The following is a 57,671-nucleotide window of genomic DNA, read 5'->3' on the forward strand; positions in this document are numbered from 1 at the left end:
TGGTAGAGACCTCCTCCTGGCGGCTGCCGAATTTCATACCGTTGGCATTCATCAGCTGCAGGTAGTCGATCATGATAATCTTGACACCTTTTTCGCGCACCAGTCGGCGGGCCTTGGTTCTCAATTCAAACACAGAGAGGCCCGGTGTATCGTCCACATAGATAGGAGCATCGGTCAATCTGCCGATTCTCTTGTCCAGTCGTTCCCAGTCAGAAGGGTCCAGCTGACCATTCAGAATCTTACGTCCAGAGACCTCACATACATTACTGATAAGACGGTTGACCAGCTGGACGTTGTTCATTTCAAGAGAGAAGAAGCCGATAGGAACCCCATAGTCTACAGCCACATTCTTGGCAATACTTAGTGCAAAGGAAGTTTTACCCATGGCAGGACGTCCTGCGATAATCACCAGATCGGAAGCCTGCCATCCGGAAGTGATCTCATCCATTCCAACATAACCGGTAGGAATACCGGTAAGACCACCCTTGTTGCTGGCAGCTCGCTGCAGAATTTCCACAGCATTCTTTACCACAGGAGCCACCTGCGTAAAGTCTTGCTTCATGTTGTTCTGAGAAATCTGGAACAAGGATCCTTCCGCCTGCTGCATCAGTTCATCCACATCCACACTGCTGTCATAGGCTTTCGTTTCTATGTCACCAGCAAAATGAATCAGCTGTCGCTGCATATATTTCTCCGCCAGGATACGGGCATGAGATTCCACATGGGCAGCAGAAGCCACCTGTGAAGAAATCTCCATCAGATAGTCCACACCACCCACTTTGTCAATTTCGCCCATCTTGGAGAGTTCATCATTCAGCGTCATAATATCCACAGGACGTTCGTCCATGTTCATATTACGGATAGCCTCGTATATCTTCTGATGGCGAGGTTCGTAGAAAGTTTCGGGTTTGAGCAGCTCCGATACCACAGAAAAGGCATCAGAGTCAACCATCAAAGCACCGAGCACCACCCTCTCGATTTCTACAGCCTGCGGCTGAACATGTGCGAAATTAGGATCAATCGGGGAAGCTCCTTTTTTTCCATTATTTCTTTGTCTATTATCTGTCATAATGACTTCGCTTTCTTATTTACTCTTTGTTTATTACTTTAATAAGCAAGTGCAAAGTTACTAAAAGTTTTTGTATTGTAGGAAGTGTTTTCTTACTTTAACCAAACAGCCAATCGCACAGTTTATTCATTGAAGATTTACTTTTTATTCTTTCGTAGTCAGTCAGATCTATAGTAGGCGTAATATGGAAATCATTGCTCTCATTAAGTTTGTCAGCCATATCCATGAAAATCTTATCATGGTTGGCTGTATTTAAATGATAGACTGCTGACAAGTAGTAATGAAGCATTTCATGTATCAAGATACTGAGCAGCTGATACATGGTGTATCTGTATCTCCCGCTGATTTCTATGACAATGGAATTGTCATTCTGCCCTATATACTCATATCTGAAGTTACCAATTATTGTCTTGGAGTTGTTGATTATGAATGTTGGAGTCTCAAGTGAGAAATCAAACAATTGCATATTGTATAGATTGAAGAGATTCTCCAATATATTTGCATTAGGCGTTATTCTTTCTTCCATATTTTTTTAGAAAATTGCAATAAAGTCAACCAGCAGCTTCCAAAGTATGCTGCACAGTTCGAAAAAGTCTTCATTACTTACTCCTAAAATAGGTACGAAGAATATATACGCACCAATAAACATGCTGATTGGAGTTACAATTATCATTGCAAGTATATTCAACGGTGTCATCTCCCATTCTCCGTATGAACCGTCTGACATTGGAAAAAATGTTCTCATCTGTTCTTCTATTTTTTGGTTTCTAAAACAGTTTTCCTTTCATAGCAGCTTTTAAAAGCTCTGCCCCTGATAGCTCTTCATCATTGTCAGCTTCCAGTTGGTCAATGTTCACTTTATATTGCTGAGGATAGCGTTTGAATTCCTCGGCCATACGCATGATTCCCTGATAGCAGCAGTAAGCAGGTGTATTGGACCATTTAGCAGACATGGATGGTACTGCAGGATCAAACTTTTCATCTATTACTGTAATGCCGAACATCTCTTTAATGACCTCTTTAGTGAGATTGATGAAGTAGGGGATACGTATCACCTTGAACCCTTCGCCTTCATAGATGGCCTGGTTCTTACGGTCTTTTCTGATGTTCGCTGGATTTGTATAGTGCTGGAGTCCGTCAAACTCTATGATGATCTTTTCTTCTTCACATAGGTAGTCCGGACGGATTCGGTAGCTCTTTCCGCTGCGTTTTCCGAATGGTTTATCGTGAATCCAGGTTTTACCGGGATACAGGGTAGGTAAATATTCATCCAGTCCAATGAAATTGCATTCCGGATTCTTCTTTGCGGCATTTTCTGCCATCTCTCTGGTTTCTCTGATGTATGTACCTTTCGGATTTTTTTGAAGTTTATCATTCATAACTGAAGTTTCGCAAGTGAATAAATATCAACTTGCTTGTTTATAAATATACATATTACGTAGCGTATGGGCAACAGGATTACTTTCGATGAAATCTGCCAGCAACTCTGTAGCATCTATAGAGTAACGCTCTGCTGCTTCCAGAACGAAGTCCAAAATGATAGCCCATATCTTGTCCGTTACGGACAACTCGAGAGTGTCATTGGTAACCTCTGTAAAGAGACCACCGATGGTTTCATACGCTTCAAATCTCTTCACTGTACACAAGATGTTATACTGCATCATTGTCAAAGTGAAGCTAGCAATTTGAGCGGCAAAATGTACAGACTGGCATTTACCAAAGTTCAGCAAGGTCTTGCAATCCTTGTATGCAACTTCGGTAGCCCATCGTCTGGCATAAATACGATACGCTTCAAGGAAGCTAAGAGAAAGGTCTGTGGTCAACAACCCATTCCAGTTTCCCTTGCGTCCTCGTTTGCAAAAGAACAAACGGACTGGCACACCATCCAACTTAACGTCCATTGTACAATAGGTACAGCGAAGTATTTTGTTGTGTTTGCATGCCTTCTCCTTTTGCAGGTGCTTGATGATTTGCTTGGCATTCATCTTGCCATGCTTCGTTGCATAGTTGGTTTTGCCCAGTTTAATCATGCCCAACAGGTGACACTTGATATGTCTGCTGGAAATGAAACGCACAAGCTTAGTGTTTGTAAACCAGCTATCTACGAGCAAGTAATCAAAGCGAACACCTCGCTTGATGGCATACTTGACCATATCTATGGCCTTGTCTGTCTTCTTCATCAGATATTCATCCACACGATCTTTTACCGCTTGCCCTTCGTGGTCCTCGGTATAGCGAGCTTTGCGTTGCTTAGCAGTAAGTCCCTGAACCTTTTGCTTGTCCTTTCCCTCCTCACCATGAAGAGAAAAATCGAGAAAGAGCTGGCTAACGCCATCGGACAACATCATGGTCAGACACTTATAACCAAGGATGCTCTTTTGATGAACATGAGACCAGATTCTTCCTATGAGTTCGGTCGTCATACCAGTCTTAGGTGCATCAGTATCATCAATAATCAAACAAACCGGCTTGTCATGATGAACAGTTGTGCTGCTTGATATCTTCTTTATCAGCTGAAGATTCATTGCATATAGTAACTTGCGCCACTTGACGTTGCCATCATTCATAAAACGATAGAACATGTCTTTATCACAATTGAACAATTTACTCAAGGACGAGTTGGAGTATCGACTCGCATTCTTGACTACGAAGAACGGGAAGAGCATGAGGAGGTTGAGTACCTGCAAAGTGGTGAACTTGCAGTTCTCTTTCTTCTCTACTCCAATCTGGCTGGAGCGTATATTTATATGTTCCATCACACCCATAATGCACTTAATTGCACGATTATCGTCATTTTTTGCGAAAAAGCTTCGCAGATCTGAAATAATTTTTGTATATTTGCTCACGGCTTTGAAGTTTTATCTTTATTGTTTAGCGATTATAAAGATACTCATTTTCTGTGAGTTATACAAACTTCAGAGCCTTTTTTATTCCAAAATTACGTTAAATCACGCTTGTGAATTTTCACTTGCGAAACTTTAGTAAAATATGAACTAAAACATTTTAGTATGAAGCATTTATTGACATCTTTGCTGCTTTTCTTTGCAGTTGGCATTTGTTCTGCACAGTCTGAGCACATGAAATTCAAAGGGATACCAATGGAAGGTTCCCTGAATAGTTTCGTTGATAAACTCAAAAGTAAAGGGTATACTTATCTAGGACAACAAGAAGGTATTGCTCTTCTTCAAGGTGAGTTCGCTGCTACCAAAAATTGTATCATAAGTGTCGTTCGTTTTTCAGATAAGGATCAAGTAAATATGGTAGTTGTATTATTGCCTGGTCAGAAATCATGGTCTAGTATTATAAGTGATTATAATACGTTTAAGAATCTCCTTACTGAGAAGTATGGAATACCAAACGTAACAGAAAGCTTTTCAAACCAAGAACCTACTTCAGACTTTTTGAAGTTCTATGCACTATTAAATGATGAATGCCATTATCTTTCTGAGTTTACGACAGAAAATGGTAGAATACAGCTGACAATGGGCAAGAAAGATTATGATGAAGCTTCTATAATCTTAAAATACATTGATAATGCGAATGTTTCTGAGACTCGCAAGAAAATAATGGATGATCTTTAAAATCTGTATATTTTCAAAGTTGGGAACTATAAAGTATAAAAAACTATTATCATGAGTAGTAATAAAATAAATTTAGGTGAATACATTAGAAATCGCACCATAGAGATTCCATGTTATCAACGTGGATATATTTGGGGTAAGAAACATGATGGTAGCAGGGATTCTGTTACTTATATGCTTGACACTCTTAAAAAAGGTTTTGATAACAATAAAAAAGATATTTTTGTTCAAGGAATAACCATAGGAAATTCCCTTGATAGCCCTGTGTATAATGTCATTGATGGACAGCAAAGAAGTACATTCTTTTATCTGTTACTTAAAACTTTAGGTGATAGTGCTTTTAACATTAAATATGAAAGTACTAGAGGTGCAGAATTAGAGGTTAGTGAGTCACCTCAAAAATGGCTCGATGAATTTTCCGCAGATACTAATTGTGATGAAAATCAGAAGGAACCAACTCAAGATGTGTTTTTTTTCAAGAAGACGGTTAGATTAATAAAAAGTCATGAACTTTTTAATGACAAGCATCATGATGTTATAGAGTATTTGTATGACCATATTTTCTTCTTAATAATTCCTATTCAAGAAAAATTGGCTGTATCTACATTTACTATGATGAATGGTAATAAGGCAAATATGGCTGATTATGAATTAATTAAAGCTGATTTGCTCCGTCGTGCTTCATTGGGTACTGGTGGTTATACAAATAAGATGGCAAGTGAATGGGACAATATTTCTTTACGAAGCCGTTACGCCCATGAATGGGATAGATGGCTTCATTGGTGGAATCAGAAAGAAGTACAGCAAATGTATAACTGCAGTAATCCAATGGGTTGGCTGTTGAAAACTGTCTTTGATGTTAAAAATGAGTCTGACAATCTCTTCCGTGCTTATGAAAACTATCTTGATTCAACTAAAAATGTAGCCAAAGCTGCCAAAAACTTGTTCGGACAGTTACGAGATTGCCAACATCGTTTCGAAATAGCTTATACAGATGCTGTTCAATATAATCAATTTGGAATCATCATGCGCTTTATAGATCGACCTGAAGATAAGATAAAGTTTATAAAGAATCAGTTTGCTTCATCGACAGTGCCTGATGTTGAAGTTAAAGACTTGCATACGTTATATAATTTGCTTTTGCTTGGATTTACATATACTATGATTTCTAAGAATGATTTAGACCAGGATTATGTTGGTAAATATTTAAAGGCAATTACTGATGGCAACCTTTATCATACAGGAAGCGAGTTGGCCTACCGTTATCTGTTAGTTCGTAATGTTGAAAGGGATTCGGAATTAGATAGAAAATTCGATTTTTCTATTTGGAGTAACCGTTCTCTGGAACATGTATATCCCAAATCCAAGGTTTTACATGTTGAGAATAATGAAATTCTAGGTGGTGATGGTAAATTGCATCCTGAGTTTGAGGGACTTAAAATAACAAAAAAGGGAGAATTTATTCAAACTTCAAGTATTGAGAAATCTTATCAGATGGACACATTTATATCAAGGGCTTCTATAGAAAATGCTTGGAATACTTATCAAGCTGAATTTGGTCAATATGAAAATGTACAAGTAGATAGCATATCAGAACATAGCTTAGGAAATTTGTTGCTCCTTTATAAAAACAACAATTCTTCTTTTGGTAATAAGATGCCAGAAGATAAAAGAAAGAGTTATTTTGAATTGAATAAGGATGATATGTTTGCCAGTCGTCATCTTTTACATACAGTATTCTCATTTGGTCGCTTTGAGAAATTTGACCAAAATGCAATCTGCGAAAATCAGAAGGATGCTATTTTAGATATAGCCAAGCGAATACATGAAGTTGAACCTTTATTAAATTAAACAAAAATGAATGACATTAATGAAAAGATTGGATATAAACTCCAATCCAGCCATTTATACAATATGGAAGGGTTGTTTGTAAATTCAGACAATGCCAAAATAGTCATACCCGATTTGCAAAGAGAATATTGTTGGGGTACCGTTGGAAGTTTAGTTTCAGACTTTGTTTCAAATTTAATTACGCATTTCACTAATAATAAGTCCGAAGAACTTATTATGGGACTCATTTATGGATATTACGAAAAAGAGCGTCCATACTTACAATTATGTGATGGTCAACAGCGTTTGACTACACTATATTTGCTAATGGGCATGCTCAATCTATATTCATTAAAAAATGAATTTAAAGATTATCTTATTTCTGATTTTGAGTTAAAAGACGATGATAAGGAACCTACTTTGTTGTATGCAATAAGAGATTCCTCATTATATTTTTTGTCAGATTTAGTATGCCATTTTTTTATTGATTCAGATTTTGTTAGCAATGAATCTCCATCAGATTATATTATGAGTAGACCATGGTGGTTTGTAGAATATAATGAAGACCCAACTATAAAAAGCATGTTAGCTGCATTAAATACAATACAGACTTTGATAAAAGAAAACTTTTCTGACGATATAAATAAGATAAGTCTTTTTGGTCATTATGTTGCTAGCCAGCTTCTTTTTATCTATTATGATATGGGAGGCCGTGAAGAAGGAGAGGAAACTTTCGTGATCATCAACACTACAGGTGAGCCATTGTCCTCAACTGAGAACTTAAAACCTCTTGTTGTGACAAATGGAACAGAGAATGAAAAAGTTTGGAAGAAGAATAGTGCAATTTGGGAAAAAATTGACAACTATTTTTGGCAATATGAAAACCGAGCAGAAAATTCTGACACATCAGATGCCGGAATGTACGAGTTTTTGAGGATTGTTGCAGCTCTATACAATCCCATGGATGCTATGCTTGAATATTTATCTGAGGATAAGTATTTTTTCCCATACAAAGATATTACTGTGGATATGATAGATTCTGTTTTTTCAGTATATAAGTCTATTGCTGATAATCCTGCATTGAAGGAAAATTGTGACCTTTTGAATCTCTCAGATAAAGCAATTGTGGGGAAAAAGAAGACTTTGAAGGATTATTTTGTTGTTTTACCAGTTTTGGCCTTTATGCTTCATGCGAAAAATCCTTCAGATTTAGATATAGAGAGAGTATATAGACTATTTGAAAATATGACTCGTTATACAGATATAAATAGTAAATCAAATCAAATTGCAGATGCAATATTGTTGATGGAATATTTCAAGAATATTGCCAATTGTGATGTTTGTACATTACTTGATGATACAAGCATTCATGCAAAGAAGATTCTTTCTCCTGAAGAGAGGATGCGTTTAGCTATTTATCGAAAAAATCCGAATTGTCGCCAACAAATAGAATCAATATTTAACAACCTATCAAGTAGATATTCTAATCTTCTGAAAGGGCGTGTCTCAAATCTTGTAAAATGGTCAGGGGCGCTTTGTTCTGATAATTTCTTTAGCATTCATGATTTCAAAGTAATCACAGAGAAGTTCGAGAAGATTTTCTTTAATTATAACCAAACTGTATCAGATTTAACGGCCATTTCATATGCTTGCTTTGCAAATATGAAAGATTATCCTGTTAGCACAAACAGTACAAACTATTCGTTCTTGTATCATTTGACCGATTGGAATGAACGTCTTTTCTCAGAGAAAAGCAATCTATCACAATTGGCATCAAATTTTGGTGAGTATTTGAATTCTCTTTCCGAGAATAATATTCATGAATCCCAAATCATGATGATTACAAATTGGTTAAATCAAACTTCTAATGCTTCTAGTGATTTATATTTCTTTATAAAATATTTTGAGAGCATGAACTTCTTTAATGATAATCAGGGAAATATTAAATTTAATGATGGTTTTTGGGGAAGACAGCTTTGCATAAAAGATCCGAGATTCTGTCAAATTATTTATAGTTCTTATAATAATTATAGGGATATATACTTGTATGGCAATGATTGGATTGTGAGTGGTGAAAAAGCTTCAAATTGGAAAATCATTAACTGTTACAATGAAAATTCGTATGTGTGCCTCTTCACAGATCATAAAAAATATGATATAGCCATTGATTTAACTCTAAGTGATGATGCAAGAAATGGTCAAATTTATTTGTTTAAACGTGGTGATATTAATCGTAAACATTTTGATTTAAGTAAGATTTTTGAATTACCAATGTTTAAGGGCTCAACATCCGAGGATAATGGTCGGAAAACTGTTTTGATGCCAACAACCGAGGTCTTAGCTAATTTCTCTAAGATAAAAGATGAGATAGACAATGGCTTATCTTGTAAAATTAGTTAATAGAATAATGTTACATACATCCATCAACCTGCTGGTTTCAATTAACATCAAATGTAATGAAGAATATGTTTTTCAAATGTTCTTAGATGTGAGGGAAATATAATATACAGCTTTAAAGACTACTATCTGTGTTCAATGTAAATTTGAACTAGATGGTAGTCTTTTTCAAACATTTTTTGGAAATCCATCATTTAAAAGGTTTATCACGTTGTTGTTTGGATCGTTCAGCACTAACGTTATGTGAGCAATAATCAGCGTCTCTAAAAATTCCATCATTGCCAGGAATGTGATAATATATATCTGTATTTCTGGCTCTACAATATTGACTCTTTTCCATCAATATCTTCACGGCTTTTCGTGCTACTTTTGGATCTTGAGAGAATTTGCCATATTGCATTTCTTGTCTCCAAGGTGTCTGTTCTAACTCATAATTGAAAGTATCACTCAGCTGAACTGGGATGGCAGTTGTTGCTTCTATGCCGTAGCACCCATAGAAAAAGTGACGCAAAAGGTTGATGACTCGTTTAAAGATACCTTTACCTCTAAATTCAGGAAGGACTTCTATCTTATTAATTACCAATATATTGGAATTCATTTGGCATTCAAAAACAAGATTCTCATACTTTTCATTCAAGTTAGTTGTATTTGGATCAAAAAATTCCTTATAAACTTGGAACTGATTGGATTCCATAAATGACTGCATGAGTACGTCTGGCTCTTTGTATTTTTGCGCTCGTTCAACGAGATACAGTCCAACTGATCCTTTACCGGCTACCTCTTCGAAGTTCGGGTCATTCGGCTGGAGATCCTTATTACAATAAATAATCTCAAAATTGTAATGATTATAGTGGTCTTCCATGATATCATCTTCAGTGATTCCTGTTGAAATTTTAAGTTGAATTGCCATTGATTTATACATTTAAGTGAATACTTTGTTATTCAGCTTATTAAAGCCTTATAACTTATCGGGTACAAAGGTAGTGGGTATAGTTCTATCCACCAAAATTCGCAGAATTAATCCCCTAATTTAACACTTTTGAATGTTTTGGTCTGAAAGAGGGTGGCTATAAGTTTAGCAATATTTATTTGAACTACCCACAAGCTAAAGACTTGTGGGATTCCGACTTCTTCAAGGAATGTTTGCATGCAAGTCTTACGCACTCTCCATCGGTGTAATCGACAGTTCCTGCCGATATCCTTGAAGCTAAAGATACAATCTGCGCAGAATATGAGGAAGCTTGTAATAAGAAATTTGAAGAAGAGATAAAAACATTTATCAATACAAATTTCCAAGAGCAAAAACCAGAGATAGGTGACAACATTGTTTGTACCTTTAGTTACAATGGAGTTTTAATGTTAGTCCACCCTATGTGTTGTGATGGGGGAATGGAGTATTAAAGCTTCTGTTAAAGGAAACCAAGGAAGCATCAAACCTGCACAGGAATTGTTCAGAAAACTTAGAGGAAATACCAAAACTGGTTATTTATTAGTCTCAGAAGACACTGTTGCTTCTAAGATAGAACTGGCGTTATCCTTTTCTGACGGATATGTAGGGAATCTTAAATAGCTAAAATTTGTCCCGAAGACATTTTTGCTCCTCTCTTTTGAGATTAAAGAGAGGAGTTATCTTTTTATGCTTGCGTTTTTACCTTTTGGAGTCGGTCTACTACCTTATAGCCCCTTCCATATCGTTTTCCTTTAATTCCTATGAGACCACCTTCATAGTAGTTTACGATGGAACTTCTATGTAGTTTACCAATGATGGCTTTGAGGCTATCTTCCTTGATATCTGGTCTATATTGGATGATGTCATTTAAGATGGATTCTCTTGTTTGTGGCTGATTGTATTTGGTCAATACTATTTCTACCGCTTTGGCTATGGAGATGCTTTGTGTTTCCAGTTCCTTTTCAGTGAGTGTAATTCCTTCAGGAGTTGCAGCGATAAGCTCTTCTTTTTTGGCTAGCAAGGTGAAAGAAATTGTATCGATGTCAAGATTGATGCCAAGAATGTCGGAAATGATACTTTTAAGGACGAATATAAAGAGTTCGCTATCTTTTCCTTTCAAGGATGTTTCCATTTTCCAATATCGTTTTTTGAAAGATAAACTGGTGAGGTCATCTAACTGCTCTTTGGTAACTTCTGCTTTACCTAAAAGACGGTTGTTTGCGACATTTAAGAATGATGTGAAAGAAAATGAGGCAAACTGATTAGGGATAAGTAGGGTATAGATATGGTCATCATTCTCCTGAGCTTTTGGCTTTTTTAAGTTAATCATGCTCATACCTTTGACCAAAGCGATTAAAAATGCCATGCTTGCATAAGAGAGGGATGTTTGTTCATCAAGGCAGATTCCTTTGTAATCAATGTTCTTCTCAGAAATATAATTCATGGAGAATAGGCCATAGCTTGGCCATTGTGAGGAATGGAGCAAGGAAATGAGATTGGCATCATCAGGAAGACCAAGACCTCTATTGACGCTATCCACATATCGGCGCATGTTCTCCACCTCATCCCAAGTGGAAGGTAGCTCAGCTTCTGATGGGGCTGATTCTCTTATTCCTGCAATGATACCCATTCTGATAACATCTGGAGATGTGGAGATTTGCAGGTAATTTACGAGTTTTGCAAACAAATTTGGCTGCCAGTTCATTGACTCACCTGGTGCTTGATCAAAGAAATCGTCAAGATTGCTATCGTATTCTATATAATTTTGGCCCATAAAATAATTTTGTGATCTTGTACTAATAATGTTTTCTTGGTGCAAAAGTAATAAAAATGAATGAGAATGCCAAGCTTATAGCTAAGTTTTTATCCGTCTTACCCTCTTTGCCAGAATTCCTTTTTAACAATCTGACTTCAAATCAGATCGTGAAGAGTCCGCAAACAACGGATGACCATGATATACCTTCCCTGATAAGGCTATTATCTTTGTGACGGGTTAGATCTCTTTTACAAATTAACTTCATGTCATGGGAGGCTATGGAAGTCAGTATGGGTAAAACTCGAACAGGAAAGTATACTGAAAGTGACATTTGCGCTTTTACGCAAGTGCAGTATGTAGTGTGCCTGCCAATACTGTTTTTTACTTATTCCTCCAATTATAGTTACCCTATGCGAGGGAAATCTTTTTCGTTTTATAGAAAATACTTTGAATCTAAACACGAAATAAGCTTTTTTTATATGGATTGAAAAGAAATAACCAAATAAGGGTGTGTCATAAGTCCATGACGCACCCTTATTTGGTTATCGAGTGTTTAGTTTTCAAGGCATGATGAGGACTAGGAAGTTCATTGGATGACTCCTTATTAGCTCCTTGCTTGTTATCGGCAGCCAAGTTCTCTTGGCTTTCCACGATGCCATTGCCATCTACATCTTGCTCGATGGGAGTGGTACTTCTTAGGTCAATGCTTTTTCCATAGTTCTCCGATGTGCTTGCCTTTTCTGCATACTGAAAGATGATTCCAGTGGAGCGTTCGGCTGCCGCAAGAGCATTCTTGGTGAACGATGGATTATCTTGGAGGAGTTCTTTCCAAAACTTATTATGGCTCAAGCTTCGTACCTCAAACTGATACTTCTGGCCAATCATGGCACTACCGATATGGGCAAGCAAATCTTCCTTAACCAGATTCTCATAACTAGTTATCTGGCTCTCCCTGATTCTAGTACTTCTCATAAGGCCTATCGAGAGGTCTCTATAAAAGTCATCCTGTCTATCATAGCAGTGTTGAGGTGACAGATGGATACAATCTTCCTTACTGCTATAGCTGGCAATATCCTTTTTACCATCAAAGTGGATGTTGGCAGGGTAGGATCCCACCTCCTTCAATCTTAAAAGGGAAGACACACTTGCCTGGTCTTGCTGGCCAAAGCGTGATTTCAACCATTCCCATCTTGACGGGTCTCTCTGGGGAAGGTCAGTTTGCTCTATATTATACAGCAGCAGGATGCCCTGTCCTGTGATGAGAGGAAACGGCTCTTTTCTCATATCAACTCTTAAGTTCGCCTTTTGTATCTCTTCTTGGGTGACATACAAAGGTAATTCGTAGCCTTCCTTTTCCGCCAAAAGTGCCAAGACAAGAGCATCTTTCCCGTGATAGGCATCACCATGAGAAGTGTGAGGTATGGCCTTTGGAGCTTGCAACCAAGGAATTTCCGGATAGGTTAATTGCAAGTTTAACTTCTCTGCTATAAGTTTACCATATCGAATATAGGCCTCTTTTTGCTTGAAATCATCAGTGTGCCATCGTCCTTTCTCCGGAGAAACGAAGGCTTCTGAGAGTTCATGAAGTTGGATAACTTTTTGCCGTGGAGCAGGGGAGGCTGCGTCTTGAGAAAGTCCCTGATAAGCTTCCACAAGAGACATTACCTTATTCTTATAGTTCGTATAGCTTTGGTTGATTTTGTCTTCCAAATCCTTTCTGTCCTCTGGGCAGAGGAAGCAAACACTACCATAATACTCTTCCTCAAGTGATTCATATCGGCTATATAAGTTACTCACCTCACTGCCAGATAAGAGTAGTTCAACGTCTCCTGAAAGGGCATTGCTCTTGTCTTTCAAGGAGTCAAAGTAGGGTTTGATGTCTTTGATCTCCTCTTTTGTATTATCGTGAACAGGAATGAGTTGTCGCTTTTGTTCCTCCTGAATCCTCTTCTGTTGAAACTCAAACTTACTCATACGCTTATTCAGTTCATCTTGCCCGCCTAGAATCAAGGATAATTCCTTGGTAAGCATTTGCAGACGTTCTGAATGAGCTTTGCTTTCTCTGTTCAAGAGTTTGATTTCTCTTAAACCTTCATCTATCAGCCCCTCACGAATAGACGGATTATCATCTAAAGTAAGGGGTACTTCTTCATGGTTAGGATTCTTGAAGGCCGACAACTTTCTATTGGAAGATAAAACCAAACCATCAATCATGCCATGAGAAGTAGCGATATGATGGCTTTCCTTGAGCGCAACAATTGTAATATCACCAATCTTATTACCCATCAAAGTGGTTAGCTTATCCAATTGCGCATCCAAATTCTCTCTGTTAACCAAATTTTTGACGGCATTGATGAGCTCTTGATAGAGATAAGCATTGCTTGCATTGATGTTAACATGGTGAACTTTGTCACACTTCTCAGCCATATATACTCCAACAACCACCTCAGAATCACCCGAAAGCGTCCACATTTGAGGAATAATATTTTTTCCAAAATGTTTAGAATAAAGAACTTCTTGCAAGTCTGCTGAGAATGAACCACCTAGGGTAGGAGGATAGCTACGCCCTATGTCCTTGATTAGTTGTTTGAGTTCAGAGCCAGCTATCCCAATCTTCTCCCTCTCTTGTTTCCATTCCGTGGATTCTTTATGAGATAAACGCTTGAACTTTTGGGATGATAGCATCGCCTGAAACTCCGCCAATGTCAATTCTTGAAGCTTTGGATTTGAAGCAGGATTGTCATAAGATGAGATTGAAACAGTAGGCCCCTTCTGCATATCCCGATGATAGACATCCACCATTATCACAGGATTTGTCTTGCTGCTTGAATTTTTAAAAAACTTACCAACCAAATCAGTTCCCACCTTATCCTCGATGATGGTTTCATAGTGTGAGGGGATATGATAGCCTTCTACCTTCAAAATTTGCAAACGTTCAGCTTGCCTTGTCTTTGTGTCAGCTTGCGGGACTCCATCAATCCAGGTGGTGAGAATACCATCCTTCCATTTTACTCCAGGCAGTTTCTTATCCCATTGAGCCTTATCTCTAGCCCATTTGCTCAACTGAATCGCCCATTTTTCCAGGATATTCAGCTCTTCCGTGGAAGAAGAGAGAAAATCTACTTCCTCAGAAGAAAAGAAGTGATCCTTGGGAAAAGGTTTCTTCTCACCGGTTGCTTCGCCTTTACCAAAGATAGACTGCCATCCCATGACGAACCGTTCCCCCAAACTTTTATTCATTGTATTGTTCATACTTGCTTTATGCGAAAGAGCAGATAGGGATGATTGCCAAAGCTATGGTAGGGACCATTATGACGAGGCAAGCATTTCCCTATCTGGAAGTTATATGTTCTTTAAAACTTGCTAATTAGCATTCCCGGAAACGTTTAAGTCCCAAGGGCAGATGGTGGAAACACGACAACCTATCTGCAGACTGTTCTTATATACGTCTAACAACAAATCACCATGAACTTCCACATACTCACCAGCCTTGGCTGCATAATCAAGGAATTGGTTCAAGGTGAACTTAACCCAAGTGAAGGCACGTTTTTCGCCATCCTTATCGGCAGAGAATGCAGAGAAAGTCTTGAACGTTCCGCCGTTCTTGGTAGGGTAGCTCTCCAAGCCTTTTTTGCCAATTTTACCCTTAAACTCCATCTTGCCCTCAATCTTGTCGGCCTGTGATGTATCATTCTCTTTGATATCACCTTCTGCTCTTAGATTATAGTAGAGGGTATCTTCTACTTTCTTGATGTAGAGATTGCCTTGGATGGTGACCTTTTTACCAGCTGCATATTTGGCTGCAGTTGACGCATTACCTTCGGTTGTTACACCAATATGGAGCTCTTTTACACTCTTGTCTCGTCCCTCTATAGGAACCACGATAGTGAAGGCGAGGAACTTGCCACCTTTCTTGTTAGTTTTTTCCTGGGCACTGCTTACAATGATGCCACAGGCTGTGATGTTACATTTGATCATTATTCTTAGTCTATTAAATGATGAATATTCAATTATTACACTTGCTTGAGAGAATGCGTTTGCTTTTCCTCAGGACACTCTGTCTCAAAATAAGTACTTGCCTGGAGTTGGAGCTTGGATGCGTCCACTTTTTCCCTATCACGTTTTACTATATTTTCCTCATCCTTGGACAGCGCCTGCTCATTTTCCTCTTGGATACGACTTGATGCTTTGATGGCCTCTGAAATCTTAATCCTTGCTGCTATTGTCAGCGCTGCTGAGAATAATGTTGAGATAAGTTCCGAGAAGGCATCCTGGTTATTATTCTGCTCACCATTCATCTCCTTCAAGCAGGAAAGCCACTTGGTGGGGTCGTTAGAGTTGGTTATCTGAGCCAACAGTTGTTTGGACATATCCGCCTGTGGATAAGTAACCGGCTGCTTGATATATTGAGAACGATACTCAGCGAGAATGTCTTTTCCATCCTTCATGAGGGGTATGGAATTTCCAGTCTCGCCTTCAATGGCAGCAAGATACTCACGTGGGTCAAATCTTTCCCATTTACCCTGAGAGTTAAGCAACTTGGTCTCAAAGTGAAGGTGTGGTCCAGAGGAGCGGCCTGTATTGCCAGAGATACCAATCTGTTGGCCGGCTTGCACGATGTCGCCCTTTTTCACATCTCTTTTACTCAAATGCATATATACACATTGAAGTTTGCTACCGTCTTCTTTAGTATATTCGACCGTTATCATGTTACCTGTAGCATTGCCTTTACAGGAGGCGACAACCTTTCCGTTGTTCTCGGTGGCATACACGGGTAAGTTCTTGTGACCAGTGGCGATGTCTATACCTCCATGCAGATGGTCACCTCTGTTTTCCTTGAACAATCCTGTAGCTTTAAGCCCCTGCATGTTGATTGGAAGGGCACAAGAAATTGTTTGTATAGGAAGTGAGGCTCCCATATTCTGAGCAAAGCCTATGGTTTTACCCATTTTTTGAGCATAATCCCAAGCCATTTTATCATATCTGTCCAAATGATATCTCTCAATTTCTCCCACCAGGGCTTCCTTATAGCTTGGATTACTAGCATAGCCGCCTCTGCAAATACCATCCGCCCATCCCTTGTAATCGAGCGGGCTTCGTGCAGCGCAATACTTTTGGTATCGCTGCAGCATGAGAACCTTGGAGTGGTCTTCTACACTTGCCCTCACATCACTATATACCCTGAAAGGCTCTGGATATTTATGGTCATCCAAATGATAACTGACAGGTCCGTTCCAAGAACTTCCTTTTTTTACGCCAAAAAAGTTAGAGTCATTCCTGGCTAACTTAGATGTTCCGAAGCTGCTCTCAAATCCCATCTGTGCCAGGGTGATGGATGCTGGTATGCCATACTTGATCTGTTGTTCGATGGCCACCGCTGCATATTTTTCGTAAAATGCTTTTTTGTCTATTGCCATGTTACTATGATTTTGTTGTCCATGAGATGGCACGAGGCCAACCCTATGGACTTATATTATCGGTGAAAACCTCTGGAGGGGGTATTCTCCTTGACTTCTTCCTTTTCCTCTTTGACTGCAGGAATTTGTTCTTGCTTGAGATTCTCATCTGCCTTCACAGAGTTTTTTTGCTCCACTTGCACTTCCTTGTTGACTGTAGGGATAAAACTTACGGCTGCAACAGCTTTCTTATAGGCTGCCATATCATCTGCAAGTCACAGATTATACCATTGTTGCTTAGAGATAGTCTGTCTCTTTTGTTCACCATCAATGGTGGCAATAACAACCTTCACTTTAGGATTTTCCTTGTCTGAGGTAATTCTTACCTTTTCCACACGGCTCAAATCTATGCCTTTTGTGTTTGGCATAATGAGTTCCTGCTTGGAATCAGGATAGGTTGAAGCCATCTCATAATATTTCCGTGCCAAGGCATTATGCATCTGATTCTTATTTTCCTTGCCCATGACACTGAAATATGAGTTGAGATGTTCCTTCATCGGATAGACGGAGAAGGATGGCTCATTCTCAGGTTTAATAAAGAATGCATACTTGCCCATATGATCCTGGATTGCCTGGAACTTCAATATTTTGGTCTCTTGCTTCTCGTTGACCTTACTCGCCACATCAATAGTCTGGTTGGTAAGCAGCGTATATTGTTTGAGTCTGCTCACGGTAACCTCCTTGTCCTTGTAGTAGCTGTTTGGCTGTTTCAAAGCAAGGCTACCGCCTGCATTGTAGAAGCTCACCTCTTTGATTCCTTCTTTTCCAAGAGCGATACCAACACGTCTTTTATTCATACCAGGAACCTCATTGTTTACCTGCAAAGATGCACCAGCAGGCAATATGACATCGGCGGTCTTGTTCTGTCTATCCATGACCACCACAAGTTCCTTGGTGTCAATGCTAGGTAACTTGTTGAGTTCACGAGATATGGAAAAATCATTAGAGCAAGAGAGCAAGTCTTTGTTAGGCAGTTCTCCCTTAATCGCCTCATAATTTACCTTTCTGCTAGCCATGAGGTTGTCAATGGTCTCAAGGGCATTGTTAACATCCCTCTCAAGGATACCTACCAGTTTGCTATTCTCCTTGATTTCTCGCTCCCAGTAAGGAATCTGCTTTTGACTTTCTTGGGAGAAGGTAGCCGGTAATCCCTGACGAGCCATCATCACACCTGCCGTAAGTTCTCTGACTAGCAACTCATGCTTGGCATCATCAGCTGGCAAAAGATTATTTCTGCCTGTGCGGTCCAATCTATGTTCATGACCAGTAGAACCCACAACGGCACGATAGATATCATTGGCTTTAAGGATGGCTTTAACCTCCTCATTACCGCCCTTTGGACTCATGCCGCTGACAATGATCTTGTCCTGGACTTTATCATATTGTGCATCTTGCAACACCATAACTCTCTCATACCCAATACCAGATGACTTCGCAACCTGCGATGCCGTTTGATAGGCAGTGGACAAGATTTTCTGAGCAGAAGGAACGTCCTTGCTCATCTTTGCGACATCTTGACCATCATTCATGGCAATGCGATTACCTGCTCTGATAAGTTTTGGCAAGCAATTATCCAATGCATGATAAGGAAAGGCTGCATAGCTTATCTTTTTTCCACCCACATCCTTGGTGGATGCAGGAAGGCCAAGGACTTTTCCCATCACATCTGCCTTCTCTCCATAAGTCTCATAGAAATCCTTGTTTCTGATGAGGATAATGGCATCAGGATGTTTCTTCTCTTGCTCCATGACATATGAAACGGCAGTCTCAGCAGAAAGCTCTTTTGCATGATCTTTACTGAAATTCTTGATCTGCTCTCCTTTTTCACGGACCAAAGAGCCATAACCTTCCACATCATTTGCAGGCATGACCGTCTGGTCTATGTTATACATATGGAAACGCTGACGAGTAGCATGAATCGCGTAATTGGTCTTTTCTGCATCACTCAATTCTGCATATTGCTCCTTTGAAATTGTATCGTTTGGATTAGTCACGTTTTGGTATTCCCATTTTGTCCAGTTGAAAGGCAATGATGTCTGTCCTCTCATCACCGGCATATCGTTATCCTTGGCAGGGTTAAAAGAGGTGTAAACATTGGTCTTATAACCTTGCAAGTCAGAGTTCAAGTTCATCATCAGGTTGTTGAACGGCGTAATAGGCTTCTTGAAATGCAAGAACTCAGCATTGCTTTTACCCTTACCATTCATCCAAACTCCATCATGAGACTTGGCCATTTCGAGTGCACCAAGAAGAATGGATGCATGGGTAGCAGCTTTAGCTGTACTAATCTGTTCATCTTTAGCTGTCTCCTCACTTACCTTTGGTAAAACATCTTGCTTTGCCTCCTTTTCCACTTGGTGATAAGCTGCATGTTGCTCATCATCAGAGATTGCCTTGGCTTCTTTCTCAGCCACGTGCATAGGTACTCCAGTGTGGGCAATCTGTTCTGCTTTACCTGCAACATCGGTTTGGATGTTACTATCCTCATGGGCCGGCTGTTCTTCTTGATGTTGAGAGTTCTCTGGCTTTTCCTCCATAACCGCTTCTTCCTCAACCGTCTGATATTCGGGCATTTCAGAAAGGTTATCAATGACAGCATCCAAATTTCTCTCCCAAGTAGCTCCATGATCATATGGGAAACTGTGCTTTACCATGAGTCCGATATTGCTCACGGTACCCACGTCAATGGAATCCTTCTCCTTGTTATATTCAAAATGAAGGAGGTCTCCATTTGGCATGGTGAATGCAGGTGTTTTATCTCTGAGTTTTAGTGTCATCTCTTCCTCGGCCATGTTCTTGGCTACCTCCACTACTGCTTCAGAGGCATCTTTCTCCAATCCATAGCTATCGATGGACATTCTCAGATCATTCTCACTCACTCTGCGAAGTAGTTCATAGGTACCACCCACACTGTTGTTATATACTACTGCGTAGTTTTCATTTTCCGCTAACAAGCTATCACCTGAATTACTTGTTGCACTTTTAGTGATTTGGGACTGTGTTAGAGCATCACCAGGGTCATACTCTTGAGCCAGATTGAGCAACTGATCCCATTTCTCTTTAGTATTCAAGTCATCGAACTCCTGAGTATCATCAGTACTCTGCAAATACTGGTATGAGAAGTAATACGGCTTACCCTGTTGAGTATCCTTTATTTCATGCGAGTTATTCTTAGAATCGTTCATATTCTGTTCTTTGTTCGTATTTTGTTCTGTCACTATGTTTGGAAGAAGGGAAGCTCCTGCCGTCAAAAGCTGCTCATCTGTAGCATTTTGAATCCATGAGCCAAATACTTCATGCTCCTTATAATAGTCTCGCAGTTCTGATAGACTTTTGACCTGTAAGACGGTATGCTCACTGTTCTTGTCAGAAACTATGTTATGGATAAGTGCCGTAAAATGGTTCTCAGCTGGACTGACCGAAGATACTTGTGTTTCTTGTGGGGCATCTTTTTCCTGAGAAATCTGGTCAAGTTTGATTTGCTCAAACTGTTCCTTATTCTTGAGCTGTTCCTCAATACCATCGAGGTTACCTTCCATAAGTGGCTTTTCACCCAACTTTACCTTCTGCTTATCAATCTCTTCCAAAATCATTCGAGAAGCCTTGTTGACATCGGACATGACTGTGACGATATACTTTGGCTCTTCACGCAATTTTTGTATCCACCAATCTACATAAGCTGCATTATTGTCTGAGATTCTATTGGAAAATCCCATCGCATTGCCGATGACAAAGGCAGTAGTCTCTGCCACAAGTTCTTCTTTAGCATATTCCTGCGAACCGAACTGAGCTTCTGGCAAACGGTCAAGTCTACTAGAATGTCCCGTGGAGTGCGCCATTTCGTGCATAGCAGAGGAATAATACTCCTGTCCATCCATGAAGATTTCCTCAAGTTCATCGTGAATGTTGAACTGTGCCTTCATAGGCACCACAATAGAGTCTTTCTTCGCATTGTAAACAGCTCCCTTTGCCTCTTGATCCACTTGGATAGGACAAAGCCATTCCTGTTTGTCAAACATACGATCAAGAGCTTCATTCTTATACATACCCTTATCATCCTTGATAGGCGGGAATTGGAATCGGGAGAGGATGGCTTGGTATTTCTCGTTATTATCCTCTTCAAAAGTGGTTTGGTCTATGTTCCATTCGTTGAAAACCTTCAAATAGGGACGTACTTGACATTTGTTTTGCTCATCCTTGGATAAGTCACGAAAAGCATCCTCAGACAAACGCTTTCCATTTTCATCCTTGATATTGAGTCCCCACTTGAATACAGGAACAGAATGCTCACCTTTTTTTATATGAACACCATTCTCCTTCATCTGTGTTCTCGTCATGTAGACTGGAACATGGAAACCCCTCATGGAAGTGTGAACCTGAAGCAAAAAGGCATTGCCACCTACATAAGTTCTGCCAGTGATGTTCTGCGGAAGGCCACCAAAGCCATGTGAACCTTCTGTCCATCCTTGTTCCCAGTCCTTTTTTTTGCTGTTTTCCAAACGCTGAATCATCAGGTCGGCGAACTTTTGGATGGCACGGTCGATTCGGGTGCCTTCCGTTTCCTCTTGTTTGTTGATTTCTTTGTTATCCATATTGAATTATTGATAGTTATACAGCTTTTTGGGTACAAAGTAAATGAAATCCATTAGGATAGAGACAATTGGAAAAATTGAATTTTATTTTTAACTTAAATCGGGCATTTTACGGCAAAAATCGTCTGAAAAGTGTTAAAAAGGAATGATAATTGATGATTTCTTATAATTAGGCAATAACATCGGAGTTGACCCAAATACCTAAAAAAATGAGCAACCTAATTAGGCTGCTCATTTTCATTATATGAGTCCCATTAAAAGGGGGGCTCAATATATTATAATTAATTGTTATCGTCTGTTATTACCAAACGGGGCTGATACTGCATTCTTCGTTGTATTTTCCATTATATATATCATAAAATTTGCTTGCGAACATGAGACACCATATCTTGCCTTTCCCTTTCTGTGTGGATGTCCAGTACATTCCCGTTTCATTCTTCTTGAAAACTTCACTACAGGTGAATTTACATCCAGAGGCAGAAAAATATATGGTTTCCATTAGGACCGATTACGCGATATCCGTAAATGAATTTTTGTCGTTTTACAAGCAAAATCCCACGAAACCCTATAGGTTGCGGATTTGAGGTTAATAATCATTTTTCGTGTCCACTTTGGTGAGCTGCTACAATGGTTATTATTGTGATAAAACTCTCAAACATCCAAATTTCGTATTTTCAAAGGATTTTGCAATATGAATTTGCGTATTTTCGTATATTTCATGGAAATAAATTTGCGTATTTTCAATATCATTCGTATCTTTGCACTGCGTAAGTATCAAATAGTCAGTAACTTTTATATAAAAAATAAAGAAAAGAATATATGAATAGAATATTTAAGCGCAAATTGTATGATAGATTGCTTCAATGGAAGGCTACAAGGGATGGTAAAACTGCTATTCTTGTAGAGGGGGCACGCCGTGTAGGTAAGTCTACTTTGGTGGAACAGTTTGCACAAAAAGAGTATGAATCATACATCCTTATAGACTTCAATAAGGCATCAAAACGAGTTGTTTCCTTGTTTGATGATTTGATGGATATTGATTTTATCTTCCTTCAGTTGCAAACCATATATAAAACCATCTTGACCAATAGGCGTTCTGTCATCATCTTTGATGAAGTTCAGTCTTGTCCTAAGGCAAGACAAGCCATCAAGTATTTGGTGGCTGATGGGCGTTATGACTACATTGAGACGGGCTCGCTTATCAGTATTACTAAGAATACAAAAAACATCACTATTCCCAGTGAGGAAGAACGGGTTGCCTTGTATCCTATGGATTATGAAGAGTTCAGATGGGCATTGGGTGATTACGCTTCTATACCTCTTCTAAAGCAGTTCTTCGACAAACGCCTGTCACTCGGACAAGCCCATAGAGACAAGATGAGAGAACTCCGGCTATATGCACTCATAGGAGGGATGCCACAAGCTGTAAACGAATATCTGGTGTCGAATAATCTGAGTATGGTGGATCTCGTGAAACGTGATATCATTCGTCTGTATCTCGATGATTTCCAAAAGATAGATCCTTCGCGTAGAATAGAGCAATTGTTTAAGAATATTCCTGCTCAGTTGTCTCAAAATAGCAATCGTTATAAGCCATATTCAGTCTTAGGAAATGTGGAGGATCACAAGCTGCAGGGGCTGTTGCGAGAGATGGAGGATAGCAAGACCGTATTGTTTGCCAGTCATGCCAATGAGCCTAATGTAGGTATGTCGCTTCATAAAGATACCAATAAGTTCAAGCTCTTCTGTGCAGACACAGGCCTTTTTATAACTCTGGCGTTTTGGGACAAGGAATTTACAGATAATGTCATCTACGATAAGCTACTAGGCGATAAGTTGAGTGCCAATTTAGGTTATGTATATGAGAACTTAGTGGCACAGATGCTGACGGCTTCTGGCAATGAACTTTTTTACTACACTTGGCCTAAGGATGCTACTCACAATTATGAGATAGACTTTTTGGTGTCTCGTGGTTCCAAGATTTGTCCGATAGAGGTTAAATCTTCGGGGTATAAGTCGCATGCCTCACTTGATGCCTTTAGTGAGAAGTTCTCGAAAGTTGTCTTGCAAAAATACCTGTTTTATGGCAAGGATTTGCAGAAGGATGGCAACACTCTTTTGCTACCATTCTATATGACTCCTTTCGTCTAAATCCAAAAGAAAGTGTTAAGTCTTGAGCCCATTTAAAAAGTCATTTTTACGAAAATGTGCTATTGATTGTCAATAAGTTACAAAGACAAAAAATATGATTCGGGACTTTTTCAATTGGACTCAGTTTAAAATAATATAGTACCTTTGCGTAGTCAAAATCTATGTTGTGTAGAAATCAAAAGAATCCTTTGTGGATAAGTTTTTCTGATGTGAAGCCAACATAATTGACTACGCAACATATTAAATATTATGTTGTACACAACATAACAACTCAATATGAACGAACACATCGGTCTGATTGTTGTATGAAAAAAAAGAGAGGCAATAGGTTTCTTGATTACAGCCTATGACTCTCTTCTTATTTTGATTATCTAATACCCATAACCTTGGTGTTGGATTCTTCTTTGTTGAGCGTTCTGTCAAACTCTCTTTCAGCTAAAGCCTGGTTCTCATCATGTTTTTTGAGAACGGCATTTGATAAGGTTGAAAGAGGCAAATAGCCTTTTTCATAAGCATCAATGGCATTTTCAGAAATACCAATGACGCAGGGCTTACCATCAATATTAGCTATCATTGAGCCTCCCTTTATAACTGGTGAAGTGATGCGAGGATTCAATGATTCTTCCTCATATTGCTTATATGTTTTTCTTGGCTCACTACTTGTCCTGGCCTGACCAAGAGCAGCATGCCCTGCATTATTGAGCAAGTTGGCTCCGCCGAATCCCAACAAAAGCATTTTGAGCAATGGATTCTTGATGAACAAGCCACCGAATATGGAAGCCAAAGGTAATAAGTTGTCCTCTAACTGCAGGTTAGGATTCTTACCCGTAAACATACCAATAATCATGTCAGGGAGCATGGCAAGTACATAGCCTAAATTCTTGGTCACATCACTAAAGTCAGACAAACCTGCATGTTGCAAGGCATTTCCCCAGCCCTCTGTCAACTCCGTTGGAAAGGCACTAAAAATACCATTACCAGCATCAAGAGTGTTTGGAGTTTGAGAGAAAGGCGAGTTCTGTACCGCTGAAAAGGAAGGTGTATAACCAGAGTTATTTGTGTTAGTTGGGCCTGGCATATTGTTTTGCTGATTGAAACTATCCATATTTGGATCTCTATTATCATTTTTTTTAGCCCTTGCTGTATATGAACCTTGCCTTTTCTCACAAACTTGTGCTGCTGCAGCGTAGTCATAGGCTCGTTGGCTCACTTGCTTGAGAGTCATTCTTTTACCTCCAATACTTATCCATGCCTTACTTTCTCTGGACATTTCCATCGCAATGGAATAAAATCCTGATGCACATTGCTGGCATCTTTTCGTCCCAAGCTTGAGCATCCATTGAGGAACCTTGCTAGAAGCATCGAATGGAATAGCCTGTTTTGAAAAACTCGTTCTTATCATGTTTAGCAATTTGCCAGTTTGATTCTTATGCTGGCTATAAACATGATCCATATCCTTTTTGGTTCTATCAGAGAAGGATGGGATAAAGGTCTTGATTTTTCTTTCAAGTTGACCATTGAGTTTGTATATCCCTACAGTATTGGCACGCTTGATATTATCACTTCCTTCTTGGATGTGCCTCTGAGCATCCTGATCACCTAACAAATTCTTACAATCCTCTTTGGCATATTTCTCGTTTTGCCATGTATTTTCATGGTGGATGGCAAAGCCCGTCCTTAATCCGCCATCTATTACGGCTCCACTCCAAGCTGAGTTTAAAAATGCTGCTGCTTTAGGTGTAACGTTGATGCCAGCTTTGGTGGCACCTTTCACCAGAAGTGAACTACCGCTGCCATATCCACCTGTCAAGCCAGCATCTATCATCATGGATCCCCCTATGGCAGTTGCTTTTTCGGCGATGTTGGGGCTATAGATATCATCCGCTTTTTTCTCAATGGTATCATCCAATTCTCCTTTTTTAGGGCCAATACTGGGCAATAACCCCAAAAGGCTATCTTCCATGGCTCTCTTAGCGATATAGGCAGCACTGTTTTTGGGGACTTGCTCCCTTGCCAGTTGTTCAACGATAAGACCTTGGAATCTATTGGCAACATATTTTTCTGCAAATACAGCCAGCTTTTCATTTTCCTTGCCTCCATGCATTCTGACCAACTCCCTATAGAAAGAGTTGAGAAAAGTTTGATAGTCCTTGGCGAACTTAGTATCCTTTCCCCATCTATCCTTGCAAAACTTAATCACATCATCTGAAGACTTCTTATACCATTTACCTGCAGCCTTAAGCTGCAGGTCCGTATTTTGAAGTTGTACATTCACAGGAACAAAGGGTGAGGCATTCTTTTGAAGTTGCTCAGTAAATTCCTTAATCTGATTATGCTTAAGCTGTCGGGTTTCCTTGATAAGCGTAGGCGCCAAGTACTTGCTAAAGTACTGGCGCATGCAATAGTCAATCTCCGATAAATTCTTGTAATCGTAGTCCTTTGCCATATAAAATGGTGTTTAAAATGAAAGTAATTGTTGACGTGCCTGCTCAATGGCCTTATGATAGACCGACATTTGCTTAGGATAGAATCGGGTAAGCCAGTCATTTTGCGAAATCTCGTCATTGATGAACTTGATGGCCAGCATTCGCGTAATCTCAATTGCTTTCTCACCCTTTTCCCTTCCATTGAACCAGGCTTTGGTCCAACATCTTCTGCCAGATGAGTCAAAATAGACGTAGGCTTCATGCTTGATATCAAAGCTCTCTACATCTATAGCCAAATCTGAAAGCGGGTCAATCACTAAGCCGTCTGAGGCAACTTGATCAGAAAGTTTTTTTTTTGAGTTTCTGTCCAGGAAGCAGGGTATGCATCGTGTCGAAGCATCACATAGCTCAAGAAATCCTCAATCAAAAGATTTTGTACTTTCTCGGCAAGAGGGACGCTCCTCTCTGATAATCCTAAAGGATTCCCCATATTGGGCATCTTCTCAAAGAGATAATTTCTGTTGGCTGCCTCTGAGAAAATATGGCGCAGGTGCGTCTGCATTCTCTCTGGTGGCTGATAGCTGCCAGTACGAAGCTCATTCATATAGCTCGGCAGCCATCGCAACATCATCATGAGAATTTCATCCTGCTCCTTGTCATAGTTTGTCTTGACCTCTTGGTTTCCCAGTTTCTCTGGCTTAGGCATATTGCTAATACCCATCGCTGCCAGTTGTTGTATGTTAGCCCAAATCATACCCAAGAACTCCATCGGGTCAATGCTCACTCCATCAAATCGTACTTCCAGATGGAGGAACTTGCCGCTTTTCCCCACTTCCTGACCTGCTCTGATGCTTGTTCCATAAGGACAGTAAGCTTCTTCAACATGACCATACTTTACCTCATACTTTCCGTATTTGGCAACAATATAGTTTCCATGGATGGAATCATGTCCAGCACCGATAATCGTACCAGTGGCAATGGCATAAAGACTTTTACCATTCGTTAGTAAATCCACCCCTTGGTGGTGGAACTGATTTCCATTGGATGGATGTCTTTGCTCACCATATCCCAGCGTGGTCTGCAATTCTTCATCGTCGCCCAGAGCGAAGGGCATCATAAATCCACTTCCTGACTCCAGGAGCATATCTTGATAATTCTTTTTCATTGTTCTCTAAATTAAATTATTATTCATTGACTAAAGCCCCATACCTCTTGGGCGTTGAACGATATCCTCTTCTGCGTCTTGTGACACACTCGAGGACGGGATGCTAACTGCAGACTGCAAATAGCCATTAGGTGGTGAAGCTTGCTGATAGCCTTGGCTTGGGGGTTGTTGGATAGGCATTTGTTGATAGCCTGCCTGACGGTGGTTGATATTCTTAAGAGTCATACCACCCAGCAATAAGCTGGCAGCCTTGCCCAACCACCCAAATCTTCCAAACATCATATAGGAAGCTACGGCTAGACTCAAGATGTTCATCTTAGAGACACTGCCGCCTGTTATTTCATTTACGGCATGGTTCATGCCGCTCATAACCTTATTCAGCATACCATCCTGCCCATAACCTTGTGGGGTATTCTGATAAGGATTGCTCACTTGATAAGGATTCTGGTAGGGGTTTGGGTAAGATTGTGTACTTGGATCCGAATAGCCACCTTGGTCATTCTCGACCATGCCATTACCAACATAGTCTTTTCCTATTTGATACAAATTAGCACCTTCGTCAGCTACACCAGCCACAGTTCCTTTTCCTGTCTGATAAAGGTTCACACCTTCATCCACTACTGCTCCTGCAGCATCGGTTACCTTATTATATATGTCTGGGGCATTATCACCAGCTACAGCTTGTCCTACCATACCACCAAGTCCATTCTCTGAGGCGTTACTTCCACCCAATACATATAAAAGAGGTTTCAGGAAGCCATCTCCTGAAGCGATGCCATATGCTCCAAGAGCGAAAGCTGAGTGCCATCCCAATGTTTTTGGGTTCTTTGCATAGAATCTTGCTGTCTTCTTTAAGGTACTTTCTTTCTTGGCGGCTTCCTTGGCAGTTTCTTTTTCAGCCTCCTTGGCGTTCTTTACTTTCTCAGCTGCCTTTTCGGTTGTCTTCGGAGCTTCCTTAGTTGCTTGTTTTGTGCTGGATTTCATTTCCTCAGCAACTTTCTTTTCTGCTTTGATCGTTTCTTCAGCTACATCCTTCTTTCCCCTGATAGCTTCTTTTGCCTTAGCTATAGGGTGGAAATTCGGTTTAAAAGATGCCTTTGGCAATGAATTCTCCCAAGAAAGATAACCGCTGTCTTTAAAGATGGGGTTTCTTGCGGGTTTCATCGAAGGCATCACTTGTGAAGTCTGCTCCGTTACAGAAGGTTTTGGAGAAAATCTATGAAACCAATTCTTCATTCTATCCGTAAAGGAGAGGGTAGGAGTTGCCTTTTGTACTGTCATAGGAACTTCCTTTGGGGTTCTTTTCCACAAATTATTCCAAGTATCCTTCATGGAAAAATTTAACCTACCATTGAAGGAAGGAATGAAGTTAAACTTCGGCAATGATCTCTCCTTTGAGATAGGTGATAGGGCTGCCTTACCTTTTTCAGCACCTAAAGGACTGACCTTGGCACCCTTGACGATGGCTTCTGTCTCTTTTGTGGCATGTAGGGCTTGTTTTCCTCCACGGAAGAAACTCTTGCCTTTTTCCAAGGCTGCCACGCCCAATTCTTTCCAAAATGCCATAATGATGTATTGTGAAGTTAATGAACTGGATAATTGATTCTAACAATGGCACGAGCTTTATGAATCTCGGTCTTTGGTGTCTCTATAATACCTCCACCGGTAGTGGAGCATAACCATGCCTGATAGCCTGGATTCTCCTTGACCTCTGTAGAGGTCCAGTACCAAGTATCATCTGTTTTATCAATGGGGATTCCACCCAGTTTCTCAATGATACCATTGATATAAGCTGCACTTTTTACCAATAGGCATTGTTCTGCCACGCTAGGTATATAGTCACTTTGCCCTCCGCTGTGAAAATGAAACATGGTTTCTGCAATTGGGCAGCCCTTACCTGTTTTTTTAAACTTGCTTTGGAACATGGCGATGGTATTGGTATGCCCATCGAAAGCGGAAATATCCTGGCTTGTACCATTCTCCAGCCCCAGAGAGTCACAAAATGCCCCCCGGGTTTCTTGGAGCATCACAGCAAGGGCAGGATGCTCATCCGTGGCCTCGGCAAAAATGACACCCACCGCTTTCTTGGTGGATTGACTGAAATAAGTTTGAGTATCCATACAGCTGTGGTCATCACACAGAACATAGCCAACATGTAATTGATGGTCAGTTGGCTCATGCTCATCACACGAGACCAACAGACTTTGTAAAATGATAGCAAACAGCCCGCAAAAAATAGAAAAATATGTTCTTCTCATTGTCTTTTAATTATAATGGAATCTTAACTCCCAGTGAAACACCAGTCTTGAACCGATCTTTAGCTCTAATGGTAATGTCTTCCTTGATAGCAAAGAATACACTCCAACCATCATATAGGTTATAAGTATGTTCATACCCCAAATGAGCAGCACCTATAGCTTTCTCAAAATCACTACCAGCACTGGCACCGATTCTTAAGCTACCGTGATGGTTGCGGCCTCTTGTTACACAGGGCTTATAAGCAACGCCAATCATCCAGGTGTTATAATGATGCCAAAATGATTTCGGAGTAATGTGTCCAGCTTCCGGGTCATCTGCATATTGAATGGAGTAACTACCAAAGTACTCCCAGGCATGATGATAGTCACCTTCCTTCTCATAGGCCAGAGTAGCTTCCATGGTCTTTGGATATAAGACACCCAAGGAAACTTGAAGGTGGCTTCCATGACTTTGTGCCACCATACTGGTAGGAATACCTATGACCATAAAGGACATAAGCACTGCTTTTTTGAACTTCTTGATTATTTTGTCCATGTGCTATAGTTACTTTATTGTTCTCTTAATAGAATGGAGTCGAAGGAATCCGCAGCAAGCAAATCCTCATAGTCCAGATTGATGGATATATTTCTACCGCTAATTTGCTTTTCACTCAGAGAGATGCTCAATACCTTGTCGTTAGGAAAGGTCATCTTTATAATCCGCAAAACGAAATGTTCGTCAATCGTAAAACGAAACGATATATTTTCAAAACGAAACGTATATTTTTCGTTTCTCCCTCCATTACACAAATAATGTGATTATAATCGCTTTTTAACGGCATTATAATCACATTATTTTTTTATATATCCTCATACTCTGACTTAGCGTCGAAACAAGGACACCATTTCTTCCATTTTTGGGGGTCGCTACCCCAAATATCTCTATGTCCCATAATTTGTGCGCCAGGGTATTGACGATGCAGCTCTATAAGCAATGATCTTAAAGCTATTTTTTGCGCTTCCGTTCGATTATCAACAGGCTTACCCTTACTATCAATACCACCCACGTATGCTACATTAATGGCAGTGGAGTTGTAGCCTTGTACTCCGTTACTGACCTTACTAATATCTAATAACTGATGCACAACACCATCCTCGGTCACTACCTTGTGATACCCTGGGTTCTTCCAGCCTTTCGCTCTGAACTCTGCAAGGAGTTCCTTAACTCCCCATTTCTGGCTCGAAGCCGTACAATGAACGAATATTCTTTCAATCTTTCTCATTTTACATAAAAATAAAATAATTAATAAGACTTCCAAACACTATCACTACCGAATACCTTATCACGTCTTCCCACTCGAAATGTGAGAGGCAATAATGCTTATATTGATACATTTCTCTGCTTACCATTACAAGCAAAGCAAACAATCCTGTCAATATACCCATCAGTAGCCAACAAGCAAGACCGATACAGTCTCGCTTGTTGAGAGTAAATAACCTTTTCAGCATACGCAAAGCCAATAGGTAAGATATACATCGAGGAATGCCGCCACCTCTGCCCAATAGCATCCGACAGCTTTCGGCTTTGCAGCAGGAGGGAAATAGATAATAAGCACCGCAATAGCTAATAGTAGAGTAGGGGCAAGATTGACGCTTGAACACCAGCCTACACACCCGATAGCTGCCACAATAGCGCCACCTTTATGAATAGGGTAGGTGTCCTTATCTATATAATTAGGCGCTGCGCCTACAAACATTAATCCAGCGCACCCCAAGAAGACAAGGCATTGAATACCCTTATCAGAGCCGAGCAGAGGAATGAGCATGAGAATAACACTCGTGAACATGACAAGCGTGAACACCCAACCATAATTGCACTTGCGTTTACCTCCGACAATCTCACTGTCAGCACAATTCTGCAACTGATAATACACATCGCTCACCATATCCGGAACACCGAACCGCATAGCTGCGAGAAGAAGAAATCCTCCAAGCAAGAGGAATGAAATAATACTTAATACATACATAATTTTTCATTTTATTTAGTTAAACATCACTATCATTTTCCCAATGCCAGGGAAATGATATTATATTTTTAGATTGAGCTTTTCAGGATAGCCCGTCTTGTAATCATAGGCTTTCACCTCTTCGATGGTCGTCAACTTATTAACCTCTGCCTGATGAGTTGCGGTCACATTGTAGCAATCTTTTGCATACACCTCAATAGTACAGATAAGGTCTTGAGCCGCTGCGATGGGCATGACTAAACACTTTCCATCAAGCCAGAGACTCGTTTCTTCTCGACCCTTATAAGCAATTCTCTCATTACCGGCAAATACACGATCTCTCAGGTTGAAGTCGAGCCAGTGCTGCTCCCCGTTAAGGTAAAACGCATTGACGGCAGGAGATTTGTCGTAGGCAGTAATCTCTGCTATCTTATCAGCCTTTGCCTGTTCAAGTTTCAGTGCATCCATCTTAACCGAAAATTCAACAAATGCCTTCTGTATTTCTTCCTCGTCAAAGGCAGAAACTGCCATGGAGCACTCATAACATTCGTATGCGCCTAATTCCTTATTAAGCGCTTCCCCGATATGATAAATCATCAAGCTTCCAAGCTCATATTGCTTTTTGAAAGCTGCTTCCGGGATAATTGTCCTAATAAAATTAATCTTCATAATCGACATTTTTATAATTAAACCTTAAATTTATTCATAATCTTGATAACCTTCATATTCTTACAATAGAGTCTGTCTTTGTGTGGCATCATCATCCAGGCTTTGCGCCTTATGTGATAGCTGTCACAATAGGCAAGCAGTCCCATCAGACTATTGATGCGTCCGACGTATCGTTTTAAGACCTGGCTCGTGGGATTTTCGATCATCCCGAGCTCGTCTATCACGGCATACAGTCGTTCCACTGTCTGTCTGTTAGGAACAAGTCTGTGAGGTCTTATCATCGTGCCGATGAATCGAACGCCATTGCTCACTCTCTGCAAGGAGATTTTGCGAGGATGTAGCGTCAATCCTAATTCGTCTCTCAGATATATCCTGCCATCTTGCAGGATGCGATGAAGCAGTCTTCTATCCCTGTTGATGACGATGAAGTCGTCGACATATCTGCCATATCCACCGTCCGTACCCACCGCCGAGACCATCATCTTATCGAAGTCGGACAACAGCAAATTGGCAAGCAACTGACTTGGAAGATTACCGATAGGAAGGCCCTTATTCTTGTCACATGTGAACAGCGACTTATTTTTGGGCAGTATATCGAATAACTTCAGGTTGCCGGTCTTGACGCAGTTCTTTGTTGGATCATGCAACACCACTATCTTCCACAACCATAGCCACCACTCGATATCCTTACCACGATACTTCGTCCTAATCAGCCGTTCCAGTTTGTCATATAACATTTTTCTATCGATACTCATGAAAAAGCCCTGAAGGTCGCACTTAAGAACCCAAGCCTCCCGAGTATAGCCTTCGCTCACCCGTTCCATCTGGGCCTTAACCTGCTCGACACCGTAAAGAACACCCTTACCTTGCCTACAAGCAAATGCGCTATCGGTCAGTTCGTCCTCAAGAATATCTCCAAACTTCAACGCAAGAAGATGATGCACGACTCTGTCGCGGAAATGAACACAGAACACCTCCCTCAACTTTGGACGAGTCACACAGAAAGCCTTGCTTGGACCTATCTTGTAGGTCAGCCGGTTAAGGTCTGCGTACAGCTGATAGTTGTTGATTATCGCCTCTGCCTGATAGCTTACACAATCGTCGGTCGAAGTCTTATGCTTGCAGCAGTCGATATACGCCTGTCTAATATCCTCGATGGAGACATACTCTTGCATGATAATTTGATTGTTAGATATACAGAAGGATGGCGAAAAGAATCGGGCATCATCAATATGTGATAATCGAAAACTGGCAGTACGACGTTGCTGTTCGTCTTGTTGTTGTTGTTCGCACCACTGTTGTAGATCCAGGCGTTACCAGCGCCGTTCTGCGTTACCGATGCCTTCTCCCTTTAAGGTCTGACCACTTCTTCTGAAGAAGTTGCGTGGCGGCATCCCTTGTCATCATCTGATGGCGGCACTCCCACGTTGCCTTAGCTTCGTGGCTCTCACCTCTGCGAAGATCCGAGAGAACTCCTTCGCCATCCGTATGCAAATTGTAGCAGCCTGTCTGTGAGTTTCGTCAGGTTTGTGGCCTTTCGAACATCAAGATAGGCGAGGTCGTCGAAAATGCCGACGAATGTGCGTATCTCCCGGACAATCATGATATACTCGTCTATATATTCCACACGTCTTGCCATGCTGCCGTTTGCCAGATACACCAAGTCCAAGGCTCTTGCTGACTTCTCTGTCATCCGTTCGTAGATACCATATCTCACCACCTTGCTAACATTCCTTCCGTATTCCAACAACAGCTTGCAGAGCAAGCGTGTATCCTTGTATATTCCCAATCCTTCCGCTAACATCCTTCTGTTTTATTTATGTTAATTAATTCACTAAAATTCACGCCCCTTGCCGTTGCCTCTTTTTACTCCTTAGTGAGCTGGGGTTGTCAAGAGGTAAAGAGGCGAAGAGGTCAAGGGCAAGCGAAAACTGGCAGTACGACGTTGCTGTACGTCTTGTTGTTGCTGCCCGCACCACTGTTGTAGACCCAGGCGTTACCAGCGCCGTACTGCGAACTGGTCCATCGCCAATTGCTCATGACGAACTTGTAGTAGGCGTTTCCCACGTCCTCGCCATACAATATGGTCAGTATCTGTTTGATAGGACTCGCATTCGCCATGTGGATAAATTCCTGTCCTGCCGACATTTTGAACCCATGCAGCTCCTGACCACCAATACTGAATATCTGGTTGTAGGCGTAGTCTGCCGCCGGCACGGAAAGGCTTCGCTCCTGTGCCTCCTGCCGGATGAGAAAAGTGCCCGACTCGCCATTGTAGTAGTTGGCGTCTGAGCTAACATTGCCGTTTGAGGCGATGCTTGTAAACAGCAGCTGCTGTGTACACCATGGCAGCTTGGGCAACTTGGACATATTTCTAAGGTCGGAGGTTCTAATCATGAACGTACCCTTATTGATCATCAAGGTGGAGTCCGCCACCTTTAGTGCCACAACATCCTCGCTGTCTCTGCCAGTCGCGACCCAACTGTCGATGTAATACTCGTTGAGATCACCATCCACTACAAAGACGCCTGCCTTAAATTGATACATCCTGTAATCCAATAATCTTTGCGGAACCGCCGCCGTGTAGGTCCTTGTGTTTTTGTTGAAACTGACATAGTAACCTTCTTGATTCTCGACCTTGACGGTATATTCCTTGCCGTAAGGCACATAGACTGTCACCTGTCCCTTGCTGTCAGAGTGATACTCAACGATCTTCTTGTCATAGGTTACCGACACAGGGATACCCTCGTAAGCGACGGCCTGGTTGTCTGCCCCATACTTGGTGACCGTCACCACCACCTTCTCACTTGAATCCTCGTCGTATGGCAGATAGCTTAGGTTAATATCTCGACTCTCCAATACGGCGGTGAATCCCACAGGAGAGATTGGCTGCGCATTTCCATACTGAGGCACGCTCAGTTCATAATACTCACCTCTATGAACCTTGAAAACAGCCTTGCCATCATCATCGGTAACGAACGTCTGCGGCGTGGTGCCGTGGTTGTATCTCACAGCTATCGAGATGCCGCCTACCTTTACGCTCTCCACCGACGAAGTGATTGTCACCGTCACCACCTCATCGATGTCGCCCAAGTTGATACTCTTCACCTCCCCTTGCCGGTTGGTCACGGTAAGCACGTGATCAACGAGGTCTGCGTTGACATTCTCGGCTGCCGACAGGGCGGTCTTGGCGTTCTTCGAAGCCTCGCTCGCTGTGTCCGCCGCTCTCTGAGCTGCATCCACAAGTCCTTTCGCCTGCGAGATGAGTTGCTCTAATTCCACGCTTGGAGGCAGTATCACCAAGGAGGTGTCCATCTCTACGCTGTTGTCTCCTTCGTCAGTTTCTCCAAACTCGGTGTCGCCGTCCTTATTGTACTCCACGATGGCTATCTGCTCGTATTCCTTGCTCTGCCATGCGTTGCCCAATTTTCTGCCGCTCACCACGAGCGAATAGACATCCTTCTTAACGCGGTCGCCCTTTACTTCAGCGATGATTACGTTGTCGTGCTCAATGTCGAGCGTGTAGGCGAGGGTAAGGATGGAGAAGCTGCCCACCAGCTGCACCTTAATGTCAGTACACCCTGTCAATGGGAACGGCACGATGTCGCCGTTTACTTTCTTCGACACCGGAATCTTCAGTGCGAAGTCATTTCCTTTCACTATTTTTTTCATAAGCTTATATAAAATTTATTATGGACGATAATTCATGAATTGCAGTTGCCAAGCCCCACGGATAAAAACAAGGATAGTAAACTGTCCTATCGTTCCCGAATAGAATCTATTGCCGGTATCGTATCTCGTCTGACCACCCCAATATATCGTATCGCCTTTAGGAGGAACGATATATACCCTTTTGTCATTACCTTGAATAATTATCAGCGTCTGACCATCAACAGGATTGGCAGGAAGTGTTAACGTCATATCAGAAGGATTTGTGCAAATAACGATTCCGACGCCGTTTGATATTTGCTGAGTATCACTAATAATCTCTGTGTTCGGTGCTAACGCTCCTCGTATAGCGCCGTTTGTCTGTATAGCCGTTGGTGTACCCGAAAAACCCTTGGCAATAACATTTATAGCCAACGCAGGCGACTCTTGTTTACTCTGTTCAGAATAAATATACTGCACTGGTTCGTATTGGGTATTATAATCATAATTTGTTGGAAGATTTACGTTGTTTACCGAACCTTTACAGACAATTCTTGCAGCATCTCCAAACCACACGGCATTAAAATAATTTAGAGTTGACTGATATGAAAACTCCGTACAGGACGCACCTACGCGAAAATAAGCAGTATTAGGTGAACCACCTCGGACAAATAACGGGCAATACTGAATACCAGTTACAACAGTTGCACCATTATATTCTGTACACTCCGCTTGCATAATATCCCCCCAATTATCATCCTTTTTAATGCTCCATATTCCGATTTTGCTATCTCCTGTGACATTAAGCTTAGTAGCTGTAATCACCTGAGCATTGATACCTTTAGCTACGACGTCTCCTGCGTTGATGAATTTCGCATTGAGCTTTCCATTTTGAAACATAGCAGCTTCGTCATAACCCTCTGAAGGATTGGCTTTCGGGGTTTTTACCTGTACTTTGTTTCCGTACAAGGTAACTTGGTCGCTCGTAATCTCTATACCTGCTGCCTTCAGGCTCGCCTTATCCACAAGGTCACTTTTGCGCTCGGTGTATTCGGTAACAACCGCACCAGCTTCGAGCTTCGGCTGAGCAATGTAGCAGTTAGTTATAGGTGCATCACCTTCGCTGCTCTGTATCGTTCTGTTGAGTCTCAAAAGGACATACTTGTGCGAGCTGTCTGATGGTCGCCAATGTACCCAATATTTTTTCCAATCGCTCGTCAGTTGGAAATTTGCTGCTCCATCTACTCTCGTAGCTGTTTCTCCTAAAGAGCTCTCAACGAATACGTCTGTCTCAGGGCTGTAGAAGTATGCTGTCAACTTACCAGTTCCCTTAGCCATGAACGAGAAAACGTAATCCTTGTTAGCCTCCAAGCCGAAAGGAACGAATCCCCCCGATTCTAATTTTCTCCATTCAAGAACATTATAATAGTAATCATTACCGACACTCTCAAACTCGCTGCCGTTGTACCTGTAGCATATTTCGGTATTACGTACACAGTATGTATCACCATACACGTTTCCCGAAGATGGGAGCTGGCTAAAGCTATTAACAGTTCCTTTCAGCACATAAGAGAACGACTTGTATATAGACGTGCTCTCGCCAAATCCTGCTGGAGTCAGCGAACCGTTAACATCGTATAGTGTACCCGACTTATCGAGCGACAATGTATTATCGAGCATGTTGCCACCTACGTAATCGTAATCCTCTGTCGATAGCGTCCAGCCATTATAGGTATCGCCTTCCTCGACCATCGGGCGACAAATCCAAGCTTCAATACGACCATAATTGCCGTTGTTATATTCAAAAAAGTTGAAGGCAATATAGTCATACTCCGCATCGGTTGTATCTATAATCGCCACGAATAATTCCCACTTATTCGCACTTTTGCAACGGAAAGAACTATTTGTGAGATATTTTGGACCTCCCATTCTTTGCGCGTTCGTCTGCTTGTCTGTATATAATGCTTCAAGGCAAAAGATTCCATTTGTGTCATTCGTCTTACAATAGCATGATATAACGTACTTCTTGCCCTTTGTTATCTTCACACTCTTACCTCCTTGCGAACCATCCCAGAAAGCGCCACAATAATGCGGTGTCCCATCCGTATCATCAATAATCTTGGCGCAGTTTGTACCCTGATAGCCAGAATTTATCTCGATACTTGCGGCATAGTTTAGAATACGATTATTATCATCACGCAGGAACGCACTACCTATAAGTAGGTTTCTTCTGTCGATTATCTTCTCGCTTACCGAAAGTGAGATTTCCCTTGCGGTCTGCTCAAATTTCGACGTTGCGTCCTCCAGCTCGTCTTTAGTTGCAGCATTCTTTGACAATTCATCAAATTGTATCTTGTAGCTCTTATTATTAACAACCACAGAACCCGTAAACTTCGCAACATTGACCTGTACGTTGACCGTAGCCCACACAAGGGTGCTCCGTTCTCCGAACACATCAATCGGGAACGAAATCTGTCCGCTCGACTTGCTTACCATTACATCTTCGCTAATAGTTTCCGTCCCTATGCTTGAGATGGTAATTCTTGCCTCTCCATCAACATTAGAAATATCACCTTCCACGTTTGTGGATTTTTTCGTCTCATGATTACTTGGAAGAGAAAGATTATTTGCACTTATCTTTTGATTACCCTTATAGACAGTCACAGTCGCATATTTACCGCTTAATGTAGCTGAATCAACAAGACCGTTATCGTCTGTATCGAACACGAGGGTGGCTGGAGATACTTCTACTCTGTAGGCATCCTCGCCAGGTGTACCATCCTCGCCTGTTATCTTCACAGGTTCTGACCAAGGAAGTACAGCCTTTCCGTCTTTCAAAGTGGCTTGGCTCATCCACACCGTAGATGGCATAGAGACGAGATTGTCGGATAGGTCGAAGCGGAATAAGCCATAGTCTCCGTTGCTATTACCACTGCTGTCCTTACAATAGGAGACATAGAAGAAATGCTGTCCTGCCGTAGTGACATGGTAAGAATATGAAGTTTCTATTCCATTACCAGATATATATGCAACACCCTTCTTTTGAAGGTTGTTTGAACCAGTTATCTCTGTATCAAGTTCATGAACTTGAACGAAGTCAAAGTTAGCCTCGGAATAAGCCTTAATAACAGCATTAACGTCCAAATTATCTACATTTGTAGAGAAAGACACTTTCATTATTGCCCATCCATAGCTATCAGACAACCCAGCAGGAGATTTTCGCCATGTTTCTCCACTATCAGAAACTTCCGACCACTCCGAGGTACTATATCCGCTCGTAGTGCTATCGACGCTGTAATTTCCGTAGCTAACGTTGCTCACCTTGTTATAAGACCCACCTTCCCGAGGTGTGCGAGACCATCCGCCAGACAGCTGAGACAAATCTTCAACGGTTGGTTTTGAAGGTTGAGACGTAGCGTTTTTGTATGCCATGACCACACCCTCACCGCTCTGACCGAGAGTAAACGAGGCAGCAGCGAGCTTTGTCGTATGATTTGCATCATCATACAACTCGACGGTAATGTGAGATTTCCCTTCTATCTCGGAAGGGAAAGCGTTATAAATGTCAATATAACTAACATTACTACCATTAAGTCTGTTGGTCATGCCGTCACTCACTGCGTCATCAACATAAACAACACAGCTACTATCAGGGAGTCCTATCTGTTCCCTCGTGCCGCTCGTAATATCTGAGCCAACAGACTTTGTATAGGTTACATACAAAACCTTTCGGTCTGCACCAGCAATACTTCGTGACGCTGTGTACAACTGGATTCCGTAAGATACAGCATCATCACCTTTCTCGCCCTTACCTCCGACAAGAACCTTTTTCCAGTTAGGCGAGCTATCTAAAGGCTCATCGGTGACACCAACACCAGAGTTGGCAACACATACCCACACGGCATTATCATGATTTACTTGGTCGTTCTTGTGGTAGGTGTTTCCGTCCACCCAATCGCCACGATAGTTGATGATGTTGATAGTGCTGCCATCATCGGAAATCCACTCGAAACGAGAAGAATTGATTTTCGTTCCTCCTTTTGGAGAGGTCTCAAACACCGACAGAGACACCTCTTTATCACTACCATTTACACTTTTCGTAAAAGTATGCTTATATTCTGTGATATTGGCAAAACAAGCGATACGAGGGGCATAGTCACCCGTAGTCTCTAAGACGATTACATTCTGTCTGTCCGTCTTGTCGTATTCCTGCTGACCATTACGATGTCTGTTTCCATCAAGCACGATTGTGTCACCCTCGGCAGGAATGCCTTTTGTCTCAGTAGGTGCTTTATCCTCTGTAGTATATCCGTCGATGTCTTCAGAATGCTTACCTATGACAATCCATGCGAACGCCTGCCCATCATACAGTTCCACCTGCACTTCCCTTGTCTGCTCGTTGCCATCCTCATCGCGATAAGTCTCCGTCTTAGTGCCGTATATCTTCTCGTTCTGCGTAGATATACCACCATCAGGGATAGTTCGCCAGTAGCTCTTGTTGCTTGCATCGTTGTACGTTCCACCAGACGTAATTTCGCCAATAGTCTTGCAGCGCACTTGGTCCCCCTCCTGCCAGTAATTCATCGTAGCAGTAGTTCCGTCGTCAGCCAAGAGATAGCACTTCCAGCCAACGCATTCCGCATCATCCTCAGTTGTTTCTACCCAAGTTTTCACACCACCATCCGATACCGATTGCTTGACAGGCACAACCTTGATAAGCTTGCTGCCTGCGCCCGATAGATAGATATTGCCTCCCGAATAAGACAGTTTACGCACCTCTAACTCATGGAATATCGCCTTGCCCCAAATGGTGAGGTTGGAGAAGAAGGCATGATACTTGCCACTCTTCTCCTTCTCGATAGAAAAACCCTGCTCAGCCGCATTATCGTAATCAATGGATTTGATAGCGTCAAACACCGCTTCACCCAGCTTAGTAATCTTTGCATTATTGCCGAACTTTGCGCCCATCATTAAATCTGCAAGACCTTTAGCAATAAGACCTTTCGCAAAGATCACCATACCCTTTACTACCTGAGGATCCACAGTATCTTTCAGACTCAAATACTGCTGTAATATTTCCGCATCCTCATGAAGGTTGCCCGCCTCAGAGGCGTAGACTGCATTCTGTGCCGATGCAGCCGTACCTGCATAGGTTGCCTGATCTGCAACTTCTGCCCGCTTGGTCTTATCAGCCCTGGCAGCGTGCTCAGCTTCAGATATAACTCCGGATATATACTTAGTCGAGGAAGATGATCCGGACGAACCTCCCGTCTTCTTTGGCTTGGCAAAAGTCTTAATTTCTATCATATTATAATCCTTTTATAACACTATTAAAATCACTTTAGAACAACTCTCTCATCGTCACCACAGCAGTACCCTCAGCGAGATTCCTGTCCATACCCTGCACATAGAACCGTTTACCGATCACAGGAACACTAAAGATGCTCGCAAAGCTAAGCCCCTTCTTTGGCTCGATGACGTTCTGCGTCATCACCACCCTCGGTTCGTGCCATTCCTGCCAGTATGCATCCACATACAACTTCTCCGGCTTATCCGCCAAGTTCTGGTTGCGGTCATAGATGCCGACAAGTGCATTCTTGGTCGCCTCGTTCTGTGGAGATGATAGTTTCACCGCATTATTTACCCCTAACGCCTTGCACTCCTTCGAGGTGAGCGCGGTGGTAAACCGAAACTCCAGGTCATCCTTTCGGTTGACGAAGTTTTCGCCGGTATCACTCTTATATACGATATCCTTTTCATCACTTACCGCACCTATCTTGCCGTTGTCGCTGACCACCTCTATCTTGAACTCCTTCAGCATGATGCTATTGATCTCCTGCAGGAGAAGATGACTATCCTGATACCACTTGGTGTGTCGCCAGAAAGAAGGGTGCCTTCTCGTTATCTCATTCCATTCCGCATTTACGGGCCCGAGTATTTTAAACTGCACACTGCCGCTTATGTGGTCAGACATGCGGATAGGTATCGCAGTACCCTCTGCAGTAATACCCTTTGTATATGGAGCATTCTTGCGGATCTCAAACTCCGTGCCTATAATTTTGTCCCTTAACTTCGGGTCAATGCCGATAGTGAAGCTCTGTGCGTAGTACTCGTCATCCGTTGCGCATTCGCTCCGCTCCTTGTATTTCTTCCATACAAAATCATTCGTATCGCCTTCGCCCTGACTCGTGCCGCCTACCGCATTCTTATCGCCCTTATTGCATTCTACGACGCATTTATCGCCGATAATGAGCATACAGGATATAAGGCCCACTCGCTTGATCGTATCAGTAGCAGTACCAACTGCACTATACTTATATTCATGCTCCTGAGGACCTGTGCCTGTATAAGGATAGAAGGAATGAGAACTTTCTATTTCATTAGCCTTACCATACACCGGTTCCTGGTTCCACTGTTCAGAATACCAATACTTGCGGGTATAATACCTTCCGTCACCATTATTGCGGCTCGGTACGGTCTTATGCCAATAAGAATTAGGATTCTGAAGTGTCGGTTTCCAGTATCCATCAAGCACCATGTGACCATATATATCCGTAACATTCATTACAGGATTAAGGACCATTTTGCCGCTAATCACGATATAATTAATCGTGTCGCTATCAGCAGGCGAAAAAGTACCTCCGCTCTTGTTTCCCGTATATTCCGCTACAGGGCACGACGCAAGAATCTCCTCCTCGGTTGGGTGTCCACTTCTGCCCATGGTAGAAATGATCAGATAGTTATCCATACTCACCGAAGTAACGAGGGAAGACGAGTTGCCGCCATTTTTGCGTTCTATCTTGCCGAAAGCACACACACAAGCACCGATACCAGCTGTAAGACCATTATTCAAGATATCCTGCTGTTTGGTTCCGTCTGCGGGGTATTTCTCGTACATATCTATACGACTGCCGTTTTCTATTCCGTAGAACTTCCAGTTCGTTACAGCCTTCGGCCAGCAGAACCAGTCCACCTGACTGGCATCCTGCCAGTCTGTTTTCTCCCTTCCCGTCGTCATAGCTTTCATGCTATTGTATGCGGTTTTCCCTTCACCTTCAGCTATATACTCGGTCATGTATTTCTGGAAGTTTCCTGCAGCAATCAGCGAATTATCATCGAGCGGACTTTCTATCATGTCATCCACCTCTGTCACGTTATCAGTAAGCAGCAACTCGTTGTATGTTTCACCAATACTGATTTTCGTATCACAGTCAGCCACCTCGATATCCTTACCAACCCGATATGTAGGTATCTCAATACTCTTCTCGGTGCCTTTATCTATTCTATATAAATTCAAATAAGAATTTTTCCGTATCGACTCCCAGGAGAATATATAGAAGACAGTACCTTCCTGCACAATATGCAGATTGAGATACTTCAGTATTTCGTTGAGTACGTCTTCCTGCGTCCACATGTCATCCTCCTTGTCACCAAAGAACAGCAATTCGTTGATACTGATATTCTGGAATATATTATATATTTCGTCACCCGTTCCGTCACTCAACGCTTTCGAGCCATCATACATTATCTTAAACGTACCTCCTCCCATATAATTAGCCGCTTCGCCTACATCATTCAGTATTTCTGCGATGATATCATAGAAAGTACGCTGCGCCGCCTTACCTTTGAGCGCATCATAAAGAACCGCTGCAGCTCCCACATTCCGATAGTTGGAATAAGAGAGGGCAGAAAGGCAGTCGATACAGGTCAGCTCCACCTCGTCATAGTCTTCATTATAGCCCTGGCTAAACGCCTGCGGCTCTATATACCCTGCAAAAATACATTCCTCGTTTCTGAGGATATTCACCACAGCATCACGGCAGGAATTACAGAAGAAGTCCGGCACGAAATTCTTGCACAACAGGCGTACACTTGCCTGATAGCAAAGGAGGTGATCAAACGTATCGTTTACCTGCGAAGTAATCTCCACAGGGTCATCGGTAAAGAATATACCATCCTTTTCGTTGCCAATTTCCACTCTTTGAGAATCATCACCATTCGTAATGATGATTACCGTAATCTTATCTTCCCGATTATTATAAAAATCTCCTTCAAAAAGCATAGTTTCTAAATTTTAATGTTACTACGTCTGCGATTGTTTCTCGTTTCGTTCGCTACCGCCATCACTATATCACGCCCACGGAGTCGGCCGCTGATGCCAAGAGTTGCGCTCATGCCGCTACCGATGCCCTGCAGTCCTGCAGTATTCACCGACACACCCTGTACCGCTGCACCGTTGGCAATGGCAAAGAGTCGTGCCTGCTGGGCTGCATTCAGGATCATCTCGCCAGAGTTAACCCTTACCAAGACCTTATCGCCCGATGTCTGATTGCCGCCAACAATACCACCAGTGGCAAACTGACTGATGGTGGATATGATGCTCGTAAGTTGTGCCGTTCCCGAAATACCGAAAGCAAGCCACTCTATCCAGGTCTTACAGGTACTCATGGCCTGCGCAAAGGAAAGAACAAACTGGCCGATGGCTGCAGCCACCATTCCCGCCTTGGCCGCTGCTGAGTCTCCACCCAACTGCTGCAGGGCAGAACCAAACATCTCACAACTGGCTCCAGCCGCCGCCATACCCTTGGCAGTAGAATCGCTTATGCCGTTGATATCGGCCAAGCCGGTACGCACACTCTCAAAGTTGCTTACGTCTATATTGAAGAGCGAGGAGATATGGTCATAATCCCGTGCCTTGGCTTCCACTTCTGTGTTGATGACAAGTGGCTTATCTGACAGCCTCTGGCGCATTGTCTCCATTTCTTCATCCAGCTGAGCCTTCAGGTTGATTGCAAAAGCCTTTACGTCAACCTTCGGAACATCCTCGATACCGACATCCACCTTCAGCATATATAGCTGGCGCTGGAGTCCTTCTATTTCTGCATTCAGAGCACGGGCAGTCGCCTTGTCGGCTGTGGCGTTGAGCTCCTTCTGCTTCTCGTTGATTTTCTCCTCATACCAGTCGATACTACCTTCTAAGGCTTTCTTGTCCTCAGTTACTCCAGGAGTATTCCCCGTGTTGGTATTACCGCTGCCTCCGGCATTACCGGTCGAACCGGTTGAGGCATTAAAAGAAGGAGGTGTTGCACTATACCCTGCAGTATGCTTATAGCTGATATTCTGGTTCTGCTTGACAAGGGCTTCCATACGCTTCTTGATGTTCTGTTCCTGCCGATACAGATTGGTCACCACCTTGTCCGCCTCTGCCTTCTGGCTGGTGCCAGGCAAGATTTGAAGCCCCTCACCCTTAACATATCCTATTTTATCCCTATTATCAAACTTTTTAACCTTTCCGTTTTTATCGTGCGTATAGTCGTATCGTTGCTGCTGCAGGTCGGCTGCCCGGTTGGCAAGATTACGGATGGTAATCTCGCTGATCATCTGATTACAGTAAGCCTTAGAGTTGGCGGTAAGCGCCTGATACCATTGGCTCACGGTAGAGTAGTAGCCCATCGCTTCACCATACTTGGTGTTCATCTGCTGCACCATGGCCTTCTCCTGTTCCTTGCTTCCCTTGAAGTTCTTCAGGGTAGCGATGTTCTGCGTCATCTCGCTGCGCACGCTCGCCATCTGCTGCGCCGTCTGCTGATGAGCTATCTTTGCCCGCTGCTCTGCCTCCGAAAGATTATCTACACTCTTGACCGCATCATCACTGCTATTCATGAGGTAGTTGATAGCCTCGGTAAGCGCCACGATAGCGATACCTACACCCGTGGAAATCAGCAGGCTTTTGACCGCCACTCCCAATGCCCTCGTTGCTACAGCTGCAGTTGTAGCTCCAACCGCTTCTCCATGCATTGTCGCCGTCAGCACCCTCACTACCGCCGTCATACCCACCTTTGCCCTGCTCGTTGCCTCGGTCACCACCGTCAGAGTACTGAAGGCCTTGATGGCAGCATACAGCGAAGTAGTGAGCTTTACCACACCCGTTATAGTAATGGTTATCTGCGAAGCCATGGTGACGTATGGCGCGATTCCCTGTACGAGTGCGCCCATCTGTTCCTTAATATCACCAAGAGTATTCTCCAGTTGCTTCTGCTTGCCTGCATCTGTCTTGGCCAGCTCGGCATTCATGTTGCCTACATTTTGTGTGATAACCTTAGCAAGCATGGCTGCACGCTCACTCTCGGTACCATACTGGAGCACTTTCTTCTGGGATTCATCAAAGGTAATACCGACACGCTGCAATACTTCCACCTGTCCCTGCATTGCCTTACCCATCATATTTCCGATGCTTACGGCATCCTGATTGGTGGCATTCAGTCCGTTCTGCTGCGCCACAAGGTTATTCATGGCAGGAATAAGTACGTCGAGACTTCGTTTATTTTGCAGAAAGGTAGCCATCTGCTGCGCACCACTCAACTGCACCTCGTCGCCTATTACACCCAACTCCTGCTGTGCCGAACAGAGATTTTTTATGCTCTGTATCTGCTCATCGGTGGCTGCCATGCGTTGGCGCATGATAGTCTCTATTTGGGTTTCTGCCACGAGCTGAACCTGATAAGCAGAGGTTAAGTCGCTTACCACACCCTGCAACTCACCGATAGAGCTTTGTAGCACATCAATAGCTTGCGATGTTTCCGCCCAGGTCAGCACGCTGCGTTTAGCCTTCTCGCTCTCATCTTGCACGGATCGTACAGCTCTGCCCAGTTGTTCTGCATCCATGGTTACCTTCTTAAAGGTCCCCCTGTCATCCAGTTTTATCGTAAAACTTACTTCCTTTGCCATATTTATATCAATTTTGTTTGGTCGTTTCTAATTTTATGTTTATATTTGCAGCGTGTCACGTATTAAACAATAACACAATGGATAAAAAAACTAAAGTCGTCATCAGGAAAAGAGTCCCAAAGAATAAGATTCCAAAGGGTCTCACACGGATAATGTTCACCCTGGCAATATTCTTCTTTATACTCTGCCAGTGGCAGACCAAGGTATTCTTCGATGGAAAACATTCTTTCGAGGTAGTGGCTGCCATGATGGTTTTCGGCAGTCTGTCCGGATTATCCCTTCTATTCTTTCTCGGGCTTCTCGTTAGCAAACTGGGCGACTGAATTATTTAATCCTGGTTATCTTAATCCCGCCCGCTTTTTGGCAGCCCGATACCTCTCCATGATTTCCTCACGGCTCATCGGCTTTTTGTTCTTCACTCCTTCCTCTTCACTCTTCCCTCGTTCCTCCCACGGGAACCTCATGATGTCCTGTGGCGTAAGCTTCGACTTAGAGTAAGGCTGCATACTGCAGAGACACTGCATCCTTATGCGTTCCCATCTGCCTCGCTCCCTGCTTGTCTGCATCTCATTCCATGCCTCATACGCTGCGTAAAACTCCGAAGGGGTGCATCGGCAAAAGTCATCCATACTCATACCAATACACCCCATCGCGATACCCAACAGATGTTCCGCATCCGTAGGTTCATATTTCTCCGAGTCAGAGCCTATGGCTTCGTCTCGGCTTTTTTTTTCTCACTCTCTTCGTTCATTGCCGCATTCCAGGCACTCACGTCGTCCGGAGTGATCAGACAACAGAAAGTCTCGAAATCGACATCAAACTCCACTCCGTCGGCCTTACAGGCACTCACGACACAACACCACATGAACATCAGTAACTCTTCTATGTTGTTAGCGTCCATGTCGCTCACGTCTTTCTGCAGATTTCTCTTAAACAGGAGCATCGCTCCCATCGAGAGGCGGCAAGGCAATTCCTTGCCGCCTACATTGATCAGCGTTTTTTTCATTAATACATACAATATTTAAAGAAAAATGAAAACAGTATCTTTTAACTCAATTCTTCAGAATGGCCTGTAGCACTGCTTGCGCTACCACTCTGCAAACCGTCGGTCTGTTTCTCCACCTTGCCGTAGTTCTCCAGCTGTACGGTGTACTTGGCATCATCGCCCGCCTGACCGTCCAGATCGAGAGAGGTAATAATGTACTTACCCTTATATCCACCAGCCGTCTTGCCGGTACGCTTGCCAGCCTCACGGATATTATAGCTGCAGGTTACAGGTGTGCTACTCAGCATCAGGTCCTTCAACTGGTCGTAGGTAGGAGCACCCGTATCAGCGTCCGTACAAACCAAGCCGTCGGCAGAGATACTCTCCGAGAAACTCTTCACGTACTTCTCTTTCCACTTCGCACCTGCAGCCTCCTTGGTCATACGTTCACCCGTCTCGGCAGAGGTGGTAATCTTACAACCTGTACTGAAGGCCAATGCGCCATCATTTACGGAGAGGATAAGATCAGTACCGTCCAATATATTTTCCATATTGATTACTTTTTATGATAACTTACTAATAGATAACCCGCAAGGGCTACCCCTAACCACACACAAATTAATATGATCAACGAACCCTTACCACGTTCGGGAGGTTTCTTCTCTTCCACGCTTTCTACGCTATTATAATTGCTTTCTAACGCCGTTCGCCTGACCTTAGAAGAAGAATTTGCCGAAGTAGTACAGGAGTTATTTTCGCCTTCGAGTTTAGCTTGAGCTTTCGCCGTACCATATCCCTCGATGCTATACCCGCCGCCTTCCAATGGCTTGATGAGCCACGTCTGCTGCCACTGCTGGTCAGTCGTCAGATTTTCCGTTGTCAGACTCGTCACCTGTGCCGTGTCGCGGCTTACGCTGCTGTCTCGACTTACGCTGCTTACCAGCCCCGTCTGCTGCGTCTGTGTCACCATCGTCTTCTTGGTTCTGCAGTTCACCACTAACAGGACAAGAAGCACGATGAGGACAAAGCTGAATGGCCTCGATAGCCCGTGTGAGCCTATTGAGCGCATAGCGGGTGCGGGCATTCTCCTTGTTGAGTTCCTCGATAGCTTTTGCATTATCTTCTGCTGCATCGTTCAGTTCTTTTTGTTTAGCGAGGAGTTCCTTACTCACGTCGCCATACATCTCCTTGAAGGTGTCATGTATGCGCTTCGCCTGCTCAGCCTCCTTCACCTTTCGGTTGGCTATCCAGGCGATGGCAGCACCAATGCCGCCCGATGGGATAGCCCACTGCAGTATGTTTAGTATGATGTCTGTCATCGCCTTTCAACCATTTTAACTAATAACTAACTTATAATATAATGAAGATTTGAAGCCTTTTTTTAAGCCTGATGGCCGCTGTAGATGACACCACCGGCATCCTCCTTCTTAGGCATACAGATGAAGTAATGGCGATAAGAAAGCAGGTTGCGCTGATACTGAGGGTCGTTCTCTGCAGGACTGTAGTACATCTTGGTAGTACCTGTAGCCTTGAACACACGAGGCACATGGAAAGCAAATGAGCACTGGAACTCACCCGCCTTAGGCGTTGCGCCCACTGCATTCTTCACACCTGCAGTACTGTAGGTAGGGCAAGCGCCATACTCGTAGATATCGAAGCCATAGAGGCGACCTACGGTGCCGTCATTGCGGTTGATGTTATACTGCTCCTTAAATGCCTGATCGATCTCCAAGAGGTCGTTCACATGGTCAGTACAGAGCACAAGGCGGCGGTCAGTCACTGGCACGCCTAATGCGTCGAGCTTACGCTTGAGGGCTACAATGTCGTCAATACAGAGCTTAATACGCTTGGTAGCAGTATCCACCGCACCGGTAGTTACGAGCACAGGAGTCTTGTCCGTATTCTTGGTAGGACAGAGCGCATGAGCAGCCTTGGCGTACTTAGCGTCATTCAGGGCGTTGGCACAGCTTTCCTTCACGCGCGACATCTTGTCGTAGGAGAGTGCATACAACTCATCGTCGGTCACTGGTACCACCTTAGTCTGGAACTTATCGAGCGAGAAGGTCTTGTCGCCGTCCTCTAACTCCTGAATATCCAATGGGTACGTGGTGTTATTGATGAGCACCTGCGGATCTGCACCCACATCTACAAGGTGGATCACGTCATTATTGACGATAGAACTCTGGTCTGGCACACCGTTGAGCCATGATGCATCCAGCTTTCCACGGAGAGCCCTAATCAGCTCACCCGTCCATACTTCCTTCAACACACCCTCACATGCTGCATCCTCAGGCATAAAGCCAGGGAGAGCAATGGCGATAAGACAAGCCACAGCTGCACCACCCAAAGGACTACAACCCAACAACACAGCAATAACTCCACCCACGATGGCATTAAAAAGCAATGCCGATGTAATCTTGATAAATGTTTTCTTATTCATAGTTATATTTTAGCATTTAAAATTTCTCATTTGTCATTTGTCATTTCTCATTATCGAGCGGGTTCAAATCCATACTCCGCCTTATAGAGTCGCACGAATTCGTCGTGGTGATTGTCGTGCAGATCCATCATCACGTTGGCAGGCACGGCGCTCAGCTTCTCATACTTGGAGTAGTCTTGTGGTTCTGCCACGATATTGCCCTTATCGGTTCGGTGCAGGGTAGCCGTAATCTTACCCTGAGGCTGCATGGCAGACAGAGTGATGTTCAACTGATCCAGACCCAACTTCTTACCCAATTCCACGAAGTGATCCTTCATGCCTGCAGCAAGACGTTTCTCGGTAATGGCAGTTTCCACCGCACGTGTGATAGCAGCCAACTCCACCGCCTGCTGCTGTGCCTGGAGCGTCTGTACCTGAGTCTCCAAGGCGGTTACCTTACCTGCCGCGAGACCGAGACTCACGAGCTTCTGATTCACTTCTTCTTCTGTTGCGGTCTCCTTCAGACCCAACTTGATCGCTAAATCTTTTAATTCCATTTCTTTCTTTTTTAATGGGGTTTTACTTACATTATCTAATAGAGGAAGAACACCGTCGATGGAGTCCTGTCCTGCTGAAAGTGAGATTGTCTTACCTTCATGAGTGAGCACGATAGCGTCATCATTGCCACCAATATCCACCACACTCACCTCGATGAGCTTAGATTTCGTCACCGTAGGTCTCTGCTGTCCCTCTGCGAGCAACTGCTTGTCGTCGCTCATCTCTAAGATCTGAAAGTTAGCGCTCACCATTTTCACACTGCCGAACTCCCATTGCTTCTTCAGTTGCTTAGACAGTTCCGTAGCTTCATCGAACACCAGCTCACCCGTCACGTCCTGACCTTCCACCTTCAGATCCTTCACCATACCGATCACCTTGCCGCGCTCGTGCATATAGAGGAGCACGGGGTTGCGCTGGTACTGTGCCAGGTCTATACCCGGTGTAAGAATTCGAGTGCCGTAGCAGTTGACGCTCTCGTTACTGATTCTTACTCGTTTACCTTTAGCCATATATACATATTTAAAAAAGTTTCTACTTTCTTTTTCCTGCGAATACCAGCGGAGCGTTCCGCCCGAATTCGACTGCAATATTACTAACTTTTCGCATAACCTCCAAAAAAGTATGAAATGGTTGCACACTTCTATGAAACCGCTGCACACTATTTTTGCAGATTGCCCAAAAAGTCGCAATTTTGCAGTACCAAAACCCGCGAGGCATTAAGTACCTCAGCGGTTTTCTATTCACATTATAATAACATTCGAATATGACAAAAGCAGAATTAGAACGCAAGAAGAACCTCGCCCGAACCCTCTATATGGCGGGTAAAGAACAGGCAGAGATAGCCGAACAGATAGAGGTATCCAGAGTAACAATATCCAAGTGGGCCAACACGGAAGGATGGAAAGAACAGCGAGCCGCCAAGAACGTCACACGACCCGAACTGGTCAACAAACTACTCCTTACCATCGACACCCTCATCAGTCAGGTGAACGAGTCCGGCGACCCGGATAAGATTTCCGGATTGGGCGACCGACTGGCCAAACTTTCGTCCGTCATTCAGAAACTCGACAAGAAGGCCAACGTGGTAGATGCCATCGAGGTGTTCATGGCATTCTCGAAGTGGATGCAGTTCCGCGCACAGACCGACCCGAACATCACACCCGAACTTCTCAAGACATTCAACTATTACCAGGATCTCTTCATCTCCGACAAGATGAACAATGGCTTCAGCTGTGAGCTCTAATACATAATAATAAAGCAAAGAAGGATGGCAACACAAACTGAAAAGAAACAGGCCATCGAGGCATGGCGGGAACACTGCAAGCAGATAGCAGCCCTCACCGACACCTCGCTCATGGCTCCCGAAAGCAAAACGGAGCGAAACAAACGTATTGCTTCCCTGCAGAGGGACTATGCTGCCTTCTGCGAATATTATTTTCCTCACTTCCTGCAGCTCAAGGACAAGACCACTGGCAAGGTACTGCGCACCATTCACAATGCGCCGTTCCACAACCAGGCAGCCCGCAAAGTGAAGTCAACGCCCAATCTGAAGGCGGTATTCATGTGGCCCCGTGGTCATGCCAAGAGTACCCATCTGGACGTTTTCCTGCCCCTGTGGCTCATGTTCCAGCCCCTCAGGCTCATCAACTTCATGGTCATCGTGGGCAAGAGCGAGGACGCTGCCTGCCGACTCCTGGGCGATATCCAGGCAGAGTTGGAATACAACGACCGACTCAAGGCGGATTTCGGAGAACAGAAACCATCCGGTGGCGACTGGACCGATGGTGAGTTCAAGGCACAGTGCGGGGTCAAGTTCCTCGCCTGCGGCCGTGGTCAGAGTCCTCGTGGTCTGCGCGACCGTGAGGCACGTCCTGACTATATCGTTATCGACGACCTCGATGATGATGAGCTCTGCAAGAACGAGAAACGTGTGCGCGAGCTTACCTCATGGGTCAAGTCAGCCCTCTTCGGATCCTTAGACGTGGGACGTGGCCGCTTCATCATGGTGGGCAACCTTATCTCCAAGAACTCCGTACTCTTCAATATTGCCCACACCAAGGGCGTATTCCTCTCCAAGGTCTATGCCGTGGATAAGAATGGCGACCCGACATGGCAGGAGAAATGGACGCGCGAAGAGGTGGATGCTTATCGTGAGTTCGTAGGCTACCGAGACTGGAACAAGGAGATGATGCACAATCCTATCAAGGACGGCACCATCTTCCGGCACGAATGGATTAAGTATAAGCGTATGCCGAAACTCTCGAAGTATGAGGCCTTAGTCTGCTATACTGATCCATCCTGGAAATCGACTACCGAGAACGACTACAAGGCGTGCCGACTCTGGGGCAGTATCGGCAAGGAACTGCACCTCATCGACTGCTTCGTGCGCCAGGACACCACGGGTGCCATGGTAAGATGGCTCTACAATCTCTATGAGCGAAGCTTAGAAGAGGGAGCAAGCATCCAGTTCTACATGGAGGCAAACCTGATGCAGGATACTGCCCTCGATGAGTTTGCTGCTGAAGGCGACCTGCGTGGCTATCAACTGCCTATCACGGCAGACAACCGCAAGAAGCCCGACAAACTGCAGCGTATCGAGTCCGTAGCTCCTCTCTGGGAGCGTGGTGTGGTTTTCTACAACGAGGCGCTCAAAGACTCTGAGGATATGCAGGTAGGCATCGACCAGACGCTTTCGCTCGAACATGGCAGCCGTGCGCACGATGATGCACCCGATGCCGACGAGGGTGCCATCTATATCCTCCAGAAGCAGGGCAGAGTAGCCGCCTTCGTTCCAAGAATAGTGAAGAGAATGCGCCCTAAAAATTCATGGTAGCAGCGCCAACTCAATTTCTAATTTCTCATTTCTAATTTCTCATTAAATTATGAGTTTCATCACGCAGGAAGATTTCAAGGTCGTGAGCAGCGAAGCTTCGCTCAAGGCCATCACGGGTGCAGACCCGGACAACATCAGCAACGCCATCGCAGAGGCACAGGAGGAAGTGGCAGGGTATCTGCGCCCCAAGTATGATACCGACCGCATCTTTGCCACCGAAGGCGACGACCGCAACCGCCAGTTAGTCATGTACACCGCCGATATTGCACTCTACAATATGATAGCATCGCTCCCCAACCGCATGGGCTACGAAACCCGCAAGGAACGCTACGAGCGTGCCATCAAGTGGCTCGAGGGCGTACAGGCGGGTAAGATAGTACCCGACCTGCCCATCGCTACAGACGATACCGGCAACGATATCTCACAAGGCGGAGTCTTAGCATACGGCAACGGCCCCGACAACCACAGCTGGTAAAATTTCTAATTTCTCATTTCTAATTTCTCATTAAATGAAAATGAATATAAATAGAACAAAAGACCGCATAGAGGATGCCTGGAGAGCACTCCTCGGCCGACCGCAGCTTTGGAGAACCAAATATGGTGATATCGAACTGGTAGGCAAGAACAACCGCCGACAGGTGGAAAGTATCATCGCCAAACTGCAGCGCACCACCGAGGCGCTCACCAAGGGCGACATCAAGAAGTGGCGACGTGCCTGGCAACTCGCCATCAGTGTGGAAAGTCCCAACCGTCAGGCACTCTACGACATCTACCGTGATACCGAGATAGACGCACACCTCTCCGGTTGTATCGACCAGCGCAAGGGCTTCGTCATGGAACGCTCGTTCAAGATAGAAGACAAGAACGGAACACCAGCCGAAGAACTCAATCACTTCCTCGAGCAGGAATGGTTCGTGGAGTTCTGTCGTCTCGTGCTTACTACTCCTTACTGGGGTCACTCACTCATCGAACTCGGAGACCTCGGAACCGATGGCGACGGATGCCTCGCTTATAACAATGTAACGTTGGTGGATCGCAAGTACGTCATACCCGAGCACCACCGCGTCATCACCGACCTCGGACAGGACTGGACCACTGGCATCGACTACCATGAGCCGGAATGGATGGGCAATCTTGTTGAGGTGGGCAGACCCGACGACCTCGGACTTTTTCTCAAAGCTTCGCTCCACTGCATACCTAAGAAGAACGTATTGGCTGCATGGGACGTCTTCAGTGAAATCTTCGGTATGCCGCTGCGTGTTGCTACCACAGGATCCAGAGACCAGAAGGAGGTGGACCGTATCAGTGACATGATGGAGCGCATGGGGCAGGCCGGCTATGCCGTACTGCCTACAGGTACGGAAATCCAAATCGTAGAAAGCGCCAAGAGCGACGCATTCAATGTTTACGATAAGCGTGTAGATCGCGCCAACTCCGAAATCTCCAAACTTATCATCGGTCAGACCATGACTATCGAGGACGGTAGCAGCCTCTCGCAGAGCCAGACCCACCTGAAGGTGTTTGAGAACCTCGTAGAGAGCGATGCCAAGTTGCTCGCCAACACCATCAACAACCAGCTCTTCCCTCGCATGATCAGCCATGGTTTCCCGCTCCAGGGTTATCACTTCGCATGGGACGATAGTCCAAGCTATACCCCGGAGCAGCAGATGGAGTACGAGAAGATGATCTCCGACCGATACGAGGTGGACGGCAAGTACTTTGCCGACAAATACAACATGCCCGTAGGCAACCGCATTCAGCAGCCTTCACTCTTCGGTAGCGAACCTGCAGAAAAGAAAGAAGACCCAAAAGAAGACCCGGAAGACCAAAAGGATCTGAAGAATTTTTTCGATTAAGCCCCGAAGCTTATGAGGGGCTACACCTGAGATATAAGGAGATACTGAAGGGTATGGACGTGCCCGACACTATTCAACTCATGGGCGAGAAACAATGGGAGGAGATTAAATCACGGCTCACTGGCAAGTTCAACAAGATGATAAAGGGCCTTTTCCGTCAGAAGGGAGCACAGCTCGACATCAACATTTTAGCAAGCGACGAGGCGCAAGAATTCATCACCACCCATGCTGGTATCCTTGATGGCGGCTTCCAGAAGGTAGAGATGAGCGATAAGATGCGCGAGCGCCTTACCCGCTCCAATTATATCTTTTCGGGCATCAAGACGTTCCACGAGCTCAACGAGGCTTTCCCTTCCATGCTCGATGAGAATGGCAATAAAAAGCCGTTCGAACGCTTTTTGAACGATGTCCAGAAAATCAACGATACCTACAATGCCAACTATCTGCACGCCGAATACAACTTCGTACAGGCTTCTGCTACCATGGCGGCAAAGTGGGAACAGTTCAGCGAGGATGGCGACCGATACTATCTGCAGTACCGCACAGCCAAGGATGACAAGGTGCGTCCGGAACATGCCGCCCTCGATGGGGTAACACTCCCGATGAGTGATTCTTTCTGGGAAACCTATTACCCGCCGAATGGATGGAACTGCCGCTGTACCGTGGTACAGGTGCGCAAGCAGAAATATCCGGCCACAGAGCACGCTGAAGCCATGAGTAGGGGCGAAGAAGCCATGAACGGCGAACGGTATAACATTTTCCGTTTTAACAGTGGCAAGCAGGGCAAAACCATGCCCGACTACAATCCTTACACCATCAGGCGGTGTAATGACTGCGACGTGGCGAAAGGAGGTGGTGTAAAATTAGGGGCTTTTGTTCCTGATTACCAACTTTGCCGTAGCTGCGTAAAGATTAGAGAATGCTACGAAAATAGAGAAAAGGCTAATGGTGATCAGAATCTTACTAAGCGCACAAAAGAAGAGAAACATGTAATTTATTCCATGCCAATAGAGGAGCAATTCGAAACCCTCTCAAAGAACAAGGAAGGTTATGAAGTATCTCGCCATATACTGAAGGATAAAAAAGAGATGGATTACAACCGTGTGCTTAATACTGCAAAGTTGCTATCTAAGTTTGATAACGTGAGAATACAGCCCGAGATACACGCCAGCGAGATTGATATAAGAAACCGCCTTGGACTTCCCGAAAAGAAGAACCCGGACTTGATGTTTGGAAATACTTTCGTGGATGTAAAGTCTCCGTTCTCCAGCAAGAACATTGTTACTAACGCAAACGATGCTTGTAAACAAAATGCCATAGCTTGCATCACAGATCATCTTTGCCATATAGACAAAAACAAAATAGGTCTTTTGGCAAGAAAGGTATTAAGTGACAGGAACTACACAAAGGATACCGTATTCTTTGTCGTGGAGAATAAACTTTATAAATATACAACAGCCGACCTTTAAAAAAGATCGGCTGAGGTTTCCCAACTTCGCGGGCTGGTTCCAGTGGTCATGACTCCCACGCTGCAAATATACAATAAACTTTTTAAACTCGCAAGAATATGAGCAAAAAAGAAGAAAAAAAGAGAAAAATCGAATGGAAACGACATTGCTTTGCCGTTTCCTTGGTAGCAAATCTAAAGAAAGATTGCGATAATAGAGACCAACAGACTAATCACACCCACAACGGTTGCGATAATAACACTATAAAACTGGATACGCTCACGTCGGTACTTAGCAACAAAACCACCGTTATCTACAAGAGCCTTACCCTTAAAGGTTATCTTGTAGTGATTGCGAGACTCTTCAAGGAGGCCTTCCTTCACAAGAAAGCGGATGGCATCGCCAAAGCCTTCTGGGGCATTGTGGAATAACACTTCGCCTGGCACCCATACGTCAGTTTTGAAGCTACTGATAGCCACGTCGAGTAATTCCGAAGAAAATTTAGTCATAATCTATAAATGTTTTAAGTTATACGATATACATATAACGCCAAAACGGCGACAATATTATGCCATTCCAATCCCTACTAAGGCCGAGCCTTCATCCCTACTACCGATGAGCCTCAGTCCCTATTAGGGATGGAGCCTCGTCCCTATAGGGATGCAAAAACGATATTCTAACGGTGTTCTATCACCATTATATTAACATTTTAATCTTAAAAAGTAAATGATCAATTACAGTATTGCAATGATGGGCAACCCTGCCAAGAAGCAGGACCCAAAGAAAGCCTACGGTGTGGCTCAGTACACCGAGAAGATGACGCTCAGCGAATTCAGTGAGCATATCTCAAGCCACGGCAGCACATACGATGCAGAAGACGTGGAAGCTATCCTCGGAAAAGCCGTGAAGTGT

The 57,671-nt window shown here is 43.5% G+C and carries 46 protein-coding genes and 1 pseudogene (2 of these 47 cut by a window edge); 11 read left to right on the forward strand and 36 right to left on the reverse strand.

Annotation, left to right across the window (positions count from 1 at the left end; genetic code table 11):
• The 5 genes from dnaB to KUA50_RS15705 all read right to left on the reverse strand — a co-directional run.
• Window positions 1–1,069, reverse strand: the 5' portion of a protein-coding gene (gene dnaB, locus KUA50_RS15685; protein ID WP_218457831.1) for a replicative DNA helicase. The gene continues 449 nt to the left of window position 1, outside the view; only the first 1,069 of its 1,518 coding nucleotides appear in the window; the start codon lies at window positions 1,067–1,069; the stop codon falls past the left edge of the window.
• A 97-nt stretch (window positions 1,070–1,166) separates the two neighbouring features.
• Entirely contained in the window at window positions 1,167–1,595 is a 429-nt protein-coding gene (locus KUA50_RS15690; protein WP_218457830.1) for a SprT-like domain-containing protein, read from the reverse strand.
• Between the two features lie 6 nt (window positions 1,596–1,601).
• Window positions 1,602–1,814: a hypothetical protein gene (locus tag KUA50_RS15695; RefSeq protein ID WP_218457829.1), complete on the reverse strand. Its 213-nt coding sequence runs from the start codon at window positions 1,812–1,814 to the stop codon at window positions 1,602–1,604.
• A 22-nt stretch (window positions 1,815–1,836) separates the two neighbouring features.
• Entirely contained in the window at window positions 1,837–2,448 is a 612-nt protein-coding gene (locus tag KUA50_RS15700) for a DUF559 domain-containing protein (protein ID WP_256624346.1), read from the reverse strand.
• A gap of 27 nt (window positions 2,449–2,475) precedes the next feature.
• The gene (locus KUA50_RS15705; RefSeq protein WP_413777421.1) at window positions 2,476–3,915 is read right to left on the reverse strand and encodes a transposase; all 1,440 of its coding nucleotides are present in this window, start codon (window positions 3,913–3,915) and stop codon (window positions 2,476–2,478) included.
• A gap of 162 nt (window positions 3,916–4,077) precedes the next feature.
• Here KUA50_RS15705 and KUA50_RS15710 point away from each other — a divergent pair, with 162 nt between their 5' ends.
• Genes KUA50_RS15710 through KUA50_RS15720 form a run of 3 tightly spaced genes read left to right on the forward strand, consistent with a single transcriptional unit; the run spans window position 4,078 to window position 8,880 of the window.
• Window positions 4,078–4,650 carry a hypothetical protein gene (locus tag KUA50_RS15710; protein ID WP_218458069.1) on the forward strand — a complete coding sequence of 191 codons (573 nt, stop codon included), beginning with the start codon at window positions 4,078–4,080 and terminating at the stop codon, window positions 4,648–4,650.
• Window positions 4,651–4,701: 51 nt separating this feature from the next.
• The gene (locus KUA50_RS15715; protein WP_218458071.1) at window positions 4,702–6,501 is read left to right on the forward strand and encodes a DUF262 domain-containing protein; all 1,800 of its coding nucleotides are present in this window, start codon (window positions 4,702–4,704) and stop codon (window positions 6,499–6,501) included.
• 6 nt (window positions 6,502–6,507) lie between these two features.
• The gene (locus tag KUA50_RS15720) at window positions 6,508–8,880 is read left to right on the forward strand and encodes a DUF262 domain-containing protein (protein WP_218458072.1); all 2,373 of its coding nucleotides are present in this window, start codon (window positions 6,508–6,510) and stop codon (window positions 8,878–8,880) included.
• Between the two features lie 187 nt (window positions 8,881–9,067).
• Here KUA50_RS15720 and KUA50_RS15725 read toward each other — a convergent pair whose 3' ends face one another.
• The 7 genes from KUA50_RS15725 to KUA50_RS15755 form a co-directional block, all read right to left on the reverse strand.
• Entirely contained in the window at window positions 9,068–9,787 is a 720-nt protein-coding gene (locus KUA50_RS15725; protein WP_218458074.1) for a hypothetical protein, read from the reverse strand.
• A 724-nt stretch (window positions 9,788–10,511) separates the two neighbouring features.
• A complete protein-coding gene (locus KUA50_RS15730) occupies window positions 10,512–11,600 on the reverse strand; it encodes a hypothetical protein (protein ID WP_218458076.1) in 1,089 nt (362 codons plus the stop codon).
• A 516-nt stretch (window positions 11,601–12,116) separates the two neighbouring features.
• On the reverse strand, window positions 12,117–14,834 hold the full coding sequence (locus KUA50_RS15735) for a DUF1738 domain-containing protein (protein ID WP_218458077.1): 2,718 nt from the start codon (window positions 14,832–14,834) through the stop codon (window positions 12,117–12,119).
• A 111-nt stretch (window positions 14,835–14,945) separates the two neighbouring features.
• On the reverse strand, window positions 14,946–15,560 hold the full coding sequence (locus KUA50_RS15740; RefSeq protein WP_218458079.1) for a hypothetical protein: 615 nt from the start codon (window positions 15,558–15,560) through the stop codon (window positions 14,946–14,948).
• Window positions 15,561–15,595: 35 nt separating this feature from the next.
• A complete protein-coding gene (locus KUA50_RS15745; protein WP_218458080.1) occupies window positions 15,596–16,999 on the reverse strand; it encodes a glucosaminidase domain-containing protein in 1,404 nt (467 codons plus the stop codon).
• Between the two features lie 56 nt (window positions 17,000–17,055).
• Window positions 17,056–17,241: a hypothetical protein gene (locus tag KUA50_RS15750; RefSeq protein ID WP_218458081.1), complete on the reverse strand. Its 186-nt coding sequence runs from the start codon at window positions 17,239–17,241 to the stop codon at window positions 17,056–17,058.
• Between the two features lie 12 nt (window positions 17,242–17,253).
• Window positions 17,254–21,630: a zincin-like metallopeptidase domain-containing protein gene (locus tag KUA50_RS15755; protein ID WP_218458082.1), complete on the reverse strand. Its 4,377-nt coding sequence runs from the start codon at window positions 21,628–21,630 to the stop codon at window positions 17,254–17,256.
• A gap of 819 nt (window positions 21,631–22,449) precedes the next feature.
• On the opposite strand from KUA50_RS15755, the gene KUA50_RS15760 reads away from it, so the two are divergent.
• On the forward strand, window positions 22,450–23,781 hold the full coding sequence (locus KUA50_RS15760) for an ATP-binding protein (RefSeq protein WP_218458083.1): 1,332 nt from the start codon (window positions 22,450–22,452) through the stop codon (window positions 23,779–23,781).
• Window positions 23,782–24,148: 367 nt separating this feature from the next.
• Here the strand turns inward: KUA50_RS15760 and KUA50_RS15765 are convergent, their stop codons facing one another.
• The 16 genes and pseudogenes from KUA50_RS15765 to KUA50_RS15840 form a co-directional block, all read right to left on the reverse strand.
• Window positions 24,149–26,227: a hypothetical protein gene (locus tag KUA50_RS15765; RefSeq protein WP_218458084.1), complete on the reverse strand. Its 2,079-nt coding sequence runs from the start codon at window positions 26,225–26,227 to the stop codon at window positions 24,149–24,151.
• A 12-nt stretch (window positions 26,228–26,239) separates the two neighbouring features.
• A complete protein-coding gene (locus tag KUA50_RS15770; protein ID WP_218458085.1) occupies window positions 26,240–26,524 on the reverse strand; it encodes a hypothetical protein in 285 nt (94 codons plus the stop codon).
• A complete protein-coding gene (locus tag KUA50_RS15775; RefSeq protein ID WP_218458087.1) occupies window positions 26,524–27,372 on the reverse strand; it encodes a M23 family metallopeptidase in 849 nt (282 codons plus the stop codon). Before KUA50_RS15775 ends, KUA50_RS15770 begins: the two co-directional genes overlap by 1 nt.
• Before the next feature lie 30 nt (window positions 27,373–27,402).
• A complete protein-coding gene (locus KUA50_RS15780) occupies window positions 27,403–28,938 on the reverse strand; it encodes a coiled-coil domain-containing protein (protein ID WP_218458089.1) in 1,536 nt (511 codons plus the stop codon).
• Window positions 28,939–28,955: 17 nt separating this feature from the next.
• Window positions 28,956–29,492 carry a hypothetical protein gene (locus KUA50_RS15785; protein WP_218458090.1) on the reverse strand — a complete coding sequence of 179 codons (537 nt, stop codon included), beginning with the start codon at window positions 29,490–29,492 and terminating at the stop codon, window positions 28,956–28,958.
• Between the two features lie 148 nt (window positions 29,493–29,640).
• Complete coding sequence (locus KUA50_RS15790) at window positions 29,641–30,126, reverse strand: hypothetical protein (RefSeq protein ID WP_256624371.1); 486 nt, start codon at window positions 30,124–30,126, stop codon at window positions 29,641–29,643.
• Between the two features lie 53 nt (window positions 30,127–30,179).
• Window positions 30,180–30,368: pseudogene (locus tag KUA50_RS15795) on the reverse strand (DUF4138 domain-containing protein); the annotation flags it as partial.
• Between the two features lie 101 nt (window positions 30,369–30,469).
• On the reverse strand, window positions 30,470–30,892 hold the full coding sequence (locus tag KUA50_RS15800; RefSeq protein ID WP_218458092.1) for an N-acetylmuramoyl-L-alanine amidase: 423 nt from the start codon (window positions 30,890–30,892) through the stop codon (window positions 30,470–30,472).
• A gap of 219 nt (window positions 30,893–31,111) precedes the next feature.
• Window positions 31,112–31,636, reverse strand: coding sequence for a hypothetical protein (locus tag KUA50_RS15805; protein WP_218458094.1), 525 nt, complete (start codon window positions 31,634–31,636; stop codon window positions 31,112–31,114).
• A gap of 60 nt (window positions 31,637–31,696) precedes the next feature.
• Window positions 31,697–32,284: a DUF4376 domain-containing protein gene (locus tag KUA50_RS15810; RefSeq protein WP_218458095.1), complete on the reverse strand. Its 588-nt coding sequence runs from the start codon at window positions 32,282–32,284 to the stop codon at window positions 31,697–31,699.
• A 17-nt stretch (window positions 32,285–32,301) separates the two neighbouring features.
• Window positions 32,302–33,459, reverse strand: a complete 1,158-nt coding sequence (locus KUA50_RS15815) for an RNA-directed DNA polymerase (protein ID WP_218458096.1) — start codon at window positions 33,457–33,459, stop codon at window positions 32,302–32,304.
• Window positions 33,460–33,731: 272 nt separating this feature from the next.
• On the reverse strand, window positions 33,732–34,088 hold the full coding sequence (locus KUA50_RS15820) for a hypothetical protein (RefSeq protein ID WP_318346092.1): 357 nt from the start codon (window positions 34,086–34,088) through the stop codon (window positions 33,732–33,734).
• A 110-nt stretch (window positions 34,089–34,198) separates the two neighbouring features.
• Complete coding sequence (locus KUA50_RS15825) at window positions 34,199–35,956, reverse strand: hypothetical protein (protein ID WP_318346093.1); 1,758 nt, start codon at window positions 35,954–35,956, stop codon at window positions 34,199–34,201.
• Window positions 35,957–35,974: 18 nt separating this feature from the next.
• Window positions 35,975–41,239, reverse strand: coding sequence for a hypothetical protein (locus tag KUA50_RS15830; RefSeq protein WP_318346094.1), 5,265 nt, complete (start codon window positions 41,237–41,239; stop codon window positions 35,975–35,977).
• A gap of 34 nt (window positions 41,240–41,273) precedes the next feature.
• The gene (locus KUA50_RS15835; protein ID WP_218456472.1) at window positions 41,274–43,994 is read right to left on the reverse strand and encodes a hypothetical protein; all 2,721 of its coding nucleotides are present in this window, start codon (window positions 43,992–43,994) and stop codon (window positions 41,274–41,276) included.
• Window positions 43,995–43,999: 5 nt separating this feature from the next.
• Window positions 44,000–46,660, reverse strand: a complete 2,661-nt coding sequence (locus KUA50_RS15840) for a hypothetical protein (protein WP_218456473.1) — start codon at window positions 46,658–46,660, stop codon at window positions 44,000–44,002.
• Between the two features lie 77 nt (window positions 46,661–46,737).
• On the opposite strand from KUA50_RS15840, the gene KUA50_RS15845 reads away from it, so the two are divergent.
• On the forward strand, window positions 46,738–46,983 hold the full coding sequence (locus tag KUA50_RS15845; protein WP_218456474.1) for a hypothetical protein: 246 nt from the start codon (window positions 46,738–46,740) through the stop codon (window positions 46,981–46,983).
• Window positions 46,984–46,998: 15 nt separating this feature from the next.
• Here the strand turns inward: KUA50_RS15845 and KUA50_RS15850 are convergent, their stop codons facing one another.
• The 7 genes from KUA50_RS15850 to KUA50_RS15880 form a co-directional block, all read right to left on the reverse strand.
• Window positions 46,999–47,289 carry a hypothetical protein gene (locus KUA50_RS15850; RefSeq protein WP_218456475.1) on the reverse strand — a complete coding sequence of 97 codons (291 nt, stop codon included), beginning with the start codon at window positions 47,287–47,289 and terminating at the stop codon, window positions 46,999–47,001.
• A 77-nt stretch (window positions 47,290–47,366) separates the two neighbouring features.
• The gene (locus KUA50_RS15855) at window positions 47,367–47,666 is read right to left on the reverse strand and encodes a hypothetical protein (protein WP_218456476.1); all 300 of its coding nucleotides are present in this window, start codon (window positions 47,664–47,666) and stop codon (window positions 47,367–47,369) included.
• A 41-nt stretch (window positions 47,667–47,707) separates the two neighbouring features.
• Complete coding sequence (locus tag KUA50_RS15860; protein WP_218456477.1) at window positions 47,708–48,196, reverse strand: phage tail tube protein; 489 nt, start codon at window positions 48,194–48,196, stop codon at window positions 47,708–47,710.
• A gap of 5 nt (window positions 48,197–48,201) precedes the next feature.
• Complete coding sequence (locus tag KUA50_RS15865) at window positions 48,202–48,537, reverse strand: hypothetical protein (protein ID WP_218456478.1); 336 nt, start codon at window positions 48,535–48,537, stop codon at window positions 48,202–48,204.
• A complete protein-coding gene (locus KUA50_RS15870; RefSeq protein WP_218456479.1) occupies window positions 48,503–48,964 on the reverse strand; it encodes a hypothetical protein in 462 nt (153 codons plus the stop codon). Before KUA50_RS15870 ends, KUA50_RS15865 begins: the two co-directional genes overlap by 35 nt.
• 62 nt (window positions 48,965–49,026) lie before the next feature.
• Entirely contained in the window at window positions 49,027–50,085 is a 1,059-nt protein-coding gene (locus KUA50_RS15875; RefSeq protein ID WP_218456480.1) for a hypothetical protein, read from the reverse strand.
• A 50-nt stretch (window positions 50,086–50,135) separates the two neighbouring features.
• Entirely contained in the window at window positions 50,136–51,131 is a 996-nt protein-coding gene (locus KUA50_RS15880) for an HK97 family phage prohead protease (protein WP_218456481.1), read from the reverse strand.
• 254 nt (window positions 51,132–51,385) lie between these two features.
• On the opposite strand from KUA50_RS15880, the gene KUA50_RS15885 reads away from it, so the two are divergent.
• From KUA50_RS15885 to KUA50_RS15905, 5 genes are all read left to right on the forward strand, one after another.
• Window positions 51,386–51,865, forward strand: a complete 480-nt coding sequence (locus KUA50_RS15885) for a terminase gpP N-terminus-related DNA-binding protein (RefSeq protein WP_218456482.1) — start codon at window positions 51,386–51,388, stop codon at window positions 51,863–51,865.
• Between the two features lie 24 nt (window positions 51,866–51,889).
• Window positions 51,890–53,455, forward strand: a complete 1,566-nt coding sequence (locus KUA50_RS15890; RefSeq protein WP_218456483.1) for a hypothetical protein — start codon at window positions 51,890–51,892, stop codon at window positions 53,453–53,455.
• Between the two features lie 49 nt (window positions 53,456–53,504).
• On the forward strand, window positions 53,505–53,930 hold the full coding sequence (locus KUA50_RS15895) for a phage protein Gp36 family protein (protein ID WP_218456484.1): 426 nt from the start codon (window positions 53,505–53,507) through the stop codon (window positions 53,928–53,930).
• Window positions 53,931–53,970: 40 nt separating this feature from the next.
• Entirely contained in the window at window positions 53,971–55,311 is a 1,341-nt protein-coding gene (locus KUA50_RS15900; protein ID WP_218456485.1) for a DUF935 family protein, read from the forward strand.
• A 137-nt stretch (window positions 55,312–55,448) separates the two neighbouring features.
• Entirely contained in the window at window positions 55,449–56,780 is a 1,332-nt protein-coding gene (locus tag KUA50_RS15905) for a phage minor head protein (protein WP_218456600.1), read from the forward strand.
• Between the two features lie 173 nt (window positions 56,781–56,953).
• Here the strand turns inward: KUA50_RS15905 and KUA50_RS15910 are convergent, their stop codons facing one another.
• Window positions 56,954–57,268 carry a hypothetical protein gene (locus KUA50_RS15910; protein ID WP_218456486.1) on the reverse strand — a complete coding sequence of 105 codons (315 nt, stop codon included), beginning with the start codon at window positions 57,266–57,268 and terminating at the stop codon, window positions 56,954–56,956.
• Between the two features lie 217 nt (window positions 57,269–57,485).
• Between KUA50_RS15910 and KUA50_RS15915 the strand changes: the two genes are divergently transcribed.
• Window positions 57,486–57,671 carry the start of a DNA-binding protein gene (locus tag KUA50_RS15915; RefSeq protein ID WP_218456487.1) on the forward strand. 399 nt of this gene lie beyond the right edge of the window, so only the first 186 of its 585 coding nucleotides appear in the window; the start codon lies at window positions 57,486–57,488; its stop codon lies off the right edge, out of view.

It is taken from the genome of Segatella hominis, assembly GCF_019249725.2.
Classification (GTDB): domain Bacteria; phylum Bacteroidota; class Bacteroidia; order Bacteroidales; family Bacteroidaceae; genus Prevotella.

What these genes read in the sequence shown, in the direction of transcription:
- KUA50_RS15690 (WP_218457830.1), bottom strand. Translation starts at nt 1,595, where the DNA reads ATGGAAGAAAGAATAACGCCTAATGCAAATATATTGGAGAATCTCTTC.
- KUA50_RS15695 (WP_218457829.1), bottom strand. Translation starts at nt 1,814, where the DNA reads ATGAGAACATTTTTTCCAATGTCAGACGGTTCATACGGAGAATGGGAG.
- KUA50_RS15700 (WP_256624346.1), bottom strand. Translation starts at nt 2,448, where the DNA reads ATGAATGATAAACTTCAAAAAAATCCGAAAGGTACATACATCAGAGAA.
- KUA50_RS15710 (WP_218458069.1), top strand. Translation starts at nt 4,078, where the DNA reads ATGAAGCATTTATTGACATCTTTGCTGCTTTTCTTTGCAGTTGGCATT.
- KUA50_RS15715 (WP_218458071.1), top strand. Translation starts at nt 4,702, where the DNA reads ATGAGTAGTAATAAAATAAATTTAGGTGAATACATTAGAAATCGCACC.
- KUA50_RS15720 (WP_218458072.1), top strand. Translation starts at nt 6,508, where the DNA reads ATGAATGACATTAATGAAAAGATTGGATATAAACTCCAATCCAGCCAT.
- KUA50_RS15725 (WP_218458074.1), bottom strand. Translation starts at nt 9,787, where the DNA reads ATGGCAATTCAACTTAAAATTTCAACAGGAATCACTGAAGATGATATC.
- KUA50_RS15730 (WP_218458076.1), bottom strand. Translation starts at nt 11,600, where the DNA reads ATGGGCCAAAATTATATAGAATACGATAGCAATCTTGACGATTTCTTT.
- KUA50_RS15735 (WP_218458077.1), bottom strand. Translation starts at nt 14,834, where the DNA reads ATGAACAATACAATGAATAAAAGTTTGGGGGAACGGTTCGTCATGGGA.
- KUA50_RS15740 (WP_218458079.1), bottom strand. Translation starts at nt 15,560, where the DNA reads ATGATCAAATGTAACATCACAGCCTGTGGCATCATTGTAAGCAGTGCC.
- KUA50_RS15745 (WP_218458080.1), bottom strand. Translation starts at nt 16,999, where the DNA reads ATGGCAATAGACAAAAAAGCATTTTACGAAAAATATGCAGCGGTGGCC.
- KUA50_RS15750 (WP_218458081.1), bottom strand. Translation starts at nt 17,241, where the DNA reads ATGGCAGCCTATAAGAAAGCTGTTGCAGCCGTAAGTTTTATCCCTACA.
- KUA50_RS15755 (WP_218458082.1), bottom strand. Translation starts at nt 21,630, where the DNA reads ATGGATAACAAAGAAATCAACAAACAAGAGGAAACGGAAGGCACCCGA.
- KUA50_RS15760 (WP_218458083.1), top strand. Translation starts at nt 22,450, where the DNA reads ATGAATAGAATATTTAAGCGCAAATTGTATGATAGATTGCTTCAATGG.
- KUA50_RS15765 (WP_218458084.1), bottom strand. Translation starts at nt 26,227, where the DNA reads ATGGCAAAGGACTACGATTACAAGAATTTATCGGAGATTGACTATTGC.
- KUA50_RS15775 (WP_218458087.1), bottom strand. Translation starts at nt 27,372, where the DNA reads ATGAAAAAGAATTATCAAGATATGCTCCTGGAGTCAGGAAGTGGATTT.
- KUA50_RS15780 (WP_218458089.1), bottom strand. Translation starts at nt 28,938, where the DNA reads ATGGCATTTTGGAAAGAATTGGGCGTGGCAGCCTTGGAAAAAGGCAAG.
- KUA50_RS15785 (WP_218458090.1), bottom strand. Translation starts at nt 29,492, where the DNA reads ATGGATACTCAAACTTATTTCAGTCAATCCACCAAGAAAGCGGTGGGT.
- KUA50_RS15790 (WP_256624371.1), bottom strand. Translation starts at nt 30,126, where the DNA reads ATGTCCTTTATGGTCATAGGTATTCCTACCAGTATGGTGGCACAAAGT.
- KUA50_RS15800 (WP_218458092.1), bottom strand. Translation starts at nt 30,892, where the DNA reads ATGAGAAAGATTGAAAGAATATTCGTTCATTGTACGGCTTCGAGCCAG.
- KUA50_RS15805 (WP_218458094.1), bottom strand. Translation starts at nt 31,636, where the DNA reads ATGTATGTATTAAGTATTATTTCATTCCTCTTGCTTGGAGGATTTCTT.
- KUA50_RS15810 (WP_218458095.1), bottom strand. Translation starts at nt 32,284, where the DNA reads ATGAAGATTAATTTTATTAGGACAATTATCCCGGAAGCAGCTTTCAAA.
- KUA50_RS15815 (WP_218458096.1), bottom strand. Translation starts at nt 33,459, where the DNA reads ATGCAAGAGTATGTCTCCATCGAGGATATTAGACAGGCGTATATCGAC.
- KUA50_RS15820 (WP_318346092.1), bottom strand. Translation starts at nt 34,088, where the DNA reads ATGTTAGCGGAAGGATTGGGAATATACAAGGATACACGCTTGCTCTGC.
- KUA50_RS15825 (WP_318346093.1), bottom strand. Translation starts at nt 35,956, where the DNA reads ATGAAAAAAATAGTGAAAGGAAATGACTTCGCACTGAAGATTCCGGTG.
- KUA50_RS15830 (WP_318346094.1), bottom strand. Translation starts at nt 41,239, where the DNA reads ATGATAGAAATTAAGACTTTTGCCAAGCCAAAGAAGACGGGAGGTTCG.
- KUA50_RS15835 (WP_218456472.1), bottom strand. Translation starts at nt 43,994, where the DNA reads ATGCTTTTTGAAGGAGATTTTTATAATAATCGGGAAGATAAGATTACG.
- KUA50_RS15840 (WP_218456473.1), bottom strand. Translation starts at nt 46,660, where the DNA reads ATGGCAAAGGAAGTAAGTTTTACGATAAAACTGGATGACAGGGGGACC.
- KUA50_RS15845 (WP_218456474.1), top strand. Translation starts at nt 46,738, where the DNA reads ATGGATAAAAAAACTAAAGTCGTCATCAGGAAAAGAGTCCCAAAGAAT.
- KUA50_RS15850 (WP_218456475.1), bottom strand. Translation starts at nt 47,289, where the DNA reads ATGGATGACTTTTGCCGATGCACCCCTTCGGAGTTTTACGCAGCGTAT.
- KUA50_RS15855 (WP_218456476.1), bottom strand. Translation starts at nt 47,666, where the DNA reads ATGAAAAAAACGCTGATCAATGTAGGCGGCAAGGAATTGCCTTGCCGC.
- KUA50_RS15860 (WP_218456477.1), bottom strand. Translation starts at nt 48,196, where the DNA reads ATGGAAAATATATTGGACGGTACTGATCTTATCCTCTCCGTAAATGAT.
- KUA50_RS15870 (WP_218456479.1), bottom strand. Translation starts at nt 48,964, where the DNA reads ATGACAGACATCATACTAAACATACTGCAGTGGGCTATCCCATCGGGC.
- KUA50_RS15875 (WP_218456480.1), bottom strand. Translation starts at nt 50,085, where the DNA reads ATGAATAAGAAAACATTTATCAAGATTACATCGGCATTGCTTTTTAAT.
- KUA50_RS15880 (WP_218456481.1), bottom strand. Translation starts at nt 51,131, where the DNA reads ATGGCTAAAGGTAAACGAGTAAGAATCAGTAACGAGAGCGTCAACTGC.
- KUA50_RS15885 (WP_218456482.1), top strand. Translation starts at nt 51,386, where the DNA reads ATGACAAAAGCAGAATTAGAACGCAAGAAGAACCTCGCCCGAACCCTC.
- KUA50_RS15890 (WP_218456483.1), top strand. Translation starts at nt 51,890, where the DNA reads ATGGCAACACAAACTGAAAAGAAACAGGCCATCGAGGCATGGCGGGAA.
- KUA50_RS15895 (WP_218456484.1), top strand. Translation starts at nt 53,505, where the DNA reads ATGAGTTTCATCACGCAGGAAGATTTCAAGGTCGTGAGCAGCGAAGCT.
- KUA50_RS15900 (WP_218456485.1), top strand. Translation starts at nt 53,971, where the DNA reads ATGAATATAAATAGAACAAAAGACCGCATAGAGGATGCCTGGAGAGCA.
- KUA50_RS15905 (WP_218456600.1), top strand. Translation starts at nt 55,449, where the DNA reads ATGATAAAGGGCCTTTTCCGTCAGAAGGGAGCACAGCTCGACATCAAC.
- KUA50_RS15910 (WP_218456486.1), bottom strand. Translation starts at nt 57,268, where the DNA reads ATGACTAAATTTTCTTCGGAATTACTCGACGTGGCTATCAGTAGCTTC.